Genomic DNA, 55,529 nt, shown 5'->3' with positions numbered 1-55,529 from the left:
CCTGCGACACGAACAAGGTCGCGAAGATCAGGCTGATGCGCAGTTCGAAATGGCTGGGCTTGATGCGTTGTTCGGGCGAGAGCGGCGGCAGCGACATGGATCGATCCAATTTCGCTGCAGTCGACGGCCTGCAACGCGTCTCGATCCCTAACATGCGGCAACGTGCGGCGGAACCGTCTGGACCAATCGATCGGGCTGCAAACTGTTGAATACAGCCAGCCGAACTAAGCCGTCCCGCTGTGGTCCACGGTTACGGGCCGAACCGGTCAAGCAACGGGGCAGGTGCGTTCAGGCCGCCTGCGCCGCCCTGCCCTTGAGGTCGATGATGTCGACCGGCACCAGCACATCCTTGCCGGCGGAAGATTCGGGCAGCACATGCGCCCAGGTCAGGATTTCCATGCGGCCGTCGAAGTGCTCGACAACCGCCGTGCAGCTTTCCACCCAGTCGCCGGTGTTGATGTACTGCACCTCACCATAGTTCTCGATGGCGGCATGATGGATGTGGCCGCAGATCACGCCGTCGACATGGGAACGCCGCGCCTCTTCCGAAAGCACCGTCTGGAACGAGCCGATGAAGTTCACCGCCTTCTTCACCTTGACCTTGGCCCAGGACGAGAACGACCAGTAAGGCAGGCCGAGCAGATGGCGCAGCTTGGTCACCACCCGGTTGATCAGCATCGCCGTGTCATAGGCATAGTCGCCGAGATAGGCGAGCCAGCGCTGGTTGTGCACCACCGTGTCGAACTGGTCGCCATGGATGACCAGCAGGCGCCGGCTGTCGGCGGTTTCGTGGATGGCGCGGTCGGCAACGACGATGCCGCCGAAATGCACGCCCTGGAATTGGCGCGCGAATTCGTCGTGATTGCCAGCGATATAGGTGATCGAGGCGCCCTTGCGCGCCTTGCGCAGCAGCTTCTGCACGACGTCATTGTGACTCTGCGGCCAGTGCCAGCTGCGCCGCAGCCGCCAGCCGTCGACGATATCGCCGACCAGATAAATGATCTCGGCGTCGTGATAGCGCAGGAAGTCGATCAGGAAATCGGCCTTGGCCGCTTTCGAGCCAAGATGCACGTCGGAAATGAACAGGGCGCGGAAAGTGCGGGGCTCTGGGGCTGACATCGCGATTTTACCCTTTGCTTTCGCGTGCCTATGCCCCGATTCATGCAACAACCGTATGACGGTTGCGGTTGGTCCAGCCCAGGCGCTAGCTTGCGCGCAACGTATTCAGGAGGAAATCACCATGGATCTCGGCATTCGCGGCAAGAAGGCCATCGTCTGCGCCTCAAGCAAGGGACTTGGAAAAGGTTGCGCCATGGCGCTGGCCGAGGGCGGTGCCGACCTTGTCGTCAACGGCCGCAACGCCGAGCTTCTGGCCAAGACCGCGCAAGAGATCCGCGATAAATTCGGCGTCAAGGTGATCGAAGTTGCCGGCGACGTGTCGAAGCCCGAGGTGCAGAAGGCGCTGCTTGCCGCCTGCCCCGACCCGGACATCCTGGTCAACAACAATGGCGGCCCGCCGCTGCGCGATTTCCGCGAGCTTGATCGCGCCAAGATCCTTGAGGGCGTGACGCAGAACATGGTCACGCCCATCGAGCTCATCCAGGCGGTGATCGACGGCATGGCCAAGCGCGGTTTCGGCCGCATCGTCAACATCACCTCGCTGTCGGTCTATGTGCCGATTCCCGGCCTCGACCTGTCTTCCGGCGCGCGTGCCGGCCTGACGTCGTTTCTGGCCGGCGTGGCGCGCACGGTGATCGACCGCAACGTCACCATCAACAGCCTGCTGCCCGGCAAGCTCGACACCGACCGCCTGCGCGGCCCGCATGAGGCAGGCAGCCCGGAAGACCCGGCCGCGGCCGCCGCGCGCAAGGCCCGCATCAGCGCCGACGTGCCGGCAAAACGTCTCGGCACGCCGGAGGAATTCGGCCAGATCTGCGCCTTCCTCTGTTCGGTCCATGCCGGCTACCTGACCGGCCAGAACATCCCGGTCGATGGCGGCCTCTACGTCAGCGCGTTCTGAGCATCGCCTGAAGCTCCCTAGCCAACCAGCTGGAATCGGTAGATTATTTCCGCTCCGGCATTGTGAAGCGGGAGCCTGCGATTTGCGGTCGCGAAAAATCGCGAGCGCATGCTAAAAGGCTCCAAACCAGTATCGCAGGGAGGGGCCGCAATGGACGGCGAGAACAAGAAACCGGCTCGGTCGGACCTCGACGAGGCCGCCCTCTTCTTCCACAAGTATCCAACGCCGGGAAAGCTCGAGATCCAGGCGACGAAACCGCTCGGCAACCAGCGCGACCTGGCGCTTGCCTATTCGCCCGGCGTGGCGGCGCCCTGCCTGGAGATCCGCGACGATCCGGCCACCGCGGCCGACTACACTGCGCGCGCCAATCTTGTCGGCGTCGTTTCCAACGGCTCGGCCGTGCTTGGGCTCGGCAATATCGGGCCGCTCGCCTCCAAGCCGGTGATGGAAGGCAAGGCGGTGCTGTTCAAGAAATTCGCTGGCATCGACGTCTTCGACATCGAGATCGACGCGCCGGAGATCGAGCGTATGGTCGAGACGGTGGCCGCGCTCGAGCCAACCTTCGGCGGCATCAATCTGGAGGACATCAAGGCGCCGGAATGCTTCGAGGTCGAGGAGCAGTTGAAGGCCCGCATGGGCATCCCGGTTTTCCACGACGACCAGCATGGCACCGCGATCATCGTCGCCGCCGCGGTGCTCAACGGGCTGGAACTGGCCGGCAAGACGATTTCCGACATCAAGATCGTCACCTCCGGCGCGGGCGCCGCCGCGCTTGCCTGCCTCAACCTTCTGGTCTCGCTTGGCGCCAAGGTGGAAAACATCTGGGTCACCGACCGTTTCGGTGTCGCCTACAAGGGCCGCGTCGAGGAGATGGATCGCTGGAAGGACCCTTATGTGAAGGACACCGAGGCGCGCACGCTGGCCGATGTCATTTCCGGCGCCGACGTCTTCCTCGGCCTCTCCGCCGCGGGCGTGCTGAAGCCCGAGCTTTTGCAGCATATGGCTCCGAAGCCGCTGATCCTGGCTTTGGCCAACCCCAATCCCGAGATCATGCCGGAGGTGGCGCGTGCGGCCCGGCCGGACGCCATGATCTGTACCGGCCGCTCCGATTTTCCCAATCAAGTCAACAACGTGCTCTGCTTTCCTTACATCTTCCGCGGCGCGCTCGATTGCGGCGCCAGCGCCATCAACGAGGAGATGAAGATGGCGGCCGTGCGGGCGATCGCCGCCCTTGCCCGCGAGGAGCCTTCCGATGTCGCGGCACGTGCCTATTCCGGCGAGACGCCGATATTCGGTCCCGATTTCCTGATCCCCTCGCCCTTCGATCCGCGCCTTATCTTGCGCATCGCGCCGGCGGTGGCAAAGGCTGCCTGCGACAGCGGCGTCGCGACGCGGCCGATCGCCGACTTCGCCGCCTATATCGACAAGCTCAACCGCTTCGTCTTCCGCTCCGGCCTGGTGATGAAGCCGGTGTTCTCATCCGCAAAGGCGTCGAGCGCCAAGCGCGTCATTTACGCCGAAGGCGAGGACGAGCGCGTGCTGCGCGCGGCCCAGGTGGTGCTGGAGGAAGGCATCGCCGAGCCGATCCTGATCGGCCGCCCGCATGTCATCGAGGTTCGCCTGAAACGCTACGGGCTGCGCATCAGGCCGGGCGTCGATTTCGGCCTGATCAATCCCGAGGACGATCCCCGCTACCGCCACTATGTCGATCTGCTGATCGAGCTCGCCGGCCGGCGCGGCGTGACGACGGAAGCCGCCCGCACCATGGTGCGCACCAACAATACGGTGATCGCGGCGCTCGCGCTGAAGCGTGGCGATGCGGATGCCATGATATGCGGGCTCGAAGGTCGCTTCGAGCGGCATTTGCGCAATGTCTCGCTGATCATCGGGCCGCGCGCCGGCGTCAAGGACCGCGATCTGTCGACGCTCTCCATGCTGATTTCGCAGCGAGGCATCATCTTTCTCACCGACACTTACGTCTCCATCGATCCCACGGCCGAGGAGATCGCGGAGATGACCGTTCTCGCGACGGAGCAGATCAGGCGTTTCGGCATGGAGCCCAAGGCCGCCCTGCTCTCCTTCTCGGATTTCGGTTCGCGCGACGCGCCCAGCGCGCTCAAGATGCGGCAGGCCGCGGCGATCCTGGCGCGCATCGCGCCCGACCTGCAGTGCGACGGCGAGATGCATGCCGATACCGCGCTGTCGGAGCATCTGCGCCAGCGGGTCTATCCGCATTCGCGGCTGAAGGGCGAGGCCAACCTACTGGTCTTCCCGAATCTCGATTCGGCCAACATCACGCTGACGGCGCTGCGCGCCATGATGGACGCGCTGCATGTCGGGCCGATCCTGCTCGGCACCGACAAGCCCGCGCATATATTGACGCCGTCGGTGACCTCGCGCGGCGTGGTCAACATGACCGCGCTGGCCGTCGTCGAGGCGGCGCACAAGGCGCAGGCGCTCGCTCCGATCTGACTATGTTGCTCAGGTTGGCGCGAAGCGGAAATGCCCCGTCCGCCTGAAGACGTAAAGAGTGTCCTCTTCGCGGGCGCCCTGGCCGATATTGTGAATGACCAGCGGCCGCTCCGGCGCCTCGGTCGAGCGGTTGGATGAGATGATGGCGATATGCGTCAGGTTGCCAGGCAGCATCTGTGTGACGAGATCACCCGGCAGGTAGTCGGCGGGATCCTCGCTGACGGCCAGGGAAGCGCCTCGCCGCTCAAAGAACACGGCGAGATTGGGCACGCGGCGGTGGTCGATGTTAGTATCTGTCGATTTCATGCCCCAAGCCTTCGGATAAGCGGCGAAATTGGCCGCCATGTCCTCATGCACCAGCCTTTGCAGGTCGAGGCGAAAGGCGCGGCGATAGGAGCGGATCACGACATCCGTGCACACGCCCCGGTCCTGCGCCACATCGCCGCCCGGGTATCCGATGCGGGTGTAGGTGGGATCGTAGATGGTCGTGACGCCGATCTGGCGACGTGCTGCATCGACCAGTCTCGACTGCCATTCCGGCGCGATGGACTTCTTCCCGGCCATGGCCGGCGGCATCGCCAGACACAGAAGGCCGAACTGCAGTGCGGCTCGACGGGTGATCGGGGTCAATGACTGGCTCCGGCCTTGCTGGACCGGGAGATTTTCAGAGTCGAATACGTCTTTTTTGCACCTCCTTTGTGCAACTTCCATGCAGCTCGAGACTGCGCTCGCCGCTTTGTCAGAAGATCGGTGAGGCCAATCTGGGCCTGGACCGTCTTTGGCTGTAAATTTGAGGGAACGATTAACCGCGAATCCGGTAGCATCCAGACAGACTGGTGAGCTGAGTTTGGGCACATGAATGGCGGAGGGCTGAAGCTGACCCACCTTGTGGCGCTGCTCGCAGCGCTTGAGGGTTCAGCCTTCGCCGTCGATCAATCCCAGGCGGCCTCGCGCACCTGCAGGCAGCTCGAAGCCGAACTCGCCGCGACGCGCGGTGGTGGCGGAGGGCCGGGCCTCGTCCGCAAATATGATGACGCCATCGCGCGCCAGCGCGAGCAGTTGGCAAGAGCCCGCGGCCGGGCAAGCGATGCTGGTTGCGGCTTCACGCTGTTTTCGCGCAATGTCAGCCAATGCGCGGCGATCAATGCCTCGATAGAGCGCATGAACGCCAATCTCGACACGCTTCAGGCCAAGCGCGAGCGGCTTTCCGCCGGCGGCACGCGGCGCGACCGCGGCCGTATCCTGGCGGCGCTTGACGCCAATAACTGCCGCGACGACGAGATCGCGCCGCGACGCGCGCCGCTTCAGGAGGCTTCCCGCGACAATGGCGGCGGCAATCTTTTCGAGCAGCTTTTCGGCCGCCAGGACGAGCAGCTCGAAACACCCGATGCCCCTGATGTGCCAGACGCTTCGGGCGTGCCGCTTGATGATCCGAGCGTGCGCAACATCCGCCGCGTCATCAACCAGCCCGACGGCATGGACCTGCCGCGACTGGGCGGCGAGTTCCGCACCATGTGCGTGCGCACCTGCGACGGATATTTCTTCCCGATGTCCAACGCTGCCTCCGCGGGCGACTTCGAGCGCGACCAGAAGAATTGCGAATCGAGCTGCCCGGGCACCGAGATGCAGGTCTTCTATTCGCGCGGAATGGACGACGATTCGGGGTCGATGACCTCCTCGGTCACCGGTCAACCCTACAGCGAGCTGCCGACCGCCTATCTCTACAAGCAGGCCAATTATTCGCGGCCGCCGAGTTGCGGCTGCAACGCCCAGGCCGGCAATGGCAATTTCACGATCATCGGCGGCAACCCGCCCAATCCCGAACAGTCGCAGCCGGAGGGCGGAGTGGCACCCTTCATCCCGGTGCCGGCGAACAAGCCCGATCCGGGCGCCGATCCCGAAACGCTCGCCAATGCCGAAGGCGGGCTCGACCTGGACGCGATCAAGCGGCTGACCACCAAGGTGCCGGTGTCGCCGGTCTCGGCGCTTCCGCCGGATCAGCGCAAGGTCAGGGTCGTCGGGCCAGCGTTCCTTCCCGACCCATCAGCGGCAATAGATCTGAAAGCTCCGGCCCCGAAGTCCGCCCCGTGAGCGCCAGCCGCAGCGGCATGAACAGCGGCTTGCCCTTGCGCCCCGTCGTTTCCTTGATCTTGCCTGTCCAGTCCTTCCAGACCGTGCCGTTCCAGGGCTCCTCTGGCAGCACGTCGAACGCCTGATTGAGGAAATCGCGGTCCTCGGCGGAAAACTCGGCCGGCTCCTGCGGGCCTTCGCTCAGGATTCGCCACCAGCCGACCGCGTCCGACAGGCGGTCGAGATTGCCGCGCACCGCCAGCCAGAACGCCTCGGCCTTGTCACCGGAAATGCCCAGCACCATCAGCCGGTCGCGCGCTTCCTCGAACGGCATGTGATGCATCAGCGCGCGGTTGAGCACGAAAAGCTCGTCCGGATCGAACTTGGAGGCGGACTTGGAGGTCGCCGCCGGGTCGAAATGGCCGGCAAGCTCGGCGAGGTCATGCGCCGCCGTGACATTTTCCGAGGTGCCGACGAGCACCGCCAGCGAGGCGACCGCCATCGGCTCGATGCCATCCTCGCGCAGGCTCTCGATCGACAGCGCGCCGGTGCGCTTCGACAGCCCCTCGCCCGTGGTCGTGGTGAGCAGATTGTGGTGGCCGAAGACCGGCGGCTCGGCGCCGAGCGCCTTGAAGATCGCGATCTGCACGCCGGTGTTGGTGACATGGTCGTCGCCGCGGATGACATGGCTGACGCCCATCTCGATATCGTCGACCACCGAAGGCAGCGTATAGAGATAGGTGCCGTCCTCGCGCACCAGGACGGGGTCCGACAGCGAGGCGAGATCGACCGTCTCCTCGCCGCGCACCAGGTCGTTCCAATGCACGTCCGTGCGCTCCGGCTGCAGCGGATCGCTGGTGAAATTGGGCAAAAGGAAGCGCCAGTGCGGCTTGCGCCCGTCCGACTGGTATTCGGCCACCTGCTCCGGAGTCAGCGTCAGCGCCTCGCGGCCATAGACCGGCGGCAGGCCGCGCGTGCGGCGCACTTTGCGGCGCAGATCGAGCTCTTCCGGCGTCTCGTAGCAGGCATAGAGCACCCGCGCCGCCTTCAGCCGCTCGACCGCCGCGTCATAGATCTCGAAGCGGCGCGACTGGTACTCGGTGACGTCCGGGAAGATGCCCAGCCAGTGCAGGTCGTAAAGAATGGAATCAGCATATTCCTGCTTCGAGCGGGCAGTGTCGGTGTCGTCGAAGCGCTGGATGAAACGGCCCTTGTTGTTCATGGCGAAAAGCCAGTTGAACAGCGCGGTGCGCGCATTGCCGATATGGATGCGGCCGGTCGGCGAGGGGGCGAAACGTACGGTTACTGTCATGAGCGGGGCGTAGCGGATGCTTTTGGCGTTGACAAGACGCGCCCCCCGCGCAAACGCAACAGATAGTGCAAGCCAGCAAAAATGAAAAGCCACTGGCCCGACACGCTTCGCGGCAGCCTGACAAACCGCGTCAAGTGCCCGGGGACCCGGGCTTCGCATGTCCCCGTTATCCACATATGTGACACACAAGATGTTGGGGTCACAAAACCTACAAAAACGAATCCTTGACGGGTCGGAACGAGTCGCTTTTTATAGGCCATGCGCTCCTGTTGCGGGCGTGACCGGAGAGTTTCGAGGCCGGTCTTTTTTCCCGGATTTTGTGCGTTTTGCCCGAATTTCCGCCTGTTCACGAGGCCGGCGGAAGCGTTGGGATCATTGGGGTTTGGGTGGGCGAAAGGGAGAATTGTCGGCCTGGAAAAAATGATCTGTTAACACTATATTTAGTGTTTGCAGACAGGCTCGACGCTAGATAATGTGAACCTCCCTCTGCGGAGGGAATCGACCAAAGTTTCAGTCTTGAGGGACCCGCGGGTCGGCCGGCAACCTGGGTAAGCGCCTGGAAAGGCGTTTGCTTGTCTGCATGATGGCGCCCGCGACGAGGAGAATGTCGGCGTCGCCTGTGATGCCGGCAAACGGCGGACTGCGCTTTTCGCCATGTGGGGCAGAAATCCCTGGGGAAAGGCGCTATATATAGACACAAAGGGACCGGACCAATGCGCATCGAGCGTCGCTTCACCAAGCCAGACCAGTCAGCTTATGCGGAGATCGAATTCCGCAAGGCTTTGTCCGAGATCAAGAATCCCGACGGCTCGGTGGTGTTCCGCCTCGACAACATCGATGTGCCGGCGCAGTTCAGCCAGGTCGCCGCCGACATCCTGGCCCAAAAATATTTCCGCAAGGCCGGCGTGCCGGCGCGGCTGAAGAAGGTCGAGGAGAACGACGTTCCCTCCTTCCTGTGGCGCTCGATCGCCGACGAGGCCGAACTCGCCAAGCTTCCCGAGGCCGAGCGCTACGGTTCGGAAACCGACGCCCGCCAGGTCTTCGATCGCCTCTCCGGCACCTGGACCTATTGGGGCTGGAAGGGCGGCTACTTCAAGTCGGAGGAGGACGCGCGCGCCTTCCGCGACGAGCTTGCCTATATGCTCGCCACCCAGCGCGTCGCGCCGAACTCGCCGCAATGGTTCAACACCGGCCTGCACTGGGCCTATGGCATCGACGGTCCGAGCCAGGGCCACTTCTATGTCGACCCCTTCACCGGCAAGCTGACCAAGTCGAAGTCGGCCTATGAGCATCCACAGCCGCATGCCTGCTTCATCCAGAGCGTGCAGGACGACCTCGTTAACGAGGGCGGCATCATGGATCTGTGGGTGCGCGAGGCGCGCCTGTTCAAATACGGCTCGGGCACCGGCTCGAACTTCTCGATGCTGCGCGGCGAAGGCGAGAAGCTTTCCGGCGGCGGCCGCTCCTCCGGCCTGATGAGCTTCCTCAAGATCGGCGACCGCGCGGCGGGCGCCATCAAGTCGGGCGGCACGACGCGCCGCGCCGCCAAGATGGTCATCGTCGACGCCGACCATCCCGACATCGAGCAATTCATCGACTGGAAGGTCAATGAGGAGCAGAAGGTCGCCTCGCTGGTGACCGGCTCCAAGATCGTCAAGAAGCACCTCGAAGCCATCATGAAGGCCTGCGTCAATTGCGAAGGCAATGGCGACGATTGCTTCGACCCGGCGCTGAACACCGCGCTGAAGCGCGAGATCAAGGCGGCCAAGAAGGACGCCGTGCCGGAGAACTACATCTACCGCGTCATCCAGTTCGCCAAGCAAGGCTACACGTCGATGTCGTTCAATACCTACGACACCGACTGGGATTCCGACGCCTATCTCACCGTCTCGGGCCAGAACTCCAACAATTCGGTGTCGCTGAAGGACAATTTCCTGCGCGCCGTCGAGGCCGATGGCGACTGGCAGCTCACCGCCCGCAAGGACGGCAAGGTACTGAAGACGCTGAAGGCGCGCGATCTGTGGGAAAAGATCGGCTACGCCGCCTGGGCGTCGGCTGATCCCGGCCTGCACTTCAACACGACGATGAACGACTGGCACACCTGCGCCTCCGCCGGTGCGATCCGGGCCTCCAACCCGTGCTCGGAATACATGTTCCTCGACGACACGGCCTGCAACCTCGCCTCGATCAACCTTCTGCCCTACCGCAGGGAAGACGGCACGATCGACATCGCCGCTTACGAGCACACCGTTCGGCTGTGGACCGTCGTGCTTGAAATCTCGGTGATGATGGCGCAGTTCCCGTCCAAGGAGATCGCCAAGCTTTCCTACGATTACCGCACGCTCGGCCTCGGCTACGCCAATATCGGCGGCCTGCTGATGACCTCGGGCATTCCCTACGACTCCGACGAGGGCCGCGCGATCTGCGCCGCGCTCACCGCCATCATGACCGGCGTCGCCTACTCGACCTCGGCCGAAATGGCTTCCGAGCTCGGCGCCTTCCCGGACTATGACCGCAACGCCCAGAACATGCTGCGCGTCATGCGCAACCATCGCCGCGCCGCCTATGGCGACAAGGACGGCTACGAGAAGCTCGCCGTCAACCCGGTGCCTCTCGTCGCCTCCGACCTGAAGCAGCCGGCTTTGGCCGAGCATGCACGCGCCGCCTGGGACCGCGCCATCGAGCTCGGCGAGGAGCACGGCTACCGCAACGCGCAGGCGACCGTGATCGCGCCGACCGGCACGATCGGCCTGGTCATGGACTGCGACACCACCGGCATCGAGCCCGACTTCGCCTTGGTGAAGTTCAAGAAGCTCGCCGGCGGCGGCTATTTCAAGATCATCAACCGCGCCGTGCCGGAAGCGCTGCGCACACTGGGTTATTCCGAAAGCCAGATCGCCGAGATCGAGGCCTATGCCGTCGGCCACGGCAACCTCAACCAGGCGCCCGGCATCAACCCGTCCTCGCTGAAGGCCAAGGGCTTCACCGACGAGAAGATCGCGGCGCTGAATGCGGCGCTGAAGTCGGCCTTCGACATCAAGTTCGTGTTCAACCAGTGGACGCTGGGCGCCGACTGGGTGAAGGAGACGCTCGGCTTCACCGACGAGCAGCTCAGCGACGTCTCCTTCGAGATGCTGCCGGCGCTGGGCTTCTCCAAGAAGGACATCGACGCCGCCAACATCCATGTCTGCGGTGCGATGACGCTGGAAGGCGCGCCCTTCCTCAAGGCCGAGCACCTGCCGGTGTTCGACTGCGCCAGCCCCTGCGGCAAGATCGGCAAGCGCTCGCTATCGATCCAGAGCCACATCCTGATGATGGCGGCAGCCCAGCCCTTCATCTCGGGCGCCATCTCCAAGACCATCAACATGCCGAACGAGGCGACGGTCGAGGACGCCAAGAGCGCCTACATGCTGTCCTGGAAGCTGGCGCTGAAGGCCAACGCGCTCTATCGCGACGGCTCGAAGCTGTCGCAGCCGCTTAATGCCTCGCTGCTCGCCGATGGCGAGGAGGATGAGGACGAGGCGGTCGAACAGCTGGTCGCGGCACCGGCGGCGCAGCGCGCCGTGCAGGTGACGGAGAAGATCGTCGAGCGCGTCATCGAGCGCCTCTACCGCGATCGCGAAAAGCTGCCGAACCGCCGCAAGGGCTACACGCAGAAGGCGGTTGTCGGCGGCCACAAGGTGTATCTGCGCACCGGCGAGTTCGATGACGGCCGCCTGGGCGAGATCTTCATCGACATGCACAAGGAAGGCGCTGCCTTCCGCGCGATGATGAACAACTTCGCCATCGCGATCTCACTCGGCCTGCAATATGGCGTGCCGCTCGACGAATATGTCGAGGCCTTCACCTTCACCAAGTTCGAGCCGGCCGGCATGGTGCAGGGCAATGACGCGATCAAGAACGCCACGTCGATCCTCGACTACGTGTTCCGCGAGCTTGCCGTCTCCTATCTCGGCCGCCACGACCTCGCCCATGTCGACCAGTCGGACTTCGACAAGACGGCGCTCGGCCGCGGCATCACCGAAGGCAAGGCGACGCCCTTCTCCAAGGGCCTCTATCGCGGCGCCTCGCCGGTGAAGCTGGTGTCGGGCATCGGCAGCGAGCCCAAGGGCTTCGGCGGCTCAACGTCGACGCCTGCCCCTGCCCGCGCCGCGCCGACCGCTTTTGCAGGCTCCAACGTGCTGGCGTTGAAGCCGGCCAGCGACGAGGCGCTCGCCTACAAGCGCGACTATGAGGAGCGCGCCCGGGAACTGGCCGAGGACATGGTGGAAGAAGAAGCCGAGGCCGCCGGCGGCGCCGAGGCGCTGTTCACCGACGCCGCAGCCAACGAAGCGGCCGAGGCGAAGAAGCTCGCCGCGACCCGCCGCCAGCAGTCGCTGCTCCAGGGCTACACCGGCAACGAATGCTCCGAGTGCCACAACTTCACCATGGTCCGGAACGGCACCTGCGAGAAGTGCGACACGTGTGGCTCGACGAGCGGGTGCAGCTGAGAATCTAGATGCCGCCTCGGCTTACGGTCCGCGAAGTCATTCGCATGCTGGAGGCCGACGGTTGGTATCTGGTTGCAACCAAAGGCAGCCATCGCCAATATAAGCATAAAACCAAAGCCGGCCGCGTCACCGTGGCCGGCAAGCCGTCTGAAGAGGTTGCACCAGGCACGCTTAACAGCATCCTCAAGCAGTCCGGCTTAAAGGAGTGATGGCATGCGCTACGCGGTGGTGATCGAAAAAGCCGGAAACAACTTTTCTGCCTATGTGCCGGACCTGCCAGGCTGCATCGCGACAGGTGCAACAGTGCCTGAGGTGGAGAACGAAATCCGCGACGCAATTCGTTTCCACATAGAGGGTCTGCGCGCCGATGGGCTGGAAGTGCCCAAGGCAGTCAGTCTGGCTGAGTATGTTGAGGCATAGCCGACTGACGGGCGCTGCGGCCCGGTAGCGTCGCTTTGCTATGATCGACCACATCACCATCGAAGTCAGCGACCTCGCCAAGAGCAAGCTCTTCTACGAAAAGGCTTTTTCGCCGCTGGGTTATAGCCTCGCCTTCGGCAAGGAGGGCGTCTTCTGGGCCTTCGATGTCGGCAATGGCTGCCTGTTCGAGATCCAGAGCACGGGCGAGACGCCGCCGCTCACTCATCTGCATGTCGCCTTCCGGGTGAAGAGCGAGGCCGAGGTCGACGCGTTCCATCGCGCGGCGCTCGCGGCGGGCGCCGCCGACAATGGCGCGCCGGGGTCGCGCCCGGATTATGCGCCGAACTACTACGCCTGCTTCGTGCTCGATCCCGACGGCTACAACATCGAGGCGATGATCAACGAGGCGTAGTGCGCGATGCCCCCGCAGCTTCGTCATTCCAGGGCGGAGCAAGGAGCGAAGCGACGCGCGCAGACCCTGGAATCCATGCCGTGATGCCGACGACAAGCCTAGCGGTACAGGATCAAGCGCTCGGCAGCGGGGACATTCTCGACCGCAGCGAGCTTCACTCACGTCTCGGCATGGATCCTCGGGTCAAGCCCGAGGATGACGAAGGTGGGGACGCCAAGGGCGCATTGCCGCCCATGCGTTGATGCACGTCAAAGCAACGTTCTCCGCGATCCCTACCATCGCCGCCGTCAGCAATCACGTTGGAGGCGAAGATGGACAAGGAGATCAAGGACAAGATCCAGACGCTGCTGGATCAGCATCGGATCATGACGGTCGCAACGCTCAGGCCAGACGGCTGGCCGCAGGCGACGACCGTGGGCTACGTCAATGACGGCCTCACCCTCTACTTCCTCTGCGGCCTGGACAGCCAGAAGGCGGCGAATATCGCGCGGGACGATCGTCTCTCGCTGACCATCGACCACGACACGCCGCAGGTGATGGAGATCACCGGGCTTTCCATGGCGGCGCGGGCGCAGCCGGTCACCGACAAGGCCGAGGCCGAGAAGGTTCTGCGGATGCTGCCGATGAAATATCCGCCGCAGACCTCGCTGCCCGGCCCGATGCCGACGCCGGACCAGGTCCGTATCTTCCGCGTGATGCCGACAGTGATCTCTGTGCTCGACTACTCGAAGGGTTTCGGTCACACGGATCTGGTCACCTGCTAAGCACGGCACGACGGCCAGGCGATCCAATCGATCGATCGCATGATCCAGATCAAGGCAAAGCCCATCGTTCCCGGTGTTTCCTCGGCTGTTCTTTCCGAGGAGATGGAAATGCCTACAGAGAGCCTAATCGTCGTCACCGCCATTGTCGCCTATTTCGCAACCTTCATGGCCGTGCTCGGCTATGTGACAATGACGGAGTCGCGAATTCTGCCACGGAGGTAGCCGAGGCGATCGGAAGGCGCCTTAGTCCGCGTCGGCCATCATCTGCCCGCCGCCGCCCAGCCAGGCGCGCCATTGCCGCTCATCGCCACGGAAGACGTTGAGGTCGATGCGGCCAGTCACGCCATGCGACAGGCCGGAGCCCGAATACTGCCAGAACAGCCATTTGCGGCCCGGATAGACCTTCGACGGATGCGCCGCCACGGCGCGCAGCCAGAACGGGTAATCCAGGAAGGCGCCGCGAAGATTGTCGCGATAGAAGTCGGGGCTGGTGTAGATGATCGGACGCTGGCCGTAATGACGCTCCAGCTTGTCCATGAACACCTGCATCTTCTCCAGCACCTTTTCGCGCGAGGGCTTGCGCCTGCAGGAGGATTCGCCGTTCCACTCGACGTCGATCACCGGTGGCAGCGCGCCGTCGACCTTCGGCACGTTGCGGATGAACCAGTCGGCCTGCTCGCCGGCGGTGCGGCACCAGTAGAAGAAATGATAGGCGCCGCGCTTCAGCCCGGCGGCGTCGGCGTTGCGCCAGTTCTTCATGAACATCGGATCGAGATGGTCGCCGCCATCGGTCGCCTTGATATAGGCGAAGTTGGCGCCCTGGGCGCGCAGCTTTTCCCAGTTGATATTGCCCTGCCAGCGCGAGACGTCGACGCCATGCACGGCAAGGTGGCGTGGCGAAGAACGGCCGAAATTGATCGGCTTGGCGTCGCGGAAGGCGTAGCGCGTGACCGGGCTGGCGAGCATGGCGGGCGCGGCGCGCGACAGCCGCTTCGGCGGCGAGACGAGCGCTGCCTCCTGCACCGGCGGCTCGACGCTGTCCGGGAGATCGGTCGCCGGGAAGTTCGCGGTCTCCTCCTCGGCAAGGCCGAAGGGGCGCGAGTTCTCGTCGCCAGCGTCAGCGTCCGAACTGGCATTGTCCTCGTCGAGCAGCGGCGCCGGCGGCGTGAAACGCGTCGCGCCCGACATCGAGGCCGTCTCGACGGTTTTTTCCGTCACGGCGGTCCTCACGCCCTTCGACACCGGCGCGCTCGGCCGCACGACCGAGCTCGTCGTCTCGTTGGACGGCAATTGCAAGGCATCGACGCCAGCTGTGGACGAACAGCCGGCAAGGCAGAGCGATGCGAGCACGAAACTGACGCTGAAAATCCGCATCTTGACCTGTACGCAAAACAAAACAGACCGAGGGCAGGAACAGCGCCGCCGGAAACCCCATTCCTAATGAGAAATTACCAACAAAGTTTGAATCAAAATTTACCTTTGGCGCGGCCAGGCGATTCGCAACGCTTGCCGAAGTGCCTCCCAGCTAGCGCCTGAACACGCCGATCATCGGCCCGAGATTCCAGAAATCGTCGTTGCGGCCGATGCCTGGCGCATAGAGGCTCGAAATCGAGCCGTCGAGGAAGAGCGCGTTCGGGCAGCCGAGCTGGTCGCGGAACAGCCGCGCGAATTCGTGGAAGGTCACGACGTCGTCCGAGATCGCGAAGACCGCGACGCCATCGGCGCGCACGCCCACGCCGTCGCGTATCTTGCGCGAGGTGCCGTCCGCATGGAATTTCGGATGCAGCTTGCCGTCGATGACCAGCATCGGCCCGGACTGCGTGGCGTAATCCACGCGCGGCGGACGCTTCAGATAGTCCTTGGTCGCGCGAACACCCGCCTTGCCGGCGCTGAGATAGAAGATGCCGTTTGGCTGCATGGAGAAATTGCCGGTTCCTGATCCGGTCTTCGCCGGCGTGACCTGCTCGCCGCGCTCGACGTAAAGCCCGACCGGCGCGAGGTTCGGGTGATACATGCCGGCATTGATGCCGAACAGCATGCTGCGCCCCGCCGCTTGCTGTGCTTTGCGCAGATTGTGGAGCGACCGGTAGAGTTCGCCATCCTTGTTCTTCCAGAACAGCTCGATGGAAAAATGCTTCGGATCGGCCTCGCAGACCAGATAGGTCGCGTTCTCGAAAGTCTGGTTGCGGCAGGGCGGCAGCGCCGCCAGCCATTGGCCGACGCCCATGCCGGCGCCAACTGCGGCGGGCACCGCCGATTTCACCAGCGTGGCCAGCAGCGGCACAGATTGCAGCAGAGTCACAAGATCCATCAGCGCCCCCGAAGAAATAGCGGATCGCGTGGCGGCCTCTAGGCCAGGCCAGGGTGTGTCGAGATTCAGGTCAGGCCGAGTCGAAAATGGTGGCTTCCGAGAACCGGAGCGGAGCGTACCTAAGTACGTGAGCACCGGAAGCACAGGAAGCCGCCATTTGCAGGCCGGGCCTCACCTGAATATCGACACACCCTAGGTGAGCCAACCGGTCGCCACGCTGATTAGCAGCACCACACCAAGCAGGCCGCGATAGATGACGAACGGCCAGGCGGAGAAGCGTTCGAGCACTCGCATCAGCCCCCAAATGGCGAAGAAGGCCGAGATCGAGGCGACGACGAGGCCGACGGCCAGGACCGACCAGCCATGCGCGTCGAGATGCACCTTGTGCAGTTCATAGAGCTCCTTGAGGCCGGCGAGCGCGATGGCCGGCAAGCCGAGCAGGAAGGAGAGGCGCGCCGCCTCCGGCCGGGCGAAGCCCAAGCCCATGGCCGCCGTCAGCGTCGAGCCCGAGCGCGAGACTCCAGGAATGAGCGCGCCGACCTGGGCGATGCCAACCAAGAGCGCATCGAGGATCGACGCCTGGCGCAGCATAAGCTTATGGCTGGCGAAAATCTCGGCGAGCGCCAAGAGGATGGCCATGGCGATACAGGCCCAGCCGATGACGGCGAGCCCGCGCAGCGGCGAATTGCAGGCGTTGAGCACGCCGGAAAGCGCAAGGCCCGCAATGACGATCGGCACGGTGGCCAGCACGATGCTGATCGCGAGGCGGAAATAGCGGTCGCCGAAATCGCGGCGTGCGATCGCCGAGATCGATCCGAAGAGCACGTCCCTGACATCGCTCCAGAAATAGCTGACCACTGCCGCGAGTGCCGCGAGCTGCATCGCGGCCGAGAAGGCCGATCCGGGATCCTGCCAGCCAAGCACCGCCGGCACGATCCGCATGTGCGCCGTGGACGAGATCGGCAGCAATTCGGTGATGCCTTGCACGATGCCCAGGAACGCCACTTTGGCATAGCCCAGGCCGACAAAGCCGGTGTCCAGTCCTTGAGTGCAGACGTCGGTCATCTCAACCCTTTTCCCTGCGCCCCCGATCCCTGTCGGAGGCAAAAGTGAATCGTCTTCGAAAGCCCCTCTGGAGAGGCTTAGCCTCACGATAGCGTGATTCCAACTCACGGATTTGTAAGGTGCCGCTAATCCTGCTTGACAACAGGCTGCATCATATTATCCTTCGCTAATCTTACACTGTAAGGCATATCGGAGGAGCATGCTATGTCGACCGCCGCCCTCTCGGAACTCGAGCCCCTCGCGCCGCCGGAAACGCACATCCCGGAAATCGCGATCGAGGAGGTATCGCGTGAGATCAGCCGCGCCATCGAGCGCGCCGAAGTCGCGGCATGGCTCGACCTTTACGAGGCGGTGCCCGCCGATTTTGCGGCACGCCAAGGGCTGTCGATCGCGAGCGACGGCGATCTGGTCTGGACCACATGCACGACAATCCCGTTCATCCATTTCAACTGCGTGAAGAATGTCGGCGTCGATGGGCCGGCGACCGAGGAACAGCTCGACGCGCTGCTCGCGCATTATCGCAATGCCGGCATCAGGCGTCCCTGGTTCTACACCAGTCCTCACACCGAGCCGGCGCGGCTGAGATGCTGGCTGGAAGCGCGCGGCCTGCAGCATCAGGGCGGCTGGGAGCGCATCTATCGCGACGCGACGCCGCTGCCGAACGAACCGCTCTTCCCGGGCGATCCGCTGATCCCGGTAGACGATCCAGTGGTCGAGGAGGTCACCTCCAGGACGGCTTCGGAATGGGCATCCTTCATCGATGCCAAATACAGGCTCCCCACCTCGCCCTGGCTCACCGCGCTTGTCGGCCGCAAGGGTTGGCGCCACTACATGCTGAAACGTGGCGGCGCGGTCGCCGCGGTGCGCTCGCTTTTCATCGGCCCTGACGGCGCTGCCTGGAGCGGCATCGACGCGCCGGTACCCGGCATCATGGCGCCGAGCTTCGATCTGGATGCCATGCTCGGAGAAAGGCTGGTTCGCGACGGCATTGCGGCCGGCGCGAAACTGTTTGTCGCCGATATCGAGGCGCCGCTCCCCGACCGCGACGGACCGGCCTATCGCAACTACGACCGGCTCGGCTTCAAGCTCGCCTATTCACGCAGTCACTATAGCTACCTGCCCGCCTATTCGAGCTGATTTCCCGGAATAGCCTCAGCGGTGCAGCCACTGCTTCAGACAGCTTCTTGCCACTATATGCGCAGGCGGCACTGACGCCTGGTCGATGCGGGAATCGTCGCCGGCCCTGTCGCGAGCCTTTTCCAGGAGCAGGCGAAGCTCGGCCGGGCGCACCCGGTCGCGCGCCATCACGAGCTGGACCATCGGGTCGTTCAAAAGCTCGTCCAGGGTGTTGATGCTCTCGCTCATCCGTCGCCTCCTCACTGCCTGCCCGCATGGCGCTTAGATAGGCAGCCAATGATGGCCTGCCAATGACGCTTTGCCGGCTATCTCGTGCACCGGAGATGAAATTTTTGTGCAGCGGCTGCGTCGAAATGAGTCAGGCCAAGGCAAGCCAAGGTATGTTGAGATTCAGGTCAGGCCGAGCCGAAAATGGTGGGTTCCGAGAACCGGAGCGGAGCGTACTTAAGTACGTGAGCACCGGAAGCGCAGGAAGCCGCCATTTGCAGGCCGGCATCACCTGAATATCGACAGACCTTAAGCCGGTGGCGCGCCTTGATACTGCGGCAAGCCATCGTCGAGCATCAGCCAAGGCTGCTTCGAGGCGGTCCAGAAATGCATGTCGGGCTTGAACAATGACGGGTCGTCGAGCGAGCCGGACGTGACGCCAAGAATGTTTCTGGAATCGCGGCGCGAAAACAGGGTTGTGCCGCAAGCCGGGCAGAAGCCGCGCTTGAGGTCCGGCGTGGAGTTGATCGTCGCCACCGGCCCTTCGATGGTCACATCGTCGATGCGGAACAGGAGTCGCGCGTTGAAGGCCGCGCCGATCGCTTTCTGGCAGATCCGGCAATGGCAGACGCGCTCGTTGATCGGCGCGACCTCGGCTCTGTAACGCACCGCGCCGCACAGGCACCCACCCTGATATTTCGCCATCACCGACAACCCGTTTCGAGGAATGCCGGCAAGGTAGTGACCGGCATGACTGGGTCAAACAAAAAACATTGATGGGATGCGATCGTCAGCGCTGATACGGGTGGCCCAACGACGTGTCCTTGCCCGCGATTGACAATCGGCCGCCGCCACGCCCTGCTTACGGCGTCCGTCGGGAGGAAGATTGATGGCCGACATCGACACGATAGCGATTGCACCCTTGTTCGGTCCGCCCTCGCCCGCCCGCGACCAGACCGACTCGAGGATCATGGCCGCGGCGTCGGGCATCGGCTTCATGGCGATCCGTGACTTTCCGGGCGACGACTCGCTGACGCCGCAGAACCGGGCGCGTCTGCTGGCGATCTTTTCGCTGCCGGAGGCCGAAAAAGAGAAGCTGCTGCGCTGGAATTTCGACCACACCAAACAGAATGTCTATCGCGGCTGGTTCCCACTGCAGCCGACCGCCGTCTCCTACAAGGAAGGCATCGACATGGGGCCGGACATCGCCGAGGTGCGCACCGCGCCCTCCGGCCTCGATGCCACCGATCCGCTCTGCGAGGCCACGCCTCTGCCGCCCGAAAACGTCCTGCCCGGCTGGCACCCGGCAGCCGCTGGTTACTACAAGGCGATGGAGACGGTCGGCAACGCGCTGCTGCGCTCGGTCGCGCGCGGCCTTGGGCTGACCGAGACAATTTTCGACAGGGATTTCGAGGGCGGCATCTCCACATTGCGCCTGATCCGCTACCCGCTGCGCGATCCAAACAGCGGCATCGACCTCAGCGGCCCCGACTTCTCCGTGATGCACAAGGGCGAGATGCGGACCATCATTGGCCGGGAGCATGCCGATTCCGGTTTCGTCACCTTGCTGGCGCAGGACGGCGTCGAAGGCCTGCAGGCAAAAAACCTTGCCGGTGAATGGATCGACGTGCCGCCGGCAGACAACACGCTCGCCGTCAATTTCGGCCAGTTGTTGGAGCGCTGGACCGCTGGCAGGGTGCGCGCGACCCGGCATCGGGTGATCGCGCCCAAACAGGCGCGCTTCTCGATTCCGTTCTTCTACGAGCCACGCGTCGACGCCGAGATCGCGCCGCTGCCGCTCGAGGGCGCCGAGCCCTTCGAGCCGTTCCTTTATGGCGACTATCTCTGGGACGCGGCGACGAAATTCGTCGAAATGAGCGGCGTCAGGCACCTGCGCCAGCCGCGAAGAGCCAAGGCTTCTTGAATCAGAGAAATCAGTGGCGTTTGGCCTGGACAAGATAGGCGTCGATCATGGTCTCGCCCAGCCATTTCGCGGCTTCGAGCCGGTGCAGCCCCTCGACCAGGATGTGGCGCTTGCCGTCATGGCGCACCTGGATCGGAGTCTTCATGCCGTTCTCGAGGATGTCCTCGGCGAGATGGCGCACGGTCTCGGGATGCAGCGTCTTGCGCCGCGCCGTCGGCACGTAGATGTCGTCGACCTTGACCTTTTGTACCCGCAGCATGTCGGCTCCCGGCGTTGAAACATCGCCTGAAGTTGAATAGTCCGTTTGCCGGATATCGCCAAGCGCAAGCGCCTGCTGGCCCGATGATTTCCATTTGACGCTTGGCCGGCCGATGGTCTCAATGACGGCTTCGTGATCTCCAGGTGTTCCTTGACGCAATTGCCCACCGAATTTCCCGATTTCGGGCTGACGCCCGAGCAGCGCCGCGAGGCGGTGCGCGGCCATTATTACGAATGGCCGGGGATGGATGGTGAGCGCGGTGAGATCTGGGGCTACAGCGACCGGTTTTCCTATCGCCCGGGCGAGATAGTCATGCTTTTCGTCAGTTCGACGGCGCCGCAATTCAGCCTTGCCGTCATCCGCGACGGCGACAGCGAAACCAAGGTCTTCGCGGGATCGGGCCTGTCGGCGCGCTGGCAGGACACGCTCGACCAATGCTCGGTCGAAGGCTGCGGCTGGGAAGGGTCGTTCGAATTCCGTGTCGGCGACGATTGGCCGTCGGGCGCCTATCGCGTGACGCTCTCGGCCGAGGGCCGCGACGGCAACCCGATCCGCAGCCACCATCTCTTCATCGTCGCGCCCCTGCCCAGCAAGAAACCCGGCCGTCTGCTGCAGGTGGCCGCGACCGGCACCTGGCTTGCCTACAACACCTGGGGCGGCTCGAACCATTACCAGGGCATCACCGGCCCGAACCGCGATCAGTACGCGACGATGGTGTCTACGCAGCGCCCCTGGTGCCGCGGCTTCGTCGTGCTGCCAAAGGACGCGCCACGCGTGCCGCTCGAAGTCGCGGTGCCGCCGAAGACCGTACCGCGCTATCCCCATATGGAATGGGCCTTCGCCACGGGACATTCGAAGAAATACGCCTCCTCCGGCTGGGCGAGCTATGACAGCCATTTCTTCCGCTTCGCCGAACGCGCCGGCTATCAGGTCGATCTCGCCAGCCAGCACGAGCTGCATTTTTCGCCCGAAATCCTCGACGGTTACGACTGCGTCGTCTTCGTAGGGCACGATGAATACTGGACCTGGGAGATGCGCGACGCCGTCGACAACTATGTCGAGCGCGGTGGACATGCGGCGCGCTTCGCCGGCAATTTCATGTGGCAGACGAGGCTGGAGGACGAAGGCCGCCGCCAGGTCTGCTACAAATACAAGGCGCGCGCGCAGGACCCTGCCTATCGCGGCGGTGACGTCACCCGCGCCACCAACTCCTGGGAGGCGCCGGAGATCGGACGTCCGGGCAGCGCCACCTTCGGCCTCAATGCGACGCGCGGCGTCTATGCCGGTTGGGGCGGCTGCGCGCCGCGCGGCGTGCGCGGCTTCCCGGTCTACCGTCCCGAGCACTGGGCCTTCGCCGGCACCGGCATCTATTACGGCGACCTGCTCGGCGCCGACAGCCATGTCTATGGCTACGAGGTCGACGGCCTCGATTTCGAGATCCGCGGCGGCCTGCCCTACCCGACCGCGGAGAGCGGCGCGCCGGATGGCCTGCAGGTGCTGGCGGTCGGCATGGCGAGCCAAGTCGAGGAAAGCGCCGATATCCCGATCGAGGATCAGTTCCTTACCGACGAGGACGGCCGCTTCACCGCCGAGACTCTGTTCGGCGAGGCCAGCGACGCTAATCTCGACAAGGTCAAGCGCGGCAACGGCATGATCGTCAATTTCCCGCGCGGCAAGGGCGAGGTCTTCCATGCCGGAAGCTGCGAATGGGTCGCCGGCCTGCTAAGGCAGGACGCGATGGTCGAACGCGTGACCAAAAATGTTCTCGACCGCTATCTCGGCCGAGACGAGAGGGGCGAATGAGCGCTGTGCAATCCATCGAAACCAGCAGCCGGCCGAACCTTTTCCACTTCACAAGGCGGCCCCAGCCGATGGTGGATCGCGCCGACGGCATCTATCTGTGGGACAAGAGCGGCCGCCGCTACATCGACGGATCGAGCGGCGCGGTCAACGTCAATATCGGTCACGGCAATCGCAACGTCATCGATGCGATGAAGCGGCAGCTCGACCGCGTCAGTTTCGCCTACATCTTCCAATTCGAGAACGAACAGGCCGTCGCGCTGGCGCGGGACTTGGCCGATCGGCTTCCGAACGGGCTCGACCGCATTTATCTCGTTTCCGGCGGTTCCGAAGCGGTCGAGGCCTGCCTCAAGCTCGCGCGGCAATGGGCGGTCGCGACGGGCCAGGACAAGCGCTGGAAAATCATCGGTCGCATGCCCTCCTATCACGGCATCACGCTCGGCACGCTTGCCGTTACCGGCGACGATGTCCTCACCAAGACATTCGACCCGCTTGGACGGCCGATGCCGTTGGTGCCGGCCCCGTTTGTTCATCGCGACCAAGATAATCTGTCGCTGGAAGAGCGCGGCGTCCGCTACGCTGATATGCTTGAGGAAAAAATTCTGGAGGAAGGGCCCGAAAGCGTGCTCGCCTTCATCATGGAGCCGATTGGCGGCGCGGCGACCGCCGCGCTGGTGCCGCCCGACAGCTATTTTGCCCGGATCCGCGAGATCTGCGACCGCTACGGTATCCTGCTGATCCACGACGAGGTCATGACCGGCATCGGACGCACAGGCAAGTTCCTGGGCGGCGATCATTGGCGCTGCCGGCCGGATATCGTTGCGCTGTCGAAAGGGATGAGTTCCGGCTATGCGCCCTTGGGGGCGCTTGCCGCGACAGAGAGGATCGTCGGGCCGGTCGTTGCTACGGGTGGCTTCTTGCATGGCCACACCTATGGCGGCAATCCCGTCGCCTGCGCGGCCGGCGTTGCCGTTCTCGGCGAAGTCGACCGCCTTGGCCTGGTCGAGAATTCCGCCGTCATGGGCGAAGTGCTGAGGGGCGAACTCGAAGCGCTGTCGGGTCGCTTTCCTTTCATTGCCGACGTGCGAGGCAAGGGCCTGTTCATGGGTGCGGAGCTCTACGCCGACCCCTTGGCCCGGACGCCATTGCCACAAAATCTCAACGCCAATTTGCGGCTCATCGATCTGGCCTTCGAGCGTGGACTCATCATCTACTCGCGGCGCGTGCGCGGCGGGCCGGTAAGTGATAATTTCATGGTCTGCCCGCCTTTGATCACAACCCGCGAACAGATCGGTGAGATTATCGCGGTGCTTGGCGACGCACTGGAGGCACTTGCCGCCGAACTTGACCTGCCGGTCAATCACTGAGCCCTCGCCAAGGGAGGAGCCGATATGGAGAGGGTGCTTGTCTCGGCCTGCCTGCTCGGCAGCAAGGTGCGCTACAACGGCTCGTTTCGGCTCGACCACCATCCCGTACTGTCGCGGTGGCAGTCGGAAGGCCGGATCGTGCAGATCTGTCCAGAGGTTGCGGCAGGTTTTTCGACGCCGCGTCCGCCGGCGGAAATCCAGGGCGCGGGCGACGGCCATGCGGTCCTGCAGGGCCAGGGCAGAGTGATCGAGCAAACCGGCAGCGATGTCACCCACCTTTACCGCCAAGCCGGGCAACTGGCGCTCGACCTCGCCCGCGAAACCGGATGCCGCTATGCCGTATTGACGGATGGCAGCCCGTCCTGTGGCAGCAGCTTCATTTATGACGGGAGCTTTTCAGGGACCCGCGTGGCTGGCCAAGGCACGACCACAGCGCTGCTCGAGGAAAATGGTATCCGTGTCTTCTCGGAAGACCAGATCGAGGAGCTTGATGATCTTTTGACCGGCCTTGGGCCGGCGCAATCCCCGGCCTGATCAATGCGGCAGGAAGGCACCAAGACAGTCATCCGCCCCGGGCGCATCGACGACGTCGAAACCATCCACGCCGCCCTGCTGCGTCTCGGCACTCATATCGGCGCGCATCAGGAAATCACCTCGACACCCGAAGACCTTCGCCGCTACGGCTTCGGCGAAAAGCCCGCCTTCTCGACCTTGATTGCCGAAATCAGCGGCGAGTTCGCCGGACTTTGCCTGCATTTCCCGATCTTCTCGACCTGGATGGGCCGCCCGGGTGTCTATGTGCAGGACCTTTATGTCGACGACCGTTTTCGCGGCCGCCGCATTGGCGAAAAGCTGCTGCGGTGCGTTGCCAGGGAATGCCGCGCGGCCGGAGGTGTCTATCTCAGGCTATCCGTCGATACCGACAACGAGACCGCCAAGGCCTTCTATGAAAGACTGGGCATCGGCTGGTCGAGCTACGAGCAGGTGCAGAAAATCGTCGGCGATGCCTTCTTCGCCTTTGCCGACGCGCCGGAGGAATGACGATGAAAGCCTTCTATGCCGAGGAGCAGAAACGCCATGATCCCAAGGCTTTCCTCTCCAGCGGCGCGCCGCAGCCAAACCCGGAAAAGCCGGAGCGGATCGAGAGATTGTTAGCCGGCGCAAGATCGGCCGGCTTGACGATCGAACGTCCGAGGAAACATGGACTTGGCCCGATCGCGGCGGTGCATACGCCTGAGTATCTGGACTTCCTCGAGCACATCTTCATGCGCTGGCAGCGCATCGAAGGCGCTTCGGCGGAAGTCATCCCGAACATCCACCCGATCGCCCGCAACGGCTCCTATCCGGCCTCTGCTGTCGGCCAGGCCGGCTACCACATGGCCGACACCGCCTGTCCGATCTCGGCCGAGACCTGGGACAGCGCGCTGTGGAGCGCCTGGAGCGCGGTGGAGGCCGCTGAGGTGGTGATGGCCGGCGCGCCTTCGGCCTATGCGCTTTGCCGTCCGCCTGGACATCATGCCTTCGCCGATGTCGCCGGCGGCTTCTGCTTCATCAACAATTCGGCGGTCGCGGCACAAGTGCTGCGGAAGAATTCCGCCCGCGTCGCCGTCCTCGATGTCGACCTGCATCACGGCAACGGCACGCAAGGCATCTTCTATGCCCGCCCCGACGTGCTCACCGTCTCGCTGCACGCCGATCCGGTGCGCTTCTATCCGTTCTTCTGGGGCCATGCCGACGAACGCGGCGAAGGCCCCGGCCTCGGCTACAATCTCAACCTGCCGCTGCCGCGCAAATCAGCCGACGCGGCCTTCCTCGAAGCGCTTGCGACGGCCTTCCAGCGCATTCGCGCCTTCTCGCCCGAAGCGCTGGTCGTGGCGCTCGGCCTCGACGCCTTCGAAGGCGATCCGTTCGGCGGCCTGTCGGTGACGACGCCGGGCTTTTCGCGCATCGGCGAAGCGATTGCCGGGCTCGGACTGGCGACGGTCATCGTCCAGGAAGGCGGCTATCTCTGCGACGCGCTCGGCGACAACCTCACCGCTTTCCTGACCGGCTTCGGCGGCAAGCAGCGGTAGGCAAATTCAAGTTCGTTGCTGCCTCAGCATCGCGATCACGCGGTGCATGCTCTCCAGCGTCTCCGCGATCTCGCCCGCTGTGTTGTAATGCGCGATGCCGATGCGCACGACGCCTTGCTCGGCCGGTATGCCCAGCTGGTGGACGATCTCCCATGCATAATTGTGGCCTGACCACAGGAAGATGTTTTCGGCGTTCATCTGCCGCACGATCGTTTCCGGCGCGATGCCTTCGACGGTGAAGGAAACGGTCGGCACCCGCTCGGCGAGGCGCTGCGGATCGGTGATGCCGCGGATGATCAGGCCCTCGATATCGGACAGGCCTTCGATCAATTGACGGGCCAGCGCATTCTCGTAAGCGATCGAAACGTCGAAAGCCTTGGCAATCCGCTGCCGCCGCGACCCGCGCTCGCAGGCGGCAGCGCCGAGATCGGCGAAATAGTCGATTGCCGCCGTCAGCCCGGCCATCAGCTCGATCTGCGGCGTGCCCAGTTCGAACCGCTCCGGCAGCCCGTTTGACGAGCAGCGGCACTTGTATGGCTTGAGACCACCGATGACATCGCGGCGCCCCCACAATATGCCCATATGCGGCCCGAAGAACTTATAGGCAGAGCAGATCAGGAAATCGCAGCCGAGCGCCTGAACGTCGATCAGCCCATGCGGCGCGAACTGCACGGCGTCGACATAGACCAGCGCGCCGGCCTGCCTGGCGATTGCGGTCAGCGCCCGCACGCGGTTGATCGAGCCGGTGAGGTTGGAGGCATAATTCAGAGCGACGAGCCGTGTCTTGTCCGACAGCAGCGCCTTCAGCGCTGCTTCCTCCACCTGCCAGCTCCGCTCGTCGAACGGCAGGAAGCGCACGACCAGGCCAAGATCCTCTGCAAGCTGCAGCCAGGGCGAAACATTGCCTTCGTGGTCCATGCGCGTGACGATGATCTCGTCGCCCGGCTTCATCGTCCGGCCGAGCGTGCGCGACATGTGGTAGGTGAGCGTCGTCATGTTGGCGCCGATGACGATCTCCTCGACGCTTGCGGCGTTGAGGAAATCGGCCATCGCGGCATGTGCACCGTCGACCACCTGCTGCGCAGCGACCGTCGTTTCGAAGAAGCCGCCCAGATTGGCGTTGGTCGAGAGCAGGCAGCGCGACACCGCATCCGCCACGGCCTGCGGCACCTGCGTGCCGGCGGGATTGTCCAGATAGATGCGGCGGCGCCCTTTATCAGTCAGCGAAAGCGCCGGAAATCTGCCGCGCACGGCCTCGATCGGAAACTCTGCCATCCTCTCACCCTTTGTTTTTCAATCGATTCCGCTCAAGGACACGGATTGCCGACATGCTGGTGAATGGCGTCGACCGCCTTCTGCATCTCTTCCGTCCAGGTGACGTCGGCCGAGGAGAGCGCCATCTCGAGCTGCGCTGTCGTGGTCGCGCCGACAATGTTCGCGGTGACAAAGCGCCGGCTTGTCACATAGGCATTGGCGAAAAGCGCCGGCTCCATGCCGAAAGAGCGCGCCAGCTTGTTGTATTGAAGCAGCACTTCCGCCGCATTCGGCGTCTCATAACGCTGGCCGCGGTTGAACAGCTGCGAGCGCGAACCCTGCGGCCGCGCGCCATGGTCGTATTTTCCGGTGAGATAGCCCTGGGCTAGCGGCGAATAGGGAAGGAACGCGATCTGCTCGCGCTCGCAGATCTCGGCAAGGTTCACCTCGAAGGTGCGGTTGACGAGGTTGTAGGCGTTCTGCAGCGAGGCGACGCGCGGACCCGCTCCCTTTTCGGCTTCGAAGACAAAGCGCATGACGCCCCAGGAGCTTTCGTTCGAGAGGCCGAGATGGCGGATCTTTCCTGCTTTCACCAGTTCGTCGAAGACGGCGAGCGTTTCGGCAATCGGCGTCTCGTCGTCGGGCGTGCCCGCGGCGTCGGGCCGGCGCGCCACCGCCCCGACGCGCGTCGGATTCGAGCCCCACGGAATGTCCCGGTCCGGCCAGTGGATCTGGTAGAGGTCGATATAATCGGTGCCGAGCTTGGCCAGTGATTTCTCGACCGCGTCGAAGATGTCGGCGCGCACCAGCTTCGACGGACGATCGCCGCGAAACCATGTGTTGGCTGTGCGGCCGACCACCTTAGAGGCAAGGATGACCTTGTCGCGGTTGCGATTGGCCTTCATCCAGCTGCCGATGGTCTTCTCGGTCCGCCCTTGCGTCTCGGCCTTGGGCGGGATCGGGTAAAGCTCGGCCGTGTCGATGAAATTCACGCCGCGCGAGAAAGCCAGATCCATCTGCGCGTGGCCCTCCGCTTCGGTATTCTGCTGCCCCCAGGTCATCGAGCCGAGGCAGATTTGCGAAACAAGGAGGTCGGTCCGACCGAGGCGGCGTTTATGCATGGGATTTCTCCGGCGGGAGGTTTGCGCGGCTGCGCGGGGAGGAAATCCGAACATAGAGCAAGACTGTTGCGTTTGGCAAAGTGCACAGTGTGGAGATTGTCCAAAGCGCCATTCAGTTCGTCCTCCTGGGGCGGAGCAAGGAGCGAAGCGACGCGCGCAGACCCCAGGATCCATGCCGTGACGTTAAGGCGTTGCAACAGTACAGAATTCTGCTCCGCTGCATCCTTCGGCTGAGGTTACGGCATGGATCCCTGGGTCTTCGCTCCGCTTCGCGTCGCTACGCCCAAGGATGACGGAAATCTCGGTGGAAGGAACTACCGCCTGGCCGCGACCAAGGCCCGCCGCTTCGCCTCGTCGATCAGCATGTTGGCGACCTGCATGCGGATCATGGCGCGCTGGCGCAGATGTGGTGCGACCCGATCCGGATGATTGGCGAAAGCGAAATTGCGCCGGATGCGGCCCAAATCGGCATTCTTGGCCGGGCGGTCGAGGCCGAGCTCCCCGGCAATTGCTTCGGGATCGATCGACGGCAGCTGCTCCTCGGGCCGATGCTCTTCATCCGCGAGCGACAGCTTTGCCTGGTCGAGAAGCGCTGTGAACTCCGCGGCAAGGTCGGCGGCGGACTCGCGATATTCGGCGGCGACACTTTCGCTCGCGACCTTGATGCGGCCGGAATGAAGTTCATCGGCAACGGACAGATAGTCGAACGGGATAGACGGCCGGGTACCCTCTTCCTCGCCTTTCTCAGAGGCGACGATCAGGTCGTCGAGCAACGAAGCGAAATCGAGCTTGTTACCGGTGCCGATCTCAGCCTCCCTGTCGTGACGGCATGCGTTGATGTCGCTGAAAATAGGGCGCCCTCGTTAAAAATGACTTCTGGCGACGTTAACAATTGCAGGCATTTTGCCCCCGGAGCCATCAGTAAAAAGCCGGACCGCATTTTCGTGCAGTCCGGCAAGGTCGCCAGGAGTGGCGAGGAAAAAGCCAGCCATGGGCCGGCATAGGCCCCTACGGTCGAGCCCGCCGGAAAGTTTCACGAAAAATCGATTGTGGCCGAAAAATCTGATGCGGCATGGCAGCCATGCAATTGCTGCACTGCACAATTTTAACAAATCGATTATATTTTGTTGTCGGGAGGACCAACAGGGGCAACTGTCATGGGGTTCTTCACTGAAATGTTCGCTCGGCCACGGCCGCAGGAGCACCAGCGCTACCGCGCGGCGCTTGCGCTTCTGAACGCGATGAGCAATGCCGACCGTGCCGATATCGGCATCAAGCCAGCGGATTTTCCGCGCATCGCGCGCGAGATGTCGGCCCGCTGAACAACGCCGAACCAAAGAGGTTTCCCGGACTGCCGGGAAACCTCAAAGCCATCCAAAAGTCAGCGATTTCCCAAAAATGTCTGCTTGCCGAGCGGCACGCCATTGTGGCGCAGGATGTCGTAGGCCGTGGTGACGTGGAAATAGAAGTTCGGCATCGCGACATGCAGCAGGTACTGCAGGCCGGGCAGCGTGGTTTCGCGCCCGCCGAGCCTCACTTCAACCGTCCGGTCCTCCGATCCTTCCAGATCGGCCGCCGAGAACGTCGCCAAATGATCGAGCGTCTTGGCGATTCGGGCCTGCAGCTCGGCAAAGCTCGCTTCATTGTCCTCATATTTCGGCACCTCGCGGCCGGCGAGCCGCGACGGCGCACCCTTGGCATGGTCGGTGGAGATCTGGACCTGCCTGGCCAGCGCGAACATGTCCGGCGCCAGCCGCGCCGTGAGAAACACCTGCGGATCGATCTTGCGTTCGCCGGCATTCTGCTCCGCCGCCGTCAGCACGCTGGCCAGCGCCTTCAGCCGGGCGGAAAAGACGCCAACCGATATGTCGTACATGGAAATGGTCACGGATAATCTCCCCAGGCGGCCCGAGCGCCGCGGGCCGTGAACTAGCGCTTCCCACCACGATTCTTCAAGCGGTCCTGCCCACGGCGTCACCACGCCGCCGCAATCGCCATGGTAGTATTTTCGTTACCGACCGGAGGATTCGATGAAAAAAGCCGTTTTCGCAGCGACCGTCATTCTCTCACTGGCCGGCTTCGCGCATTCCGCTTTTGCGGCCGATGCGCCCTATATCGACGACAGGTCCAGCGCCGACGCCGTCATCCGCTCGCTTTACAGCGCCATCAATCGCCATGAATTCGCCCGCGCCTGGGGTTATTTCGGCGATACAAAGCCAGCTAAGGATTTCAACGCTTTCGTGAAAGGTTACGACGGCACCGACAGCGTCGACGTCAAGACCGGCGCTGTATCGGACGAAGGTGCCGCCGGCAGCATCTATTACAGCGTTCCAGTCGCCATCCAGGCGACCGACAAGAAGGGCGAGGCCAAGGTCTTCGCGGGCTGCTACACGGTCCGCCAGGTCAATGCGCAGATCCAGGAGCCGCCCTTCCAGCCAATCTTCATCGACAAGGGCGCGCTGAAGCCATCGACCGAGGATTTCGACAGCGCCGTGCCGGCGAGCTGCGGCGACGGCCCGCCGCCACCGAAGAAGGATGAAGCTCTGGAGCAAGCCAAGAAGGCGTTTCTCGCCACTTATGGCGGCCAATGCGACAAGGAGAATCCGGACGGCAAGCCGATCGGCGAGCCCGAGGCTCATTCGATCCACTACAAGGACAAGGACGCTCAAGCCTCCGACCCGGAGCGCGAGACGCGGCTGTTCCGCTTCTTCTGCTCGATGGCCGCCTACAACGAAACCGCGGTCTATTACGTCGCCGATGACGTCAACGGCGTGACCCAGTTGCAGTTCACCGAGCCGGATCTCGATATCCGCTACGAGAACAACAACAGCGAAGGCAAGGTCGAATCGATCCACATCATTGGTTTCAAGACCAGCGGCTGGGCGACCAACTCGGACTATGACGAGAACACGAAAACCATCACCACATCCGACAAATGGCGTGGCGTAGGGGACGCCTCGTCATCGGGGACCTATCTGTTCCGCAACGGTGACTTCTCGCTTGTCCAGTACGACGTCGATGCTTCCTATGATGGCGAGATCAATCCGCAGACGATCATCGATTACAATACCGCGCCTTGAGCCTCGACAGAATGGTCACGGCGCTTTCGTCAGCATCCAGTTCAGCGTGCCCCGCCAGTCGACCATGCGGATCGGCGTGCCATGCGTGCCGGTCTCGAAGCGCACAAAGCGTGTCGGATAGGATTTTTTGGCCAGGATCGAGTGGAAGAAGGCTTCCTGCTTTTCCACCGGGAAGACCACGTCATGGCTGCCCTGGCCGAAGAACACCGGCACACGGCGCTTGAAGGCGGGGCTGGTCAAAAAGCTGTCGTCCCACAGCGAGCCGAGCAGCAGCAGCCCGTTAATGCGGCCGCCCGTATCCTTGCGCGCGGCGAGCTTCCAGCAGATCATGCCGCCCATGGAGCCGCAGGCGACGAAGATCTTCGCGCCGGGCGATTGTTGGGCGTAGTGATCGATGAGCGCCGCGACTTGCGCCGCGCCCTTGTCGCCGAAATCGGGGAAGTCGGGCGAGAGGTAGAGCCCGCCATTCTGCGCCATCAGGTTCTTGATGCGGTTGAAGTTGCCGCCGAAGGTGAAGTCGTCGACGCCTTGCTTGCGGCTGCCGCCTTGTCCATGCAGGTAGAGAACGATGATCGAAGCGCCTTCCGTCCTGCCGACCGCCACATGCCTGACATCGCCGGCGTCGGTCCTCAGCATCAGGTCCTGCTGCACCTTGCGCACGCCGGGGTCGGTGTATTGCGCGCGCACACGCCTTTCCGGCAGCTCGTCGCGCTGGTTGATGTCGCGCATCTCATGATAGTCGAGCACAGTGTAAGCGCCGTTGTCGCCGGTGGACAGCGTCGCCGGATAAGCGAAGAGATCGTCCTTGAACGGCTTTAGCGAAAGCGTCTGGCTGTGGGCGGCGTGGGCGGCAAAACCGGTTGCGACGAGCAGGGCGAAGAGGAAGCGCAATGACATGCCGAGAGGCATGCGAAATTCAGCTTCGGTTTGTCAATCCTGTAGGACGCCGCCCGCCCCTTCCAGCGCCTCGCGCGTATCGACATCGATCGATGCGCCCTGCCCGATCTCGACATCGATGACGTCGAGCCCCTCGGCCTCGACCAGATGGCGCGCGCCGGTATCGCCCTCGAGCTGCGCGACCGCCGCGAAAAGCGATCGCGGCAGGAGCACCGGATTGCCGCGCTTGCCCTGGTGCGAGGCGCGCACCACGGAGCGACCGCCAGAGCTGCGGAACGCATCGATCAGGCTGTCGAGGTCCTTCGACGAAACGCCCGGCATGTCGCCGAGCACGATCATCGCGCCGGCCGAGTCGGGCGCGACCTTCGCAATGCCCGCCTTCAACGACGAGGCCAGGCCGTCGGCGAAATCGGGATTGTCCGCGACTGTCACACCGAGGCCGGCTAGCGCGGAACGCACGCGCTCGCGCTGATGGCCGGTGACGACGACGGTGCTGGCGGCCTTCGAGCCCAGTGCGCGCGAAGCAGTGCGGCGCACCAGCGGCTCGCCATCGAACAACGCCAGAAGCTTGTTCGGCCCGCCCATGCGGCTCGAACGGCCGGCGGCCAGAAGCACGATATCGACCTTCAGCGCCGACCTTGCCGGCTGCGGCGCCGGCTCGCGCGGCTGCGGCCTTGTCGGGATTTCCATAAGAAGCCCGCCGACGCCCATGCCGGCAATATCGCGAGCCGTCACATCGAGCCCGGCAATCAGGCGATCGAGCACCCAGTCGAAGCCGTTCTCCTTCGGGCTGCGCGCGCATCCCGGCGCCCCGACGACGCGCTTGCCGTCGAGCGTCCCAAGCACCAGCAGATTGCCGGGATCGACAGGCATGCCGGCGCGGATGACGGTGCCACCTGCGCGTTCGATCGCGGCCGGCACGACATCGGCGAAATCGCTCATCGCCGAGGCGCCGAAGATCACCACCATGTCATTGTCGCGCGCCAACTGGGTTGCGGCTGCGGCGACGGGCGCGATCTCATGCGGCGTGCGCCGCTCGGCCGTCAGCCGGCCGCCGGAACGCGCCAGCCGCGCCTCGGTGACGCGCAACGTCTTGTCGAGCACGCTCGATTTGACGCCGGGAAGCACCGTCTGGATGACGCCGACATTGATCGGACGATAGGCGTTGACCGCAAAGATCTCGCGGCCGGCGCAGATCCTCACCACTTTGTCCACCAGGCTTGCGGCGACGGCGAAAGGAATGATCTTCACCGTCGCCACCATCTGGCCCTGCTCGACCGGCGCATGCTGCGCCAGCGTCGCTATTGTGATGGCCGGATCGACGGCATTGATGGCGTCGATCATCCCGGCATCGACGGTAAAGACGCCCGAGGCGCCTGCATGCAGGTTCACCCGCCCCGTCGCGGCCGGCTTGATCTCGATGTTGCGATGGCTCATCGCGGCGGCGATCTTCGCGGCGGCGGCGTTCTCGCTGAGATCGCCCTCAGCAAGGACCGCCGCGACGACTTCAGCGATGCCCGCCGCCTTGAGCGCCGCGATATCCTCGCGGCTCAGCCGGTGCGCCTTGCGGAACCGCTTTTCGCCCGCGGCCGTCGCATGCGCCAGCACCGCCCCTTCAGCCTCGTCGATCGGAACCGGTCCAAATTTCACGCCACGGCGCCTTTTGCTTCGAGACCGCGCGAGCGGAAGGCGTGGATTGTCTGCGCAAGGACGGCGACAGCGATCTCGGCCGGGCTGGCGGCGCCTATATCGAGGCCGATCGGTGCGTGGATACGGGCGATCTGGTCGGCGCCGGCGCCGAGCGCCAGCAAGCGCTCGACACGCTTGGCGTGGGTCTTGCGGCTGCCGAGCGCCCCGACATAGAAGCAGCGGGCATCGAGCGCCGCCTTCAGCGCGAAATCGTCGATCTTCGGGTCGTGGGTGACGGCGGCGAGCGCCGTGTAGCTGTCGAGCGGCTCGCGCTTCAGCACGTCTTCCGGCCATTCGGCATGCAGCGCGACGTCGGGAAAGCGCTCAGGGGTGGCGAAAGCGGTGCGCGGATCGATGATCTCGACGGGATAGCCGGCAATCCTGGCCATCGGCGCCAGCGCCTGGCTGATATGCACGGCGCCGATCACCACGAGCCGCGGGCGCGGCAGATGCGCGTTGAGAAAGAATGTCCGCCCTTCCGCCTCCACCGACCGCGAATTGCCGGTGCGGAACGCATTGGCGATTGCCGCCCCTAGATCGCCCGCGACATGGTCGCCCTCGCGCACGATGCGGTCGCGGCCATCGCCAAGGTCGGTGACCAGCACCGCGGCGCGGCGGGCGCGGCGTTCTTCGTTGAGGGTCTTTAGAATATACGGATCCACGGCGGTCAGCCCAGCCTTTCGACATAGACCTTGATGCGGCCGCCGCACGAAAGGCCCACCTGCCAGGCCGTTTCGTCGGCGACCCCGAACTCCAGCATCCTGGCCTTGCCCGAGCCGATGACGTCGATCGCCTCCGTCACCACGGCGCCCTCGACGCAGCCGCCGGAGACCGAGCCATGGAAATTCCCTTCGGCATCGATAACAAGATGGCTGCCGACCGGACGCGGCGCCGAACCCCAGGTCTCGACCACGGTCGCGATGGCGACATCCTTGCCGTCCTTCATCCAACCTTCCGCGATTATCAGGGGATCGCGGGCCTCATCGAGATAATTGCTCTCATCCATCGTCGCTTCTCACAAAGTCTGTTTTCCCGCCGGGACATTCCCTGGCAGAGCATATGGCTACGCGGCGCGCCTCCCGCCAGTTTGCAACCAGCGGCGCGGATCGACCGAGGCCGCCGGCCGCTGGTCGAGAGAGGCGCAAAGATCGGTCAGCGCGTCGAGATTATGCACTGCCCGGAACTCGTCGACATGCGGCAACATCGCTTTGACGCCGCGGGCGCGGGCCTCGAACCCGTCGAAGCGCAACAGCGGGTTGAGCCAGATAAGCCGCCGGCAGGATTTATGCAGCCGCTCCATCTCCTGCGAAAGGCCGGTGACGTCGTCGCGCTCCAGCCCATCGGTGATCAAAAGCACCACAGCGCCCTGTCCCAGCACGCGCCGCGACCACAACCGGTTGAACTCGGCAAGCGTATCGCCGATCCGGGTGCCGCCCGACCAGTCCTTGACCGCCGCCGAGCATTCGGCCAGCGCCTCGTCCGGATCGCGGTGGCGCATCTGGCGGGTCAGGTTGGTCAGCCGCGTGCCGAAGACGAAGGCGTGCACGCGCCGCCGCTTTTCCGTCAGCGCATGCAGGAAGTGGAGGAAGATACGCGTGTACTGGCTCATCGAGCCGGAAATGTCGGCAAGCACCACCAGCGGCGGATGCATTTCGCGCTGCGAGCGGAATTTCGGCAGGATAAGCTCACCGCCGGTGCGCGCGGCCGAGCGCATCATGGCGCGCGGATCGACGCGGCGCCCTTGGGCGTCGGCCTTGAAGCGCCGTGTGCGGACGAGATCGAAGGGAAGTTGCAAGGCCATGATCGCCTTTTTGGCCTCGGCCATTTCGCCGGCATCCATCTGGGCGAAGTCCTTCCCGCGCAGCACCTCATTGCCCGAAAAGGTAAGGCGCGCATCAACTTCGATCTCCGGTACTTCCCTCACCGGCTGATTTTTCTGGTGGCCCTCGAACATCGCCTGGCTGACGCGGTTCTCGGCCGCCCGCGGCTTCTGCTTTTCACGATCGTCCGGCGCGACTGGCGAAAACATCGCCAGCAGCTTCTCGATCAGCTCGCGCGATTTCCAGAACAGGCGGAAGGCCTCGTCGAAGACCGGATGATCCTCGTGCCGCGAGACGAGCACCGCATGCAGCGTCCAGTAGAAATCGTCGCGCGAGCCGATGCCAGCGGCCAGCACCGCCTCGATGGCGTCCTTCACCGAGGCCGGGCCGACGCGCATGCCAGCCTTGCGCAAGGCGCGGGCGAAATAGACGATGTTGTCGGCGATACGCCCATCGGCGCGCGCCTCCTTGGGTTCCGGACGCGGCAAGGGCACCGCCCCTACTCCGCCGCCGAAAGCTCGGCCTTCACCTCATTGAGGATGCGCCGGCCCTCGCCCTCACCGATGCGGGCGATATCGTCCTGGTATTTCAAAAGCACGCCGATCGTATCGGACACGGTCTCCGGATCGAGCGCCACCTTGTCGAGTTCGGTCAGCGCACCGGCCCAGTCGATGGTTTCGGCGACGCCGGGCGCCTTGAACAGCTCGACCTGGCGCAGCTTCTGGATAAACGACACGACCTCCGCCGACAGCCGGCGGTTCGCCTGCGGCACCTTGCGGCGCACGATCTCCAGCTCGCGCTCGGCATTGGGATAGTCGACCCAATGATAGAGGCAGCGCCGCTTCAGCGCGTCGTGGATTTCGCGGGTGCGGTTGGTGGTGATGATGACGATCGGCGGCTCTTCCGCCTTGATCGTGCCGAGCTCCGGCACGGTCACCTGGAAGTCCGACAGGATTTCGAGCAGGAACGCCTCGAAGGCCTCGTCGGTGCGGTCGAGCTCATCGATGAGGAAAACCGGCGCCGCGCCGGCCTTGCCGGTCAGCGCGTCGAGCACCGGGCGGCGGATCAGGTATTTTTCGGAAAAGACGTTGCGCTCCATGTCGGAGCGCACGACCTTGCCGGCCGCCTCCTCCATGCGGATCTCGATCATCTGCGCGGCATAATTCCACTCATAGACGGCCGAGGAGACGTCGAGCCCTTCATAGCATTGCAGGCGGATCAACCGGCGACCGAGCGCGTCGGCCAGCACCTTGGCGATCTCGGTCTTGCCGACGCCCGCCTCGCCTTCGAGGAACAAGGGCCGCTTCATGCGCAGCGATAAAAACAGCACGGTCGCCAGCGGGCGATCCGCCACATAATCCGCGCCCGTCAAAAGATCGAGCGTTTCGTCGATCGTTTTCGGCACGGGGCGCGGCGCGGTCATCTCGTCTCCGTGGATCCCGCCCGCCCGTTTCAAAGAACGTGATAGCCGCGGTTATGGTAGATCAGCGGCCGCAAATTATCGCCGATGCGCAAGCCTGTCACCTTGCCAAAAAGCACACGGTGGGTGGCAAGGTCCTTGGCATCGATGATCTCGCAGTCGAACACGGCAAGCGCACCCTTCAGCGTCGGCGCGCCGGTCGAAATCACATCCCACTCGGCAAGCGCAAAGCGTTCGTCCGCCGGCAACCCGGTGGCACCGGAAAAGCCGACCGAGACGGCTTCCTGGTCCGAGGCAAGCGTGTTGAGTGCGAACCTGCCGTTTTTGATGAAAGCCTCGTTCTTGGCGTTCTCGCGGTTGAGGCAGACCAGCACCGTCGGCGGCGTGTCCGAAACCGAACAGGCGGCGATCACCGTCGCGCCTCGTTTACCGCCGGGCCCGTCCGTGGTCACCACATGCACATGGCCGGCAAAATGCGCCATCGCATCGCGATAGTGCTGCGGCCCGATGTCATTGATCTTCAGCACGCGATAATCCACCTGTCGGAACAAGCGCGTTATATATGGCGGCATATTGCACGCCACAAGTTACCTATCACGGGCGAAGTGCTTGACCGCAATCCGCAAATTCGCGTGTTGCGCGGCGCTTAGCCAGCCTTTAGGCATTTCTTGGAATAGTGTCGGGATTGTATCCCCGGCATGGAGGATCTCTTAGCCCGAATGCGTCTTCTCACGACGACATCAGCCGTGCTGCTCTGGCTGTCGCTGGCAGCGAGCGCCGACGCCGAGACGCTGGTCGGCGTTGCGGCGCCGCTTTCCGGTCCGTCGGCGATCCTGGGCAACCAGATTGAGAATGGCGCGGGCCTGGCGGCGGAGGCAACCGGCATTACGGTGAAAGCCGTCGACGATGCCTGCACCGCCGATGGCGGCGCCGCGGCGGCAAAGGAATTCGTCGACGCCAAGGTCAATGTCGTGGTGGGTTTTCTCTGCACCGAGGCGATCGAGGCGGCGCTGCCGATCCTGAAGGATGCCAACATTCCGGCCATCACAGTCGGCGTGCGCACCGAAAGCCTGACCGACCGGCGCGCCAAGACCGGTTGGCCGATCTACCGGCTCGGCCCGCGCGGCGACGATGAGCGCAACGCGGTTGCCGCCAGGCTTACGCAGCTCTGGCGCGACGACCTGTTCGCCATCGTCGATGACGGCACCATCTATGGCCGCGAAATGGCCGAGACCTTCCGCGGCGCGGCCGAACAGGCCGCCTTGAGGCCGGTCTTCGTCGACACGTTCCGGCCGCAGCTCGACAACCAGATCGGGTTGGTCGGCCGGCTGAAGAAGGCCGGCGCGACCAAGGTGTTCGCCGGCGGCGACGGCGACGACATCGCCATCATGGGCCGCGATGCCGCCCAACTCGATGCAGGCATCACTTTCGCCGGCGGCGAGAACCTGCGCACGCCGCCGGGCGATGTACCCTATGCCGTCGGCACGCTGATGATCGCAACGCCGGAATGGTCGGAGGTAGCCGACCGCAAGATCGTGCAGGCCTTCGGCGCAAAAAACATCGTGCCGGACGGCTACACGCTGCCGGCCTATGCGGCGGTCGAGATCGCCAAGGCCGCGACCGCCGATGCGGAAAGCTCCGGCCAGCCGCTCGGCGAGGTGCTGACCGGCCATGATTTCGCGACCGCCATCGGCACCATCCGCTTCGACGACAAGGGCGACCTCAGCCAGAACCCGTTCCGCGTCTTCCGCTTCGACGGCACGCATTTCGTACCGCTGGAGGATAAGTAATGTTCCGCACCGGACCGCGTAATCTGATCACCGACGTTGCGGGCCTCCGTGTTGGCAACGCCACCGACCCAAGGCTGAAATCCGGCGTCACGGTGGTGCTGTGCGACGAGCCTGCCGTGGCTGGCGTCCAGGTGCTGGGCGGCGCGCCGGGCACGCGCGAGACCGACCTGCTCGAGCCCCAGAATTCGATCGCCGCGATCCATGCCGTGGTTCTGTCGGGCGGCTCCGCGTTCGGCCTCGACGCTGCCTCCGGCGTGCAGGCGGCGCTGCGCGAGAGAAACATCGGCGTCGAGGTCGGCGGCTTCCGCGTGCCGATCGTGCCGGCTGCGATCCTGTTCGATCTGCGCAATGGCGGCGACAAGGATTGGGGCCTTTATCCGCCCTATCGCGAGCTCGGCTATGAGGCTGTGCAGGCGGCAACAATGGATTTCGCCATCGGCACGGCGGGCGCCGGCACGGGCTCGCTCACCTTCGGACTGAAGGGCGGCCTTGGCTCCGCCTCGACCATTCTCGACAGCGGCGTCACAATCGGCGCGCTCGCCGCCGTCAACCCCACCGGCTCGGTGACGGTCGGCCGCAGCCGCCATTTCTGGGCGGCGCCCTTCGAGATCGGCGACGAATTCGGTGGATTGGGTTATCCCGATCCGCTGCCCGAAGATGCCAGGAAGATCCTGCTGAAATACCGCGACAGGCCCGACGGCGGGCATTGGGGAGCCGGCAGCACCACCATTGCCGTCATCGCCACCGACGCCGTGCTGACCAAAGCGGCGGCCAAGCGGCTGGCTATTTCGGCGCATGATGGCTTTGCCCGCGCCATCTGGCCGACCCATACGCCGGCGGACGGCGATCTGGTGTTTGCGCTGGCGACCGGCAGAAGCGGCATCGAGCTCAGCGCCGATGCCGCGATCGACCTGTTCGCGGCGGCCGGCGCGAGCATGGCGCGGGCTATCAGCCGCGGCGTCCATGCCGCGACACCGGCCGACGGCGATCTGTTCCCGGTTTGGTCGTCGCGCTGACTGGAGCAATTCCAGGAAAAGTGTGCGGCAGTTAGGCTCGGCGTCTTCGCCGTAGCTTTCCGTCCGGAATTGCTCGAAAACAAAGGTCAGGTCGGATCGGATTTCTCTTCCTCGAAGGTGACCGCGACATCGGAATTCGCGGAAAGCCAGACCTTCTGCCCGTCGATCTCCGCGACCAGGGCGAGCGAAATGTAATGATGATGACCCTTATGCGAGCCCATGCCGCTGTCGGCCTTGGTCAGCTTGATCCGGTCACCCTCGACCTTGTCGACGGTGCCGATATGGACGCCATCGGCGCCGATCACTTCCATATGTCCGCGTATCTTGCTGATGTCGGTGCTCATGCTGGTTCTCCGCTGGATGTGCCCCTTCGGATGCGAGACGGCCGACAATAACAAACGAACGCCGGATTGGATGCATCGCAGGGCACGTCTCATTCACCGTGGCGTGATAGACATGAATTCACCTTCACGCTGTTGACCGCGCTCTACCAGTTTCTCGCGCTTGGCGTACGGCTCTATTTTGCGGCGCTTGTCGCGACAAGCATATGGTTTGCGCGGCAGCGGCGTTGAGCATTGGGCCCGCCTCTGTTAGGACGCGGCCGACGCTTCTCCCAGGCAGGACAGAAAATCGGATGATCCCTCGCTATTCCCGGCCGGAAATGGTCGCCATCTGGTCGCCCGAAACCCGCTTTCGCATCTGGTTCGAGATCGAGGCGCATGCCTGCGATGCGCTGGCCGAACTGGGCGTCATCCCGAAGGAAGCGGCAAGGACGATCTGGGAAAAGGGCGGCGCGGCCAAATTCGACGTCGCCAAGATCGACGAGATCGAACGCGTCACCAAGCATGACGTTATCGCTTTCCTGACCCACCTCGCCGAATTTGTCGGACCGGACGCCCGCTTCATCCACCAGGGCATGACCTCGTCGGACGTGCTCGACACCTGCCTTGCCGTGCAGCTGACGCGCGCCAGCGATATCCTGCTCGCCGACATCGATGCCTTGCTTACGGCGCTAAAGCGCCGCGCCTTCGAGCACAAGGACACCGTCACCATCGGCCGCAGCCACGGCATCCACGCCGAGCCGACCACCTTCGGCGTCAAGCTGGCGCAGGCCTATGCCGAGTTCTCGCGTTGCCGCGAGCGTCTGGTGCACGCGCGGGAGGATATTGCAACATGTGCCATCTCCGGCGCGGTCGGCACCTTCGCCAACATCGAGCCTTATGTCGAAGAGCATGTTGCGGCAAAGCTCGGGCTGAAGCCGGAGCCGGTGTCGACCCAGGTGATCCCGCGCGACCGGCATGCCATGTTCTTCGCCACGCTCGGCGTCATCGCCTCGTCGGTCGAACGCCTGGCCGTCGAGATCCGCCATCTGCAGCGCACCGAAGTGCTTGAAGCGGAAGAGTATTTCTCGCCGGGCCAGAAGGGCTCGTCGGCCATGCCGCACAAGCGCAACCCAGTGCTGACCGAAAACCTCACGGGCCTTGCCCGCATGGTGCGGTCGATGGCGCTGCCTGCCATGGAAGACGTGGCGCTCTGGCACGAGCGCGACATTTCGCATTCCTCGGTCGAGCGCATGATCGGGCCGGACGCGACGGTGACGCTGGATTTCGCGCTGGCGCGCCTCACCGGCGTCGTCGACAAGCTGCTCGTCTATCCCGAGAACATGGAGAAGAACCTCAACAAGTTCAGAGGGTTGGTGCATTCGCAGCGTGTGCTGCTCGCGCTGACCCAGGCCGGCCTGTCACGCGAGGACGCCTACCGGCTGGTGCAGCGCAACGCTATGAAAGTCTGGGAGCACGGCGCCGATTTCCTTGAGGAGCTGCTTGCCGACAAGGACGTGACCGCGGCCCTCTCCGAAGCCGATATCCGCGAGAAATTCGACCTCGGCTACCACACCAAGCATGTCGACACGATCTTCAAGCGGGTGTTTGGGGAGGCCTAAGCTAAGGCAAGGCGTGCGTTAGCGCCCCATCAAGCCTTCCCCGGCACAGTCCTGATCACCGTGCCCCAAGGATCCTCACGGCTTATCTCCTCCTGAACATTATCCGAGCGCATCTCGACCCAGGCGAGGCCCGCGCGGGACGGATCGCGGCGGCCGGCGCCCGCGCTCTGCCAGGCATTGGCGCCGATATGGTGGTGGTAATGGCCGGACGACAGGAACACCGCCTGGCTGCCATACTTGGCGACGGTGTCGAAGCCGAACTCGTCGTGCCACCAGGCCTCGGCATCTTCGGGTCGGCCGACGCGCAGGTGAACGTGGCCGACAATGGTGTTTTCCGGCGCGCCCTGCCATCCGGCATCGCCCGCCGGCACGCTGCCCACCACCGCCGGCAGGTTCAGCCGCTCGGTCGCCATGGCGATCCTGTAGCCGTTCCATTTCCAGTCCTGCGGGCGTCGGTCGGCATAGATCTCGATGCCGTTGCCTTCCGGATCGGTGAGATAGAGCGCCTCGCTGACCAGATGGTCGGACGCGCCCTCGATGCCGATGCGGTTGGCAGCGGCGTGGCTGATCCAGCGGCCAAGATCGGCGCGCGACGGCAACAGGAAAGCGGTGTGGAAGAGCCCGGCGCTGCGCGGATCATCGGGCTTGGCCGAAGCATCCTGCTCAAGCACCAGCAGCGGGCGGTTGGCGGCGCCAAGCGTGATCGCGCCGTCGGCGCGGCTCAGCTCCTGCAGGCCGACGACGGCGCGGTAATAGGAGGCCAGGCCCTCGGCGTCGCGCGCCTTTAGCCCGACACGCGACACGCTAACCGGGGTGGTCGCGGCAAAAGGCAGTTCGCTCATCAAACTCTCCGTTCAGGCGACGCCTTTTTCCCAAAATGGGATTTGCAGGCCGCCGGCTCTTGTTCCCCTCCAAATCGTCGATTGCTATCGTTCACACAAGAGGGCAAGAATCGAACAAGTTGTTCACCATTGTGATCGCACCGATTTTGGCGACAGGGTTGCAGGTGAGAAGGCCGCTCGCTACATCGGCCCGATGAAAGTCAAAGACGCAGATATTCTCATCGTACCGGGCTACACCAATTCCGGCCCCGAGCACTGGCAGACCCGCTGGCAGTCGAAACTGTCGACGGCGCGGCGCGTCGAGCAGGCGGAATGGACCAAACCCGTGCGCGAGGACTGGACGGCGAGCGTGGCGAACGCCGTGAACGAGGCCGAGCGGCCGGTGGTGCTTGTCGCGCATTCGCTTGGCGTCGCGGCGGCGGTGCAGGCCATCCCGCAGTTCAAGAAGCCCGTCGCCGGCGCTTTCTTCGTCGCGCCGCCGGATGTCTCGAACCCGGAAATCAGGCCGAAGCACCTGATGACCTTTGGCCCTTATTCGCGCGATCCGCTGCCCTTTCCGTCGATCGTCATCGCCAGCCGCAACGACCCGTTCTGCGCCTACGAGATCGCCGAGGACATCGCTGCCGCCTGGGGGTCGCTCTTCATCGACGCCGGCGAGGCCGGCCACCTCAACCAAGACGCCGGCTTCGGCCCGTGGCCGGAAGGTTCGATGACTTTCGCCAAGTTCCTGACGGAACTGAAGCAGCCCTAGGCCGACCTCAAGAGCCGATCGAATCCCGCATGCTCTTCAACAAGGTCTTCGCGCCAAGCGAGATCAGCGTGTGGTCCGAGCCCATGGCCAGAAGCCGGTAGCCCATCGACACGACGCGGCCGGCGATTGCCGGCTCGATGACGTAGATCGCCGCATGCTTTCCGGCCTTGCGCGTCCGCTCGGCGATCGAAGCGACAGTCTCCATCATGCTTTCCAGCGTCGAATTGACGGTCGTTCCGTTCGACCAGGCGATCGAGAAATCCGACGGGCCGACAAAGATGCCGTCGATGCCGGGCGTATCGAGGATGCCGTCGAGCGCCTCGAACGCCGCCCGTGTCTCGACCATGGCGAAAGCCATAGTGCGCTGGTTGGAGTCGCGCAGCCATTCGGCGTGGTCGCCCTTGCCGTGGCGCGGGAACGCGTAGGTCGGCCCCCAGGAGCGCTCGCCCATGGGCGGATATTTCATCGCCGCGGCGAACTGCCTTGCGTCGGCCACCGAGTTCACCATCGGCGCAATCACTGCCTCGGCGCCAAAATCGAGCGCGCGGCTCGCCATGTCGAAGCGGCCGACCGGAATGCGCACCAGCGCCGGCTTGCTGGCGGCCAGCACCGGCACCAGGCCGCGCAGCACGCTGTCCTCGTGGTGGCCGCCATGCTGCATGTCGAGGGTGACGGCGTCAAAGCCTTGCTTGGCGATGATTTCGACCGTCAGCGCGTCCGGCACGCCGGACCAGGCGGTGAACAGCGTTTCGTCGGCGGCCAGGCGGGATTTGAGCGACATCGGACTTTCCTTGGTGACAATCCGCAGTTTCAGCCGGAAACGACGGCAAAGGCAAAGAAAAACCGCCCGGTTTGGCCGGGCGGTCGATTGGTCCAGCTAGAGGCCGGCCTCAGGCATTCTTGATCTCCTCGATCGCCTGGGCCATCAACTCGTCCATGGTGCGGCGGATCTGATGGTCGGACTGATTGACGCCGGCGGCATCGAAATCCTTGCGAATCTTGCGGAAGACATCGTGATCGCCCGCCTCCTCGATATCGGAGACCACCACTTCCTTGGCATAGGCTTCGGCATCGGCGCCGGATTTGCCCAGCTTCTCGGCGGCCCACAGGCCAAGCGCCTTGTTGCGCCGCGCCGCGGCCTTGAAGCGAAGTTCCTCGTCGAAGACGAATTTGCGCTCAAAGCCCTCTTCGCGGTCTTTCATGCTGCTCATGACGTCCCTCCGATCAAATCCGATTCGCGTTCGCGGTGAATATGTGTGATGGGCAAGCACAAATCAAAAGGCCGCGACCCGGTCAATATACTTCGTCGCATGCTGCGCTGCGGCATTTCAGTCCCGAAAGCGGTTGATTCGCCGGATTTGGCGATTGAGCAAACCAGGCGATTGCGATAACACCGGCATTGAACACCGCCGTCGCCATACTAATTTAGGCAGACGGACAGGAACCGGTCACTTGCCGCCTGCCCGCAGACCCAGAGAAAAAATCAAATGAAAAATCGCCGCCGCATTTACGAAGGCAAGGCCAAGATCCTCTATGAGGGACCTGAGCCGGGCACGCTGATCCAGTTCTTCAAGGATGACGCCACCGCCTTCAACAAGAAGAAGCACGAAGTGGTCGATGGCAAGGGCGTGCTCAACAACCGCATTTCCGAGCACATCTTCAACCACTTGAACCGCATGGGCATCCCGACCCACTTCATCCGCCGGCTCAACATGCGTGAGCAGTTGATCAAGGAAGTCGAGATCATCCCGCTCGAGGTCGTCGTGCGCAATGTCGCCGCCGGCTCGCTGTCTAAGCGCCTCGGCATCGAGGAAGGCACGGTGCTGCCGCGCTCGATCATCGAATTCTACTACAAGGCCGACGCGCTCGACGACCCGATGGTGTCGGAAGAGCACATCACCGCCTTCGGCTGGGCGAGCCCGCAGGAAATCGACGACATCATGGCCCTGGCCATCCGCGTCAACGACTTCCTCTCCGGCCTGTTCCTCGGCGTCGGCATCCAGCTCGTAGACTTCAAGATCGAATGCGGCCGCCTATTCGAGGGCGACATGATGCGCATCGTCGTCGCCGACGAGATCTCGCCGGATTCCTGCCGCCTGTGGGACGTTGCCACCCAGGACAAGCTCGACAAGGACCGCTTCCGCCGCGATATGGGCGGGCTGGTCGAGGCGTATCAGGAAGTCGCCCGCCGTCTCGGCATCATCAACGAGAACGAGCCGCCGCGCCCGACTGGTCCGGTCCTCGTCGCCTCTTCCGATGCGCCCAAGGGCCTGAAGCACTGAATACCGACGGGCCTGCCGGGCAATGGCAGGTCCACCGCCTGATCCATCACTTAGGAGTATCGATGAAAGCCCGCATCACCGTGACCCTCAAGAACGGCGTCCTCGACCCGCAGGGCAAGGCGATCGAGCATGCGCTCTCCGGATTGGGCTTCGACGGTGTCGGCCAGGTTCGCCAGGGCAAGGTGTTCGACATCGAGATCACCGGAACCGACAAGGCCAAGGCCGAAGCCGACCTGAAGGCCATGTGCGACAAGCTTCTGGCGAACACGGTGATTGAGAATTACGCGGTGGAGATTGCCTGACAATGAAATCAGCCGTCGTCCTCCTGCCTGGCCTCAACCGCGACCGCGACATGATTGTGGCGCTGACCAAGATCTCCGGCCAGGCGCCGGCGACGGTGTGGCAGACCGACACAGAAATCCCCGATGTCGACCTGATCGCCATCCCCGGCGGCTTCTCCTTCGGCGACTATCTGCGTTGCGGCGCGATCGCGGCGCGCATGCCGGTGATGCGGGCGGTGGCCGAAAAGGCCGCCAAGGGCGTCACCGTCATCGGCGTCTGCAACGGCTTCCAGATCCTGGTCGAGGCGGGACTGCTGCCCGGCGCGCTGATGCGCAATGCATCGCTGAAATTCGTCTGCCGGCAGGTCAAGCTCGAGATCGCCAACGCCAACACTATGTTCACGCGCCGCTACCGGCCCGGACAGATCATCCGCTCACCCGTGGCGCATCATGACGGCAACTACTTCGCCGATGCCGAGACGCTCGCCCGGCTCGAAGGCGAAGGCCAGGTCGTGTTCCGCTATGCGGAAGGCACCAACCCCAACGGCTCGATCAACGACATCGCCGGCATCGTCAATGACAGGGGCAACGTGCTTGGCCTGATGCCGCATCCCGAAAACCTGATCGAGGCGGCGCATGGCGGCAATGATGGACGCGCGCTGTTCGAAAGCGCGCTCGGCCTCGCGGCTTGATCCTTTAACATCCTATCGGAACGCGGGGCGGACAGACCATGAGACCGACGATTGTTCGCCTTGCTCTCCTGGCCGCCGCCGGGCTCGGCTTGGCGTCCTGCCAGTCGAGCCCCAAGACGACGCCGGTTCCCTCGGGCAAAAGCGCCTCGCTGCTTGCGATGGAACAGGTCGCGATCTCGGCGCATAAGTGCTGGATCGCCAGCAAGGACCCGGCCTTCAAGCCCTACCAGATGGCCAATGAGCTCAATTCCTACAGCGGCACGCCGCGCTTCCTGCTGGTGCCCGCCAAGCACTATGGCGGCAAGCCACTGCTCGTAGTGCAGGCGCAGGGCAATTCCAGCCGCGTCGATGTGTTCGGGCCGCTGATGAACGAGCCGCTCGGCGCGCGCATCGGTTCCGACATCGCCCGCTGGCAGGCCGGCAATCCGTCCTGCGCGGCAGCCGCGTGAACCTGCCATGAGCCGGTTCCTGCAGAAGGCGGGACTGGTTATCGGGCTTATAGGGCTCGTCCTGCAGGCCGCGATCACCATTCCGGCGTCGATGGCGGCAGGGCGCAGCCTGCTTGGCTCGATCGTCTTTCTCTTCAGCTTCTTCACCATCTTGACCAACATAGCCGCCGTGATGGTGCATGCTTCGCTGCTATCGCCCACAGGCTATGCCTGGTTCCCGGCCTTCGCCGGGCAGCGCATGCGCGCCGGCGTCGCGGTCGCCATCACGTTGGTCTTCATCGTCTATGCGACCGTGCTGGCCGGGCTTTGGCAGCCGCAGGGCCTGTTCCTGCTTTGCGACATCCTGCTCCACTACGTCACGCCGCTGATCTTCGTGCTGTGGTGGCTCATTGCGGGCGCGGATGGCTCGACGCGCTGGCGCGATATCTCCTGGTGGATGATCTATCCGCTCGCCTATCTCGCCTACGCGCTGATACGCGCGCCCTTCGCCGGCGAAGTGCCCTACCCGTTCCTCGACGTCGCCAAGAACGGCGCGGCCAGCGTCGCCGTTTCGGCTGCGGGCGTCACCGCGCTGTTCATCGGATTGAGCGTGCTTGCCGTGCTGATCGATCACGGCATCGGCCGGTTGCGGGCAAAGCCCGCAACCCGCGTCCGATCGAGCCAAAGATAAGCCACTACTCCCAGAACGACCTGATGCCTTCGCGATGAGCGTCGCAGCGCGAGATGCCGATATCCTTGAGCTGCTCGTCCGTCATCTCCAGCAGCGCGAGGCGGCCGCGCCGGCGCTCGAGCATGCCGCCGATCTGCGTGACGATGGAACGGAGCGCAACCACCATCCGGCTGACAAAGCCGCGATGGGCCAAGGGCTCAGCCTGCGCACCAAAAGCGGGGCGAGCGTAGCGAATTGTCTCAATTGTATCCATTGTCGTTCTGCCTTGTCTCGATTGTACCTTTCCAATCGCCGGTTCGATATGGATTGACTCATCGCGCGGTGCAATATAGAAAATTGTCACCATGACAAATTGGCTCCCTGACCTCTCCTCTGGCTCCGGTCCCCTGTACCAGCGTCTTGCTGACAGCATTGAGTCAGATATCGATAAGGGCGTCATCGATGCCGGTGCAAAACTGCCGCCGCAGCGCGACCTCGCCTACGATATCGGCACGACGGTCGGCACCATCGGCAGGGCCTATCAGTTGCTGCGCGAACGTGGCCTGGTGAGCGGCGAGGTCGGTCGCGGCACCTATGTGCTCGGCCAGCGTACAGAGACCCCGAAATCCGATGTCGAGCCCGGCTTGCAAGGCACACGCCCCATCGACGTGCCGAGCGGCAAGCTGCGCTTCGACAGCACCGCCGCGCCCGATGTCGGCCAGGGTGCGGTGATCGCCGACATCCTGGCGCGTACCGCGCAGGAACATCCGTACGATATCTCGAGCTACACGCGTGATTTTCCCGAACGCTGGTACGAGGCTGGAAGCCGCTGGTTGGCGCGCAATGCTTTCCGCCCCTCGCCCGATTCGATCGTGCCGACGCTGGGCACCCATGCCGCGGTCATGGCGGCGATCGCGGCGCTGACCATGCCCGGCGACTATGTCGTCTTCGAGCACCTAACCTATTCGCAGATCGCCCGCAGCGCCGGGCTGATCGGCCGCCGCACGGCGCTGGTTTCGACTGATGACAACGGCATTGACCCGGATGATTTCGAGCGCGTCTGCGCGCAGAAACATCCAAAAGTGATGTTCCTGATGCCGACCGCGAAAAACCCGACGCTGGTGACGCTGTCGGCGGAGCGGCGGCAGGCGATCGCGAAGATTGCGCGCGAGTACAATGTCGCGCTGATCGAGGACGATCTTTACGGCGAGCTCACCGACGACCCGACACCGTTGCTGGCCGAATATGCGCCCGAGCGCACCATCGTCGCCGGCGGTCTGTCGAAGTCGGTCGCGGCCGGCGTGCGCGGCGGCTGGCTTTCCTGCCCGCCGGCCTACCGCCACCGCATCCGTGTCGCGCACAAGATGATGACCGGCGGCCTGCCCTTCCTGCTGGCCGAGGTCGGCACGCGGCTGGTGATGTCGGGTCAGGCGGGCGATATCCGCAAGCGCTGCATTGCCGAAATCCAGGCGCGCCTTGCTATCGTCCGCGACGTGCTGGCGGGGTTCGACACCAAGGCAAGGGACAGCGTCCCCTTCGTCTGGCTGACCTTGCCGGACCCGTGGCTGTCCGGCACCTTCAAGAACGCATGCCTGGCGCAAGGCGTGCTCATCGACGACGAGGACGAGTTCAAGGCCGGGCGCTCCGAGCAGGTCTTTCACGGCGTGCGCTTCGGCATATCGCAACCGCGGCAAAGCAACGATGTCGCCGGCGGCGTCGCCGTCATCCGCCGCCTGCTCGACGAGGGCCGCGCCGGCTACGACAGTTTTTCCTGATCAAGCCTTAAAGCCCCGCCCCTAAGCATCACCGGAGTGGCAGTTTTCTGGCGCTTTCCCTATCTGGTGGGGGTGTATCGCGCGAAAGCTTGCGATAAGAGGAGACTCAAAGAACCTCCCCTCTCCCACGGACAAAAATCGCCGCTCATGACCATTTCCAATTCCGTGCCGATCACCCCCGAGCTCATCGCCGCGCACGGGCTGAAGCCCGACGAATACCAGCGCATTCTGGATCTGGTCGGCCGCGAGCCAAGCTTCACCGAGCTCGGCATCTTCTCGGCGATGTGGAACGAGCACTGCTCCTACAAGTCCTCCAAGAAATGGCTGCGCACCCTGCCGACCAGCGGTCCGCAGGTGATCCAAGGTCCAGGCGAGAACGCCGGCGTGGTCGACATAGGCGACGGCGACTGCGTGGTCTTCAAGATGGAGAGCCACAACCATCCGTCCTACATCGAGCCCTATCAGGGCGCGGCGACCGGCGTCGGCGGTATCCTGCGCGACGTCTTCACCATGGGCGCGCGGCCGGTTGCGGCGATGAATGCGCTGCGCTTCGGCGCGCCTGACCATCCCAAGACCCGGCATCTGGTCGCCGGCGTGGTTTCGGGCGTCGGCGGCTATGGCAATTCCTTCGGTGTGCCGACGGTTGGCGGCGAGGTCAATTTCGACGCCCGCTACAATGGCAACATCCTGGTCAACGCCTTCGCGGCGGGTCTTGCCAAGACCAACGCCATCTTCCTGTCGCAGGCCAAGGGCGTCGGCCTGCCGGTCGTCTATCTCGGCGCCAAGACCGGGCGCGACGGCGTCGGCGGCGCCACCATGGCCTCGGCCGAGTTCGACGACAAGATCGAGGAGAAACGCCCGACCGTGCAGGTCGGCGATCCCTTCACCGAAAAATGCCTGCTGGAGGCCTGCCTCGAGCTGATGGCCTCGGGCGCCGTCATCGCCATCCAGGACATGGGCGCGGCCGGCCTCACCTGCTCGGCCGTCGAGATGGGCGCCAAGGGCGACCTCGGCATCGAGCTTGATCTCGACAAGGTGCCGGTGCGCGAGGAGCGCATGAGCGCCTATGAGATGATGCTGTCGGAAAGCCAGGAGCGCATGCTGATGGTGCTGCGCCCCGAGAAGGAAGAGGAAGCCGAGGCGATCTTCCGCAAATGGGGGCTCGACTTCGCCATCGTTGGCAAGACCACCGACGATCTGCGCTTCCGCGTCATCCATCAGGGCGATGAGGTCGCCAATCTGCCGATCAAGGAGCTGGGCGACCAGGCGCCGGAATATGACCGCCCCTGGGTCGAGGCGAAGCAGCCGGCGCCGCTCGCCGCGAATGATGCGCCCAAGGCGGATGTCGCCGACGCGCTGCTGAAAATGCTGGGTGGGCCGGACCTCTCCTCGCGCCGCTGGGTGTGGGAGCAGTACGACACGCTGATCCAGGGCAATTCGCTGCAGCTCCCCGGCGGCGATGCCGGCGTGGTGCGCGTCGAGGGCCATCCGACCAAGGCGCTCGCCTTCTCTTCCGATGTCACGCCGCGCTATTGCGAGGCCGACCCTTACGAAGGCGGCAAGCAGGCCGTCGCCGAATGCTGGCGCAACCTGACCGCCACCGGCGCGCTGCCGCTTGCCGCCACGGACAACCTCAATTTCGGCAATCCGGAGCGGCCCGAGATCATGGGCCAGTTCGTCGGCGCCGTGAAAGGCATCGGCGATGCCTGCCGCGCGCTCGGCTTCCCGATCGTCTCCGGCAATGTCTCGCTCTACAACGAAACCAATGGCCGCGGCATCCTGCCGACGCCTACCATCGGCGGCGTCGGGCTGATCGCCGACTGGTCGAAGATGGCGCGCATCGGCTTTGCCGCCGAGGGCCAGATGATCGTGCTGGTCGGCGCGCCGCCGAGCTGGGGCAGCCATCTCGGCCAGTCGATCTATATTCGCGACATCCACGGCCGCGCCGACGGTCCGCCGCCGCCGGTCGATCTCGCGCATGAAAAGCGCGTCGGCGACCATGTGCGCTCGCTGATTGCATCCGGCATCGTGACCGCCGCGCACGACATCTCCGACGGCGGCCTGGCGATAGCGCTGGCCGAAATGGCGATGGCTTCCGGCATCGGCGCCAGCATCCCGGGGCTCACCGGCACCGATCCGATCCCGGTCTGGTTCGGCGAAGACCAGGGCCGCTACCTGCTGACGCTGTCGATCGATCCGCAAAGCGGGGAATGGGACCGGATCTGCGAGGAGCAAGGCAAGCTCGGCATCTTCGCGCCTTGGATCGGTACCACGGGTGGCAGCACGCTGAAATGCGGCGATGCCCGTGCGATCCCGGTGAGCGAGCTGAAGGCCGCCCATGAAGGTTGGTTCCCGCGCTTCATGGACCAGGCCAGTTGACCAGGCTGACTGCGAAGGCGCTGGTCGCAGTCGTCTTCTGGCCGTCCCTGTTCTTCTTCTGGTTCCTCGGCCCGTTCGTTTTCTTGTTGCTGTCGACCACCTCGAGCGAGGTTTGTCCGCGGCTGGAAACTCGCGCCGAGTTCCTGGCAGCAGCCAACGGAGCGCTGCCGATGCTCGTCCTGCAGACCCTGATCTATGCGGTTCCGGTCGTCTGCCTGGTGCTGTGGGACAGGCTCGCGCCGGAGCCGGCGCGGGCACGGCAAATCGCGACCTGCATCAAGCTCTTCGTCGTTGCCGCGATCATCGGAGCGACTTGGGACTATGGCTCGTCCCTGGTCTGCGACGGCTATGGCCAACCCTTCTTCTCGTCCGCCTGGCGAATGACGAGCTATCTTCCGATCGTCGGCCTGCTGATCAACATCCCGCTCTATGTGCTGACTTTCAGCCTCGGCCGGGCCTTCTCGACCCGCGATGACATCACCGAAGACGGCGTGGTCCATTCGAAGCAGGACAATTCTTAGGCCGCTGTCGCGGACGGAGCGGCTTCAATCCGGGCCGGAAAGGCTTTAGGCTCGCGAGTCAGATCATACCGGTGCTGCCTAGCTGCCCGCGCACGAGACAGGATTTTGCCATGGCAATGGATGCCCACGACATCGAAAAACTGATCAAGGAAGGCATTCCGGACGCCAAGGTGACGATCCGCGATCTCGCCGGCGACGGCGACCACTACGCGGCCGAAGTAGTGGCCGAGAGTTTCCGCGGCAAGAGCCGTGTCCAGCAGCACCAGATGGTCTATGACGCGCTGAAGGGCAATATGGGCGGCGTGCTGCATGCGCTGGCGCTGCAGACTAGCGTCCCGGATTGAGCGCTATCGTCCCGGGGCTTGGCCCAAAATCGCGCTATCCCTTGCGCCATTGGGCCGGTGTCTCGGCTAACGTCTTGTTTCAGCCACCCTATGGGTTTATTTGATGGATATGCTTCGAGCCTGACTCCCACAGGCGTGAAAGGATTGTCCATGACCGGCATCAGCGACTACATCGACAATGAAGTGAAGAGCAACGACGTCGTGCTCTTCATGAAGGGCACCCCGGGCTTCCCGCAATGCGGCTTTTCCGGCCAGGTGGTGCAGATCCTCGATTACATCGGGGCCGACTACAAAGGCGTCAACGTGCTCGACTCGGCCGAACTGCGCCAGGGCATCAAGGACTATTCCAACTGGCCGACCATCCCGCAGCTCTATGTGAAGGGCGAATTCGTCGGCGGTTGCGACATCGTGCGTGAAATGTTCCAGGCCGGCGAGTTGCAGGACTTCCTGGTCGAAAAGGGCGTCAGCGTCAAAGGCGCGGCCTGAATCAATCTTGCGCGCCGGCGCGGAGGCTAAGCCTTCGGCTGGCAAGCATCGCCTGAGGGCGCCCCCACCTCGGCATTATGAACCCGCATCGCGGGGATGAGACGAACCGCGCCGGCCAGCCGGCGCTTGTTCGTTCGAAAGATCGGACTTTGCCGTGGACAAGCAGGTAGAAGCGTCGCAACGGGCAAGCAGCTTGCCCATTCCGCGCTGGGAATTCATCGCGCTGTGCGCAGCGCTGATGGCGCTCAACTCCTTGGCCATCGACATCATGCTGCCGGCGTTGCAGCAGATCGGCGCCTCGCTCGGCGTCGAGAGCGAGAACCACCGCCAATATGTCATCACCGCCTATATGCTCGGCTTCGGCGGCGGACAGCTTTTGTTCGGGCCCATTTCGGATCGCTTTGGACGCCGCGCGCCACTGGTCTTTGGCCTGGTTGTCTATGTCGTGGCCGCGGCCGCCGCCGCCATAGCGCCCAGTTTCGCCCTGTTGCTGACCTGGCGTCTCATCCAGGGTATCGGCGCGGCCGCAACCCGCGTCATCGCCGTCTCGATCGTGCGTGACACGTTCGAAGGCCGGCGTATGGCCGAGGTGATGTCGCTGATCTTCATGGTGTTCATGGCCATCCCCGTCATCGCTCCAAGCATCGGCCAGTTCGTCATGCTGTTCGCCAGCTGGCACTGGATTTTCGTGACCATGGCTATCGGCGCGCTGATCGTTTCGACCTGGGCTCTGCTGCGCCTGCCGGAGACGCTGCATCCCGAATATCGCCGCTCGCTCACGGTAGGATCCGTGCTCGGCGGCTTCCGCATCGTGCTCACCAACCGGCTCACGCTTTGCTATGCCTTTGCCAGCACGTTCATCTTCGCCGCCATGTTCGGCTTCATCAGTTCGGCGCAGCAAATCTATATCGACATCTTCCATGTCGGCGAATTGTTCCCGCTGATCTTTGCCGGCGTCGCCGCCGTGCTTGCCTTCTCCAACTATCTCAATTCGCGGCTGGTCGGACAGATTGGCATGCGCCGCCTGTCGCAGGGCGCGCTGCTTATCTTCCTGTGCATCAGCCTGGCCTGGCTGGTGGTCTCGCTGGAGATGCAGATGCCGCTCTGGCTCTTCGTCACCTTCTTTGCCGGCGCGATGCTGCCATTCGGCGGACTGGGCGCGAATTTCAACGCCCTGGCCATGGAGCCGCTCGGCGAACTCGCCGGCACGGCCGCATCCATCCTTGGCTTCATGCAGACTTTTCTCGGCGCCCTGATCGGCGCGGCGATCGGCCAGGCCTATAACGGCACGGTGACGCCTCTGGCCGCCGGCTTCTGCAGCGTCTCGGTCGCGGCCTTGCTGATGATCCTGATCGCCGAGCGGGGCAGGATGTTCCAGCCCCACAATCCCCCCGTTTCGGGCCACGTCACCGATCTGCACTAGATTGCCGTCTGGCCGGCAGGTTGCCGGCCGGGGCGCAGGTCCTATTCAGCCCAGAGCTCGCGGCGCAACTCGTCCCAACTTTTCCTGTCCGGCGCGACCAGCAGGCCGCCGTCGACATGCGACGGCAGGTAGGCGCTGCCGTCAACGCGCGCGACATGGCCGCCGGCTTCCTGATGGATCAGCGCGCCGGCGAGATGATCCCAGGGCATCAGCTTGTTGTAGAGCACAAAATGGGCATGACCGCTCGCAAGCAGCCGGTATTCATGCGCCGCGCAGCGATAGGCGAACTGCGACAGCGTCTTGGTCTGGTTGCGGGCGAGCCGCGAGCGTTCAGGCTCTTGGAGGAACTGCCAGGAAACGGCGCCGGTCATCTGCGCGATCGGCACCGGCGCCGCGACGCGGACCTTCTCCAGCGCGCCATGCGCGTGGCGGATATGGCTGCCGGCGCCCTTGGCTCCGATCAGCCAGTCCTTGCCGACCGGATCGTGGATGATGCCGGCGACGGTCTCGCCATTGACGACGAC

Annotated in this window: 60 protein-coding genes (2 of these 60 running past the window's edge); 33 read left to right on the top strand and 27 right to left on the bottom strand. The window is 64.0% G+C overall.

Going from position 1 to position 55,529, the window contains the following annotated elements; all coding sequences use genetic code 11:
* Both EN862_RS09365 and EN862_RS09360 read right to left on the bottom strand, forming a co-directional pair.
* Positions 1-97, bottom strand: the 5' end (the start) of a protein-coding gene (locus EN862_RS09365) for an MFS transporter (RefSeq protein WP_127863800.1). Its footprint begins 1,118 nt before the window's first position; only the first 97 of its 1,215 coding nucleotides appear in the window; its start codon is at positions 95-97; the stop codon falls past the left edge of the window.
* 191 nt (positions 98-288) lie between these two features.
* A complete protein-coding gene (locus EN862_RS09360) occupies positions 289-1,119 on the bottom strand; it encodes a UDP-2,3-diacylglucosamine diphosphatase (RefSeq protein WP_127863799.1) in 831 nt (276 codons plus the stop codon).
* A 121-nt stretch (positions 1,120-1,240) separates the two neighbouring features.
* Between EN862_RS09360 and EN862_RS09355 the strand changes: the two genes are divergently transcribed.
* A complete protein-coding gene (locus tag EN862_RS09355; protein ID WP_127863798.1) occupies positions 1,241-2,020 on the top strand; it encodes an SDR family oxidoreductase in 780 nt (259 codons plus the stop codon).
* A gap of 150 nt (positions 2,021-2,170) precedes the next feature.
* A complete protein-coding gene (locus tag EN862_RS09350) occupies positions 2,171-4,492 on the top strand; it encodes an NADP-dependent malic enzyme (protein ID WP_127863797.1) in 2,322 nt (773 codons plus the stop codon).
* A 9-nt stretch (positions 4,493-4,501) separates the two neighbouring features.
* Here EN862_RS09350 and EN862_RS09345 read toward each other — a convergent pair whose 3' ends face one another.
* A complete protein-coding gene (locus tag EN862_RS09345) occupies positions 4,502-5,122 on the bottom strand; it encodes a DUF1287 domain-containing protein (RefSeq protein ID WP_245519531.1) in 621 nt (206 codons plus the stop codon).
* A gap of 225 nt (positions 5,123-5,347) precedes the next feature.
* Here EN862_RS09345 and EN862_RS09340 point away from each other — a divergent pair, with 225 nt between their 5' ends.
* Positions 5,348-6,583 (top strand): DUF2865 domain-containing protein, encoded by a 1,236-nt coding sequence (locus EN862_RS09340; RefSeq protein ID WP_127863796.1) that lies wholly within the window; start codon positions 5,348-5,350, stop codon positions 6,581-6,583.
* Here the strand turns inward: EN862_RS09340 and gltX are convergent.
* Positions 6,501-7,874, bottom strand: a complete 1,374-nt coding sequence (gene gltX, locus EN862_RS09335) for a glutamate--tRNA ligase (protein ID WP_127863795.1) — start codon at positions 7,872-7,874, stop codon at positions 6,501-6,503. The genes EN862_RS09340 and gltX overlap by 83 nt on opposite strands.
* Before the next feature lie 713 nt (positions 7,875-8,587).
* Between gltX and EN862_RS09330 the strand changes: the two genes are divergently transcribed.
* The 6 genes from EN862_RS09330 (at position 8,588) to EN862_RS09305 (ending at position 14,182) form a co-directional block, all read left to right on the top strand.
* On the top strand, positions 8,588-12,364 hold the full coding sequence (locus EN862_RS09330) for a vitamin B12-dependent ribonucleotide reductase (protein WP_127863794.1): 3,777 nt from the start codon (positions 8,588-8,590) through the stop codon (positions 12,362-12,364).
* 8 nt (positions 12,365-12,372) lie between these two features.
* Positions 12,373-12,573, top strand: a complete 201-nt coding sequence (locus EN862_RS09325) for a type II toxin-antitoxin system HicA family toxin (protein WP_127863793.1) — start codon at positions 12,373-12,375, stop codon at positions 12,571-12,573.
* 4 nt (positions 12,574-12,577) lie between these two features.
* Positions 12,578-12,784: a type II toxin-antitoxin system HicB family antitoxin gene (locus tag EN862_RS09320; protein WP_127863792.1), complete on the top strand. Its 207-nt coding sequence runs from the start codon at positions 12,578-12,580 to the stop codon at positions 12,782-12,784.
* Positions 12,785-12,824: 40 nt separating this feature from the next.
* Positions 12,825-13,196 (top strand): VOC family protein, encoded by a 372-nt coding sequence (locus tag EN862_RS09315; protein WP_127863791.1) that lies wholly within the window; start codon positions 12,825-12,827, stop codon positions 13,194-13,196.
* A 311-nt stretch (positions 13,197-13,507) separates the two neighbouring features.
* Entirely contained in the window at positions 13,508-13,960 is a 453-nt protein-coding gene (locus tag EN862_RS09310) for a pyridoxamine 5'-phosphate oxidase family protein (RefSeq protein WP_127863790.1), read from the top strand.
* Positions 13,961-13,999: 39 nt separating this feature from the next.
* The gene (locus tag EN862_RS09305) at positions 14,000-14,182 is read left to right on the top strand and encodes a hypothetical protein (RefSeq protein WP_127863789.1); all 183 of its coding nucleotides are present in this window, start codon (positions 14,000-14,002) and stop codon (positions 14,180-14,182) included.
* Between the two features lie 21 nt (positions 14,183-14,203).
* Here EN862_RS09305 and EN862_RS09300 read toward each other — a convergent pair whose 3' ends face one another.
* The 3 genes from EN862_RS09300 to EN862_RS09290 form a co-directional block, all read right to left on the bottom strand.
* Complete coding sequence (locus tag EN862_RS09300; protein ID WP_127863788.1) at positions 14,204-15,334, bottom strand: GH25 family lysozyme; 1,131 nt, start codon at positions 15,332-15,334, stop codon at positions 14,204-14,206.
* A gap of 151 nt (positions 15,335-15,485) precedes the next feature.
* Positions 15,486-16,271, bottom strand: a complete 786-nt coding sequence (locus tag EN862_RS09295; RefSeq protein WP_127863787.1) for a phosphodiester glycosidase family protein — start codon at positions 16,269-16,271, stop codon at positions 15,486-15,488.
* Between the two features lie 192 nt (positions 16,272-16,463).
* Positions 16,464-17,336 carry an undecaprenyl-diphosphate phosphatase gene (locus EN862_RS09290; protein WP_127863786.1) on the bottom strand — a complete coding sequence of 291 codons (873 nt, stop codon included), beginning with the start codon at positions 17,334-17,336 and terminating at the stop codon, positions 16,464-16,466.
* A 204-nt stretch (positions 17,337-17,540) separates the two neighbouring features.
* On the opposite strand from EN862_RS09290, the gene EN862_RS09285 reads away from it, so the two are divergent.
* Positions 17,541-18,473, top strand: a complete 933-nt coding sequence (locus tag EN862_RS09285; RefSeq protein ID WP_127863785.1) for a hypothetical protein — start codon at positions 17,541-17,543, stop codon at positions 18,471-18,473.
* Between the two features lie 15 nt (positions 18,474-18,488).
* On the opposite strand, the gene EN862_RS09280 is transcribed toward EN862_RS09285, so the two are convergent.
* Together EN862_RS09280 and EN862_RS09275 are read right to left on the bottom strand one after the other, a co-directional pair.
* Entirely contained in the window at positions 18,489-18,701 is a 213-nt protein-coding gene (locus EN862_RS09280) for a hypothetical protein (RefSeq protein WP_127863784.1), read from the bottom strand.
* A 288-nt stretch (positions 18,702-18,989) separates the two neighbouring features.
* A complete protein-coding gene (locus EN862_RS09275) occupies positions 18,990-19,385 on the bottom strand; it encodes a GFA family protein (protein ID WP_127863783.1) in 396 nt (131 codons plus the stop codon).
* Positions 19,386-19,569: 184 nt separating this feature from the next.
* Here EN862_RS09275 and EN862_RS09270 point away from each other — a divergent pair, with 184 nt between their 5' ends.
* A complete protein-coding gene (locus EN862_RS09270) occupies positions 19,570-20,604 on the top strand; it encodes a 2OG-Fe(II) oxygenase family protein (protein WP_127863782.1) in 1,035 nt (344 codons plus the stop codon).
* Between the two features lie 10 nt (positions 20,605-20,614).
* On the opposite strand, the gene EN862_RS09265 is transcribed toward EN862_RS09270, so the two are convergent.
* Entirely contained in the window at positions 20,615-20,863 is a 249-nt protein-coding gene (locus tag EN862_RS09265; protein WP_042644583.1) for a ParB N-terminal domain-containing protein, read from the bottom strand.
* A gap of 150 nt (positions 20,864-21,013) precedes the next feature.
* On the opposite strand from EN862_RS09265, the gene EN862_RS09260 reads away from it, so the two are divergent.
* The 5 genes from EN862_RS09260 to EN862_RS09240 are packed head-to-tail and all read left to right on the top strand — an operon-like array spanning position 21,014 to position 26,102.
* The gene (locus tag EN862_RS09260) at positions 21,014-22,666 is read left to right on the top strand and encodes a N,N-dimethylformamidase beta subunit family domain-containing protein (protein WP_127863781.1); all 1,653 of its coding nucleotides are present in this window, start codon (positions 21,014-21,016) and stop codon (positions 22,664-22,666) included.
* Positions 22,663-24,030 (top strand): aspartate aminotransferase family protein, encoded by a 1,368-nt coding sequence (locus EN862_RS09255; RefSeq protein WP_127863780.1) that lies wholly within the window; start codon positions 22,663-22,665, stop codon positions 24,028-24,030. The genes EN862_RS09260 and EN862_RS09255 overlap by 4 nt, the downstream gene beginning before the upstream one ends.
* A 24-nt stretch (positions 24,031-24,054) precedes the next feature.
* On the top strand, positions 24,055-24,564 hold the full coding sequence (locus EN862_RS09250) for a DUF523 domain-containing protein (protein ID WP_127863779.1): 510 nt from the start codon (positions 24,055-24,057) through the stop codon (positions 24,562-24,564).
* A 3-nt stretch (positions 24,565-24,567) separates the two neighbouring features.
* On the top strand, positions 24,568-25,071 hold the full coding sequence (locus EN862_RS09245) for a GNAT family N-acetyltransferase (protein ID WP_127863778.1): 504 nt from the start codon (positions 24,568-24,570) through the stop codon (positions 25,069-25,071).
* Between the two features lie 2 nt (positions 25,072-25,073).
* Positions 25,074-26,102: a histone deacetylase family protein gene (locus tag EN862_RS09240; RefSeq protein WP_127863777.1), complete on the top strand. Its 1,029-nt coding sequence runs from the start codon at positions 25,074-25,076 to the stop codon at positions 26,100-26,102.
* 6 nt (positions 26,103-26,108) lie between these two features.
* Here the strand turns inward: EN862_RS09240 and EN862_RS09235 are convergent, their stop codons facing one another.
* The 3 genes from EN862_RS09235 to EN862_RS09225 all read right to left on the bottom strand — a co-directional run bounded on the left by EN862_RS09235 (position 26,109) and on the right by EN862_RS09225 (position 29,250).
* Positions 26,109-27,377 (bottom strand): cysteine desulfurase-like protein, encoded by a 1,269-nt coding sequence (locus EN862_RS09235; RefSeq protein ID WP_127863776.1) that lies wholly within the window; start codon positions 27,375-27,377, stop codon positions 26,109-26,111.
* A 32-nt stretch (positions 27,378-27,409) separates the two neighbouring features.
* Positions 27,410-28,477: an aldo/keto reductase gene (locus EN862_RS09230; protein ID WP_127863775.1), complete on the bottom strand. Its 1,068-nt coding sequence runs from the start codon at positions 28,475-28,477 to the stop codon at positions 27,410-27,412.
* Between the two features lie 314 nt (positions 28,478-28,791).
* Complete coding sequence (locus EN862_RS09225) at positions 28,792-29,250, bottom strand: hypothetical protein (RefSeq protein ID WP_127863774.1); 459 nt, start codon at positions 29,248-29,250, stop codon at positions 28,792-28,794.
* Positions 29,251-29,634: 384 nt separating this feature from the next.
* On the opposite strand from EN862_RS09225, the gene EN862_RS09220 reads away from it, so the two are divergent.
* Positions 29,635-29,799: a DUF1127 domain-containing protein gene (locus EN862_RS09220; protein WP_095818565.1), complete on the top strand. Its 165-nt coding sequence runs from the start codon at positions 29,635-29,637 to the stop codon at positions 29,797-29,799.
* 59 nt (positions 29,800-29,858) lie between these two features.
* On the opposite strand, the gene EN862_RS09215 is transcribed toward EN862_RS09220, so the two are convergent.
* Entirely contained in the window at positions 29,859-30,365 is a 507-nt protein-coding gene (locus EN862_RS09215; RefSeq protein ID WP_127863773.1) for a DUF1993 family protein, read from the bottom strand.
* 142 nt (positions 30,366-30,507) lie between these two features.
* Between EN862_RS09215 and EN862_RS09210 the strand changes: the two genes are divergently transcribed.
* Positions 30,508-31,557, top strand: coding sequence for a DUF1176 domain-containing protein (locus EN862_RS09210; protein ID WP_127863772.1), 1,050 nt, complete (start codon positions 30,508-30,510; stop codon positions 31,555-31,557).
* Positions 31,558-31,572: 15 nt separating this feature from the next.
* Here EN862_RS09210 and EN862_RS09205 read toward each other — a convergent pair whose 3' ends face one another.
* The 7 genes from EN862_RS09205 to EN862_RS09175 are packed head-to-tail and all read right to left on the bottom strand — an operon-like array spanning position 31,573 to position 37,910.
* The gene (locus tag EN862_RS09205) at positions 31,573-32,454 is read right to left on the bottom strand and encodes an alpha/beta fold hydrolase (RefSeq protein WP_127864035.1); all 882 of its coding nucleotides are present in this window, start codon (positions 32,452-32,454) and stop codon (positions 31,573-31,575) included.
* A 33-nt stretch (positions 32,455-32,487) separates the two neighbouring features.
* A complete protein-coding gene (locus EN862_RS09200) occupies positions 32,488-34,104 on the bottom strand; it encodes a molybdopterin-binding/glycosyltransferase family 2 protein (RefSeq protein WP_127863771.1) in 1,617 nt (538 codons plus the stop codon).
* Positions 34,101-34,805, bottom strand: a complete 705-nt coding sequence (locus EN862_RS09195; protein ID WP_127863770.1) for an XdhC family protein — start codon at positions 34,803-34,805, stop codon at positions 34,101-34,103. The genes EN862_RS09200 and EN862_RS09195 overlap by 4 nt, the downstream gene beginning before the upstream one ends.
* A 5-nt stretch (positions 34,806-34,810) precedes the next feature.
* Positions 34,811-35,149 carry an XdhC family protein gene (locus tag EN862_RS09190; protein WP_127863769.1) on the bottom strand — a complete coding sequence of 113 codons (339 nt, stop codon included), beginning with the start codon at positions 35,147-35,149 and terminating at the stop codon, positions 34,811-34,813.
* Between the two features lie 57 nt (positions 35,150-35,206).
* Positions 35,207-36,457, bottom strand: a complete 1,251-nt coding sequence (locus tag EN862_RS09185; protein ID WP_189400835.1) for a VWA domain-containing protein — start codon at positions 36,455-36,457, stop codon at positions 35,207-35,209.
* Positions 36,458-36,462: 5 nt separating this feature from the next.
* The gene (locus tag EN862_RS09180) at positions 36,463-37,386 is read right to left on the bottom strand and encodes a MoxR family ATPase (RefSeq protein WP_127863768.1); all 924 of its coding nucleotides are present in this window, start codon (positions 37,384-37,386) and stop codon (positions 36,463-36,465) included.
* Between the two features lie 29 nt (positions 37,387-37,415).
* Positions 37,416-37,910 carry a flavin reductase gene (locus tag EN862_RS09175; RefSeq protein ID WP_127863767.1) on the bottom strand — a complete coding sequence of 165 codons (495 nt, stop codon included), beginning with the start codon at positions 37,908-37,910 and terminating at the stop codon, positions 37,416-37,418.
* A 192-nt stretch (positions 37,911-38,102) separates the two neighbouring features.
* On the opposite strand from EN862_RS09175, the gene EN862_RS09170 reads away from it, so the two are divergent.
* Positions 38,103-39,173: a branched-chain amino acid ABC transporter substrate-binding protein gene (locus EN862_RS09170; protein WP_127863766.1), complete on the top strand. Its 1,071-nt coding sequence runs from the start codon at positions 38,103-38,105 to the stop codon at positions 39,171-39,173.
* A complete protein-coding gene (locus EN862_RS09165) occupies positions 39,173-40,189 on the top strand; it encodes a P1 family peptidase (RefSeq protein ID WP_127863765.1) in 1,017 nt (338 codons plus the stop codon). Before EN862_RS09170 ends, EN862_RS09165 begins: the two co-directional genes overlap by 1 nt.
* Before the next feature lie 86 nt (positions 40,190-40,275).
* On the opposite strand, the gene EN862_RS09160 is transcribed toward EN862_RS09165, so the two are convergent.
* On the bottom strand, positions 40,276-40,533 hold the full coding sequence (locus EN862_RS09160; RefSeq protein WP_040982323.1) for a DUF2171 domain-containing protein: 258 nt from the start codon (positions 40,531-40,533) through the stop codon (positions 40,276-40,278).
* A gap of 290 nt (positions 40,534-40,823) precedes the next feature.
* On the opposite strand from EN862_RS09160, the gene purB reads away from it, so the two are divergent.
* Positions 40,824-42,131, top strand: coding sequence for an adenylosuccinate lyase (gene purB, locus EN862_RS09155; protein WP_127863764.1), 1,308 nt, complete (start codon positions 40,824-40,826; stop codon positions 42,129-42,131).
* A 29-nt stretch (positions 42,132-42,160) separates the two neighbouring features.
* Here the strand turns inward: purB and EN862_RS09150 are convergent, their stop codons facing one another.
* Positions 42,161-42,973 carry a VOC family protein gene (locus tag EN862_RS09150; protein ID WP_127863763.1) on the bottom strand — a complete coding sequence of 271 codons (813 nt, stop codon included), beginning with the start codon at positions 42,971-42,973 and terminating at the stop codon, positions 42,161-42,163.
* Between the two features lie 193 nt (positions 42,974-43,166).
* Between EN862_RS09150 and EN862_RS09145 the strand changes: the two genes are divergently transcribed.
* A complete protein-coding gene (locus EN862_RS09145) occupies positions 43,167-43,724 on the top strand; it encodes an alpha/beta hydrolase (RefSeq protein WP_127863762.1) in 558 nt (185 codons plus the stop codon).
* A 7-nt stretch (positions 43,725-43,731) separates the two neighbouring features.
* On the opposite strand, the gene EN862_RS09140 is transcribed toward EN862_RS09145, so the two are convergent.
* The gene (locus EN862_RS09140; RefSeq protein ID WP_127863761.1) at positions 43,732-44,505 is read right to left on the bottom strand and encodes an HpcH/HpaI aldolase/citrate lyase family protein; all 774 of its coding nucleotides are present in this window, start codon (positions 44,503-44,505) and stop codon (positions 43,732-43,734) included.
* A gap of 109 nt (positions 44,506-44,614) precedes the next feature.
* Positions 44,615-44,935: a DUF1476 domain-containing protein gene (locus EN862_RS09135; RefSeq protein WP_095818554.1), complete on the bottom strand. Its 321-nt coding sequence runs from the start codon at positions 44,933-44,935 to the stop codon at positions 44,615-44,617.
* A gap of 276 nt (positions 44,936-45,211) precedes the next feature.
* Between EN862_RS09135 and purC the strand changes: the two genes are divergently transcribed.
* The 5 genes from purC to EN862_RS09110 all read left to right on the top strand — a co-directional run bounded on the left by purC (position 45,212) and on the right by EN862_RS09110 (position 48,098).
* Positions 45,212-46,006: a phosphoribosylaminoimidazolesuccinocarboxamide synthase gene (gene purC, locus EN862_RS09130; RefSeq protein WP_042644540.1), complete on the top strand. Its 795-nt coding sequence runs from the start codon at positions 45,212-45,214 to the stop codon at positions 46,004-46,006.
* Positions 46,007-46,068: 62 nt separating this feature from the next.
* Positions 46,069-46,308, top strand: a complete 240-nt coding sequence (purS, locus tag EN862_RS09125) for a phosphoribosylformylglycinamidine synthase subunit PurS (RefSeq protein WP_127863760.1) — start codon at positions 46,069-46,071, stop codon at positions 46,306-46,308.
* Positions 46,309-46,310: 2 nt separating this feature from the next.
* Complete coding sequence (purQ, locus tag EN862_RS09120; RefSeq protein WP_127863759.1) at positions 46,311-46,979, top strand: phosphoribosylformylglycinamidine synthase subunit PurQ; 669 nt, start codon at positions 46,311-46,313, stop codon at positions 46,977-46,979.
* Between the two features lie 38 nt (positions 46,980-47,017).
* Entirely contained in the window at positions 47,018-47,428 is a 411-nt protein-coding gene (locus EN862_RS09115) for a hypothetical protein (protein ID WP_189400837.1), read from the top strand.
* A gap of 7 nt (positions 47,429-47,435) precedes the next feature.
* Positions 47,436-48,098 (top strand): Pr6Pr family membrane protein, encoded by a 663-nt coding sequence (locus tag EN862_RS09110; RefSeq protein WP_127863758.1) that lies wholly within the window; start codon positions 47,436-47,438, stop codon positions 48,096-48,098.
* Positions 48,099-48,102: 4 nt separating this feature from the next.
* On the opposite strand, the gene EN862_RS09105 is transcribed toward EN862_RS09110, so the two are convergent.
* Positions 48,103-48,351, bottom strand: a complete 249-nt coding sequence (locus EN862_RS09105; protein ID WP_127864032.1) for a DUF1127 domain-containing protein — start codon at positions 48,349-48,351, stop codon at positions 48,103-48,105.
* Positions 48,352-48,442: 91 nt separating this feature from the next.
* Here EN862_RS09105 and EN862_RS09100 point away from each other — a divergent pair, with 91 nt between their 5' ends.
* From EN862_RS09100 to EN862_RS09075, 6 genes are all read left to right on the top strand, one after another.
* On the top strand, positions 48,443-49,852 hold the full coding sequence (locus tag EN862_RS09100) for a PLP-dependent aminotransferase family protein (protein ID WP_127863757.1): 1,410 nt from the start codon (positions 48,443-48,445) through the stop codon (positions 49,850-49,852).
* 147 nt (positions 49,853-49,999) lie between these two features.
* Complete coding sequence (gene purL, locus EN862_RS09095; protein WP_127863756.1) at positions 50,000-52,231, top strand: phosphoribosylformylglycinamidine synthase subunit PurL; 2,232 nt, start codon at positions 50,000-50,002, stop codon at positions 52,229-52,231.
* Positions 52,228-52,752: a hypothetical protein gene (locus tag EN862_RS09090; protein WP_127863755.1), complete on the top strand. Its 525-nt coding sequence runs from the start codon at positions 52,228-52,230 to the stop codon at positions 52,750-52,752. Before purL ends, EN862_RS09090 begins: the two co-directional genes overlap by 4 nt.
* Before the next feature lie 110 nt (positions 52,753-52,862).
* Positions 52,863-53,096: a BolA family transcriptional regulator gene (locus EN862_RS09085; protein ID WP_006206026.1), complete on the top strand. Its 234-nt coding sequence runs from the start codon at positions 52,863-52,865 to the stop codon at positions 53,094-53,096.
* 150 nt (positions 53,097-53,246) lie between these two features.
* Positions 53,247-53,582, top strand: a complete 336-nt coding sequence (gene grxD / locus EN862_RS09080; RefSeq protein ID WP_040981263.1) for a Grx4 family monothiol glutaredoxin — start codon at positions 53,247-53,249, stop codon at positions 53,580-53,582.
* A 154-nt stretch (positions 53,583-53,736) separates the two neighbouring features.
* Positions 53,737-55,005, top strand: coding sequence for a multidrug effflux MFS transporter (locus EN862_RS09075; protein WP_127863754.1), 1,269 nt, complete (start codon positions 53,737-53,739; stop codon positions 55,003-55,005).
* Between the two features lie 41 nt (positions 55,006-55,046).
* Here EN862_RS09075 and EN862_RS09070 read toward each other — a convergent pair whose 3' ends face one another.
* Positions 55,047-55,529: the 3' portion of an inositol monophosphatase family protein gene (locus tag EN862_RS09070; RefSeq protein WP_127863753.1), read on the bottom strand. It continues 345 nt past the right edge of the window; only the last 483 of its 828 coding nucleotides appear in the window; its start codon lies off the right edge, out of view; the stop codon is at positions 55,047-55,049.

This window comes from Mesorhizobium sp. M2E.F.Ca.ET.219.01.1.1, from assembly GCF_004016445.2.
GTDB lineage: Bacteria > Pseudomonadota > Alphaproteobacteria > Rhizobiales > Rhizobiaceae > Mesorhizobium.
The sequence above is the reverse complement of the archived record's forward strand: the minus strand, read 5'-3'. Positions and strand labels throughout refer to the sequence as shown.

Coding starts and splice junctions, on each gene's coding strand:
- purC (WP_042644540.1), top strand. CDS start 45,212: ATGAAAAATCGCCGCCGCATTTACGAAGGCAAGGCCAAGATCCTCTAT.
- EN862_RS09325 (WP_127863793.1), top strand. CDS start 12,373: ATGCCGCCTCGGCTTACGGTCCGCGAAGTCATTCGCATGCTGGAGGCC.
- EN862_RS09270 (WP_127863782.1), top strand. CDS start 19,570: ATGGCCGACATCGACACGATAGCGATTGCACCCTTGTTCGGTCCGCCC.
- EN862_RS09220 (WP_095818565.1), top strand. CDS start 29,635: ATGGGGTTCTTCACTGAAATGTTCGCTCGGCCACGGCCGCAGGAGCAC.
- EN862_RS09100 (WP_127863757.1), top strand. CDS start 48,443: ATGACAAATTGGCTCCCTGACCTCTCCTCTGGCTCCGGTCCCCTGTAC.
- EN862_RS09360 (WP_127863799.1), bottom strand. CDS start 1,119: ATGTCAGCCCCAGAGCCCCGCACTTTCCGCGCCCTGTTCATTTCCGAC.
- EN862_RS09170 (WP_127863766.1), top strand. CDS start 38,103: ATGCGTCTTCTCACGACGACATCAGCCGTGCTGCTCTGGCTGTCGCTG.
- EN862_RS09180 (WP_127863768.1), bottom strand. CDS start 37,386: ATGACCGCGCCGCGCCCCGTGCCGAAAACGATCGACGAAACGCTCGAT.
- EN862_RS09275 (WP_127863783.1), bottom strand. CDS start 19,385: ATGGCGAAATATCAGGGTGGGTGCCTGTGCGGCGCGGTGCGTTACAGA.
- EN862_RS09110 (WP_127863758.1), top strand. CDS start 47,436: ATGAGCCGGTTCCTGCAGAAGGCGGGACTGGTTATCGGGCTTATAGGG.
- EN862_RS09285 (WP_127863785.1), top strand. CDS start 17,541: ATGTCGACCGCCGCCCTCTCGGAACTCGAGCCCCTCGCGCCGCCGGAA.
- EN862_RS09235 (WP_127863776.1), bottom strand. CDS start 27,377: ATGGCAGAGTTTCCGATCGAGGCCGTGCGCGGCAGATTTCCGGCGCTT.
- EN862_RS09255 (WP_127863780.1), top strand. CDS start 22,663: ATGAGCGCTGTGCAATCCATCGAAACCAGCAGCCGGCCGAACCTTTTC.
- EN862_RS09330 (WP_127863794.1), top strand. CDS start 8,588: ATGCGCATCGAGCGTCGCTTCACCAAGCCAGACCAGTCAGCTTATGCG.
- EN862_RS09355 (WP_127863798.1), top strand. CDS start 1,241: ATGGATCTCGGCATTCGCGGCAAGAAGGCCATCGTCTGCGCCTCAAGC.
- EN862_RS09305 (WP_127863789.1), top strand. CDS start 14,000: ATGATCCAGATCAAGGCAAAGCCCATCGTTCCCGGTGTTTCCTCGGCT.
- EN862_RS09245 (WP_127863778.1), top strand. CDS start 24,568: ATGCGGCAGGAAGGCACCAAGACAGTCATCCGCCCCGGGCGCATCGAC.
- EN862_RS09150 (WP_127863763.1), bottom strand. CDS start 42,973: ATGAGCGAACTGCCTTTTGCCGCGACCACCCCGGTTAGCGTGTCGCGT.
- EN862_RS09210 (WP_127863772.1), top strand. CDS start 30,508: ATGAAAAAAGCCGTTTTCGCAGCGACCGTCATTCTCTCACTGGCCGGC.
- EN862_RS09265 (WP_042644583.1), bottom strand. CDS start 20,863: ATGCTGCGGGTACAAAAGGTCAAGGTCGACGACATCTACGTGCCGACG.
- EN862_RS09250 (WP_127863779.1), top strand. CDS start 24,055: ATGGAGAGGGTGCTTGTCTCGGCCTGCCTGCTCGGCAGCAAGGTGCGC.
- EN862_RS09160 (WP_040982323.1), bottom strand. CDS start 40,533: ATGAGCACCGACATCAGCAAGATACGCGGACATATGGAAGTGATCGGC.
- EN862_RS09340 (WP_127863796.1), top strand. CDS start 5,348: ATGAATGGCGGAGGGCTGAAGCTGACCCACCTTGTGGCGCTGCTCGCA.
- EN862_RS09165 (WP_127863765.1), top strand. CDS start 39,173: ATGTTCCGCACCGGACCGCGTAATCTGATCACCGACGTTGCGGGCCTC.
- EN862_RS09140 (WP_127863761.1), bottom strand. CDS start 44,505: ATGTCGCTCAAATCCCGCCTGGCCGCCGACGAAACGCTGTTCACCGCC.
- EN862_RS09115 (WP_189400837.1), top strand. CDS start 47,018: ATGAGACCGACGATTGTTCGCCTTGCTCTCCTGGCCGCCGCCGGGCTC.
- EN862_RS09135 (WP_095818554.1), bottom strand. CDS start 44,935: ATGAGCAGCATGAAAGACCGCGAAGAGGGCTTTGAGCGCAAATTCGTC.
- EN862_RS09310 (WP_127863790.1), top strand. CDS start 13,508: ATGGACAAGGAGATCAAGGACAAGATCCAGACGCTGCTGGATCAGCAT.
- EN862_RS09280 (WP_127863784.1), bottom strand. CDS start 18,701: ATGAGCGAGAGCATCAACACCCTGGACGAGCTTTTGAACGACCCGATG.
- purS (WP_127863760.1), top strand. CDS start 46,069: ATGAAAGCCCGCATCACCGTGACCCTCAAGAACGGCGTCCTCGACCCG.
- EN862_RS09085 (WP_006206026.1), top strand. CDS start 52,863: ATGGCAATGGATGCCCACGACATCGAAAAACTGATCAAGGAAGGCATT.
- EN862_RS09300 (WP_127863788.1), bottom strand. CDS start 15,334: ATGCGGATTTTCAGCGTCAGTTTCGTGCTCGCATCGCTCTGCCTTGCC.
- EN862_RS09350 (WP_127863797.1), top strand. CDS start 2,171: ATGGACGGCGAGAACAAGAAACCGGCTCGGTCGGACCTCGACGAGGCC.
- EN862_RS09320 (WP_127863792.1), top strand. CDS start 12,578: ATGCGCTACGCGGTGGTGATCGAAAAAGCCGGAAACAACTTTTCTGCC.
- EN862_RS09230 (WP_127863775.1), bottom strand. CDS start 28,477: ATGCATAAACGCCGCCTCGGTCGGACCGACCTCCTTGTTTCGCAAATC.
- purB (WP_127863764.1), top strand. CDS start 40,824: ATGATCCCTCGCTATTCCCGGCCGGAAATGGTCGCCATCTGGTCGCCC.
- purQ (WP_127863759.1), top strand. CDS start 46,311: ATGAAATCAGCCGTCGTCCTCCTGCCTGGCCTCAACCGCGACCGCGAC.
- gltX (WP_127863795.1), bottom strand. CDS start 7,874: ATGACAGTAACCGTACGTTTCGCCCCCTCGCCGACCGGCCGCATCCAT.
- EN862_RS09240 (WP_127863777.1), top strand. CDS start 25,074: ATGAAAGCCTTCTATGCCGAGGAGCAGAAACGCCATGATCCCAAGGCT.
- EN862_RS09295 (WP_127863787.1), bottom strand. CDS start 16,271: ATGGATCTTGTGACTCTGCTGCAATCTGTGCCGCTGCTGGCCACGCTG.
- grxD (WP_040981263.1), top strand. CDS start 53,247: ATGACCGGCATCAGCGACTACATCGACAATGAAGTGAAGAGCAACGAC.
- purL (WP_127863756.1), top strand. CDS start 50,000: ATGACCATTTCCAATTCCGTGCCGATCACCCCCGAGCTCATCGCCGCG.
- EN862_RS09190 (WP_127863769.1), bottom strand. CDS start 35,149: ATGGATGAGAGCAATTATCTCGATGAGGCCCGCGATCCCCTGATAATC.
- EN862_RS09315 (WP_127863791.1), top strand. CDS start 12,825: ATGATCGACCACATCACCATCGAAGTCAGCGACCTCGCCAAGAGCAAG.
- EN862_RS09105 (WP_127864032.1), bottom strand. CDS start 48,351: ATGGATACAATTGAGACAATTCGCTACGCTCGCCCCGCTTTTGGTGCG.
- EN862_RS09205 (WP_127864035.1), bottom strand. CDS start 32,454: ATGTCATTGCGCTTCCTCTTCGCCCTGCTCGTCGCAACCGGTTTTGCC.
- EN862_RS09145 (WP_127863762.1), top strand. CDS start 43,167: ATGAAAGTCAAAGACGCAGATATTCTCATCGTACCGGGCTACACCAAT.
- EN862_RS09290 (WP_127863786.1), bottom strand. CDS start 17,336: ATGACCGACGTCTGCACTCAAGGACTGGACACCGGCTTTGTCGGCCTG.